This is a genomic window from Pseudomonas sp. FW305-25, from assembly GCF_017351415.1.
Taxonomy (GTDB): domain Bacteria; phylum Pseudomonadota; class Gammaproteobacteria; order Pseudomonadales; family Pseudomonadaceae; genus Aquipseudomonas; species Aquipseudomonas chlororaphis.
The window spans coordinates 1-57451 of the sequence record NZ_JACNDE010000005.1 but is presented as its reverse complement, the minus strand read 5'-3'; the positions used below and the strand labels follow the sequence as shown (position 1 = coordinate 57451).

Here is a 57451-nt window from a genome sequence, read left to right as displayed (position 1 = left end):
CGGTTGCAACCGACCGTGCCGTAATAGTTGAAACCGTAGGCCTGCTGGGCATAGCCGCCGATCATGTGGGTCGGCTTGAGCACCACCCGGGTGACCGAGTTGTGGTGGCCGCCACGGGTCTTGGTGGTCTCGGAGCCGGGCACGTTCACGATCCGTTCCTGGGCGTGGTACATCATCACCATGCCCTCCTTGACCCGCTGGCTGACCACCGCCCGGGCGGTCGCCGCGCCGTTGGCGTTGAAGCATTCGATCCAGTCGTTGTCCTCAATGCCGGCGCGTTTCGCGTCGATTTCCGAGAGCCAGACAATCGGCCCGCCACGGCTCAGGGTGAGCATCAGCAGGTTGTCGCTGTAGGTGCTGTGGATGCCCCATTTCTGGTGCGGGGTGATCCAGTTGAGGACGATTTCCGGGTGGCCGTTGGTGCGCTTGCCCTTCACCGCCTCGATGGTCCGGGTGTTGACCGGCGGCCGGTAGCTCATCAGTTGTTCGCCGAACGCCTGCATCCACGGGTGGTCCTGGTAGAACTGCTGGCGACCGGTGATGGTGCGCCACGGGATGTTCTCGTGGACGTTGGTGTAGCCGGCGTTGTAGCTGACGTGATCGTCCTCCAGGCCCGACCAGGTGGGGCTGGAAATGATCTTGCGCGGCTGCGCCTGGATATCGCGGAAGCGGATCGCCTCGTGGGCCTTGGACAGCGCCAGGTGGCTGTGGTCGATGCCGGTGAACTCGGACAGCGCGGCCCAGGCCTTGACCGCCACATGGCCGTTGGTTTCCGGGGCCAGGGACAGGATCACCTCGGCGGCGTCGATCGCCGTGTCGATCTTCGGCCGGCCCTGGCTGATGCCCGCCGCGCCCTCGCGGTAATTCAGCTCGCCGAGGAATTTCACCTCCTCCTCGGTGTTCCAGTTGATGCCCTTGCCGCCGTTGCCGAGTTTTTCCAGCAGCGGCCCGAGGGAGGTGAACTGCTTGTAGATGTTCGGGTAGTCGCGCTCCACCACTTGCAGGTTCGGCGCGTTCTTGCCCGGCTGCGGGGCCACGCCCGCGGTTTTCCAGTCGGTGCCGCCGAACGGCTGGGCCAGCTCGCCAACGCTGTCATGCATCAGCGGCACGGTGACCAGGTCCTGCTCCACGCCCAGGTACCCCACCGCCATGCTGGAGAACGCCTTGGCGATGCCCTTGTAGATCTCCCAGTCGGAACGCGATTCCCAGGCCGGGTCGATGGCCGCCGACAGCGGGTGGATGAAGGGGTGCATGTCCGAGGTGTTCATGTCGTCCTTCTCGTACCAGGTGGCGGTCGGCAGCACGATGTCGGAATACACGCAGGTCGAGGACATGCGGAAGTCCAGGGTGGTGACCAGGTCGAGCTTGCCGATGGCGCCCTGGTCCACCCATTCGGCTTCCTGCGGCTTGCAGTCGCCGACCTGGCCGATGTCCTCGTTCATCACCCCGTTACGGGTGCCGAGCAGGTACTTGAGCATGTACTCGTGGCCCTTGCCCGAGGAGCCCAGCAGGTTGGAACGCCAGATGAACATGTTGCGCGGGAAGTTCTGCGGGCTGTCCGGCTGTTCGCAGGCGAAACGCAGCGAACCCTCATGCAACGACTTGACCACATAGTCCTTGGGCGTCATGCCGAGTGCTGCGGCGTCCCGGCAGATGTGCAGCGGGTTACTGTTGAGCTGCGGCGCGCTGGGCAGCCAGCCGGCGCGTTCGGCGCGGATGTTGTAGTCCAGGGCGTGCTCGGGGAACTGGCTCTTGTCGGCCAACGGCGAGAGCACGTCGTGCATGCTCATCTTCTCGTGGCGCCATTGCGAGCTGTGGGCGTAGAAGAAGCTGGTGCCGTTCATCTGCCGTGGCGGCCGGCTCCAGTCCAGGCCAAACGCCAGGGGCAGCCAGCCGCATTGCGGGCGGAGTTTTTCCTGGCCGACATAGTGGGCCCAGCCGCCACCGGTCTGGCCGACGCAACCGCAGAGCATGAGCATGTTGATCAGCCCGCGGTAGTTCATGTCCATGTGGTACCAGTGGTTCATCGCCGCGCCGACAATGATCATCGAGCGGCCACGGGTCTTGTCGGCGTTGTCGGCGAACTCGCGGGCGATCTGGATCGCCTTCTCGCGGCTGACGCCAGTGATCTGCTCCTGCCAGGCCGGAGTGCCGGGCACGCTGGCGTCGTCGTAGTCCTTGGCCACATTGGCGCCGCCCAGGCCACGGTCGATGGCCAGGTTGGCCGCCGACAGGTCGAACACCGTGGCCACCTTGACCTGGCTGCCGTCGGCCAAGGTCAGGCTGCGCACCGGCACGCGGCGGTATTGCACGGCGTCGCCGGCCACATGCTGGAAGTGCTCCTGGATTTCCCCGGCGAAATACGGGAAGGCCACTTCGGCGACATCGCCGCCGATCAGGCTCAGGTTCAGGTCGATCTCGCGTCCCGCGCCGCCTTCCCGGGCGAGGATGTTCCACTTGCCCTGCTCGCCCCAGCGGTAGCCGATGGAGCCCTGGGGCGACACCAGCTCGCCGCTGGCGTCGATGGCGATGGTCTTCCATTGCGGGTTGTTGTCCTGGCCGAGGTTGCCGGCCAGGTCCGAGGCGCGCAGGAAGCGGTCCGGCTGGTAGCCGGCCCCCGGCGCGGTGCCGAGCATCGGCTTGAGCAGCACCAGCACCGGCAGGTCGGTGTAGCGCTTGGCGTAGTCGGTGAAATAGGCGCTCGGGCGGTCGAGGTGGAACTCCTTGAAGATCACATGGTTGAAGGCCTGGGCCAGCGCCGCGTCGGTGCCCTGCTTGGGGTTGAGCCAAAGGTCGGTGAGCTTGGCCACTTCCGAATAGTCCGGGGTGATGGCCACGGTCTTGGTGCCCTTGTAGCGCACCTCGGTGAAGAAGTGCGCGTCCGGGGTACGGGTCTGCGGGACGTTGGAACCCCAGGCGATGATGTAGTTGGAGTTGTACCAGTCGGCCGATTCCGGCACGTCGGTCTGCTCGCCCCAAACCATCGGCGAGGCCGGTGGCAGGTCGCAGTACCAGTCGTAGAAGCTCAGGCAGGCGCCGCCGATCAGCGACAGGTAACGGGCGCCGGCGGCGTAGCTGACCATCGACATCGCCGGGATCGGCGAGAAACCGACGACCCGGTCGGGGCCGTACTGCTTGATGGTGTAGACGTTGGCCGCGGCGATGATCTCGTTGACCTCATCCCAGCTGGAACGGATGAAGCCGCCCATGCCGCGCTTGCTCTTGTAGGACTCGGCCTTGGCCGGGTCCTCGACGATGCTCGCCCAGGCCTCCACCGGCGCCATAGTCTGCCGCGCCTGGCGCCACAGCTTGAGCAGCGGCTTGCGGATCTTCGGGTACTTCAGGCGGTTGGCGCTGTAGATGTACCAGCTGTAGCTGGCGCCCCGCGGACAGCCGCGCGGCTCGTGGTTGGGCAGGTCGTTGCGGGTGCGCGGGTAGTCGGTCTGCTGGGTTTCCCAGGTGATCAGGCCGTTCTTCACGTAGATCTTCCACGAGCAGGAACCGGTGCAGTTGACCCCGTGGGTGGAGCGCACGATCTTGTCGTACTGCCAGCGCGAGCGGTAGACGTTTTCCCAGTCGCGGGACTCCTTGCGGGTTTCCCCGTGGCCCTCGGCGAACTCGCTTTGCTTGCGGTTGAAAAACCGCAGTTGATCCAACAAATGACTCATGGTGCTTTCCTCTCAGGCTTGCCGCGGGGTTCTATGCCCCGACCGGGCAAGGTTTGGATTCAGGTCGTGTCAGCAGGGAGTCGCCGCGCCTTTGCGCGCGTACCACCACCAGGTCACCACGATGCAGCTCAGGTAAAAGCCGACGAACATGTAGAAGGCCATCTCCGGGCCGCCGGTCTGGGCCATGGAAGTGCCGAAGGATTTGGGGATGAAGAACGCGCCGAAGGCGCCCATGGCCGAGCTGAAACCGAGCACCGCGGCCGACTCCTTGCCGGCGTTCTTCAACGCTTGCTCGCGCACCGCAGCGCTTTGCCCGGCGGCAGCTTTTTCATGCAGGGTGCGGAAGATCACCGGGATCATGCGGAAGGTGGAGCCGTTGCCAATGCCGGTGGTGATGAACAGCAGCATGAACAGGCCGAGGAAGCCGTAGAAGTTGCCGCCGGCGCCGTTATGCGGAAGAAAGTGCAAGACCCCGAAGACCATCACGATCATCGCCACGAAGTTCCACAAGGTCACCCGGGCACCGCCGAGCTTGTCCGCCAGCCAGCCGCCCAGCGGCCGCACCAGGGCACCCACCAGCGGGCCGAGGAAGGCGAACTTCAGCGCCACCACGTCCGGGAACGCGGTCTTGATCAGCATTGGAAAAGCCGCCGAGAAACCGATGAACGAGCCGAAGGTCGCCAGGTACAGCCAGCACATCAGCCAGTTGTGCTTGCGCTTGAAGATCACCGCCTGCTCGCTGAACGAAGCCTTGGCGCTGGACAGGTCATTCATCCCGAACCAGGCCAGCAGCGTCACCGCGATAATGAACGGCACCCAGACAAACCCGGCGTTCTGCAGCCACAGCTGGCTGCCGTCGGCCAGCACCTGGGGTTGCCCGCCAAGCCAGCCGAACAGGCCGAAGGTGATCACCAGCGGCACGCAGAACTGCATCACCGACACCCCGAGGTTGCCCAGCCCGGCATTCAGGCCCAGGGCCGTGCCCTGCTGCGACTTGGGGTAGAAGAAGCTGATGTTGGACATGCTCGAGGCAAAGTTGCCGCCACCGAAACCGCAAAGCAGCGCGATCAGCACGAACACGCTGTAGGGGGTGTTCGGGTCCTGTACGGCAAAGCCCATCCACAGCGACGGCAGCAACAGCGACGCGGTGCTCAGGGCGGTCCAGCGGCGGCCGCCGAAGATCGGCACCATGAACGAATAGAACACCCGCAAGGTGGCGCCGGACAGCCCCGGCAGCGCCGCCAGCCAGAACAGCTGGTCGGTGCTGAAGCTGAAGCCGATGGCGTTCAGGCGCACGATCACCGTGCTCCAGACCATCCACACGGCAAAGGCCAAGAGCAGCGCGGGAATCGAGATCCACAGGTTGCGGGTCGCCGTCTGCTTGCCGCTGCGCCCCCAGAAAGCGGGGTCTTCCGGGCGCCAGTCATGAATCAACGGGCCTGAATCGGGCTTATCAAGAACCGACATGTTCTTCTCCTTGGGCAATGCTGGAAAACGGGGACGAGGTGGCCGGCGGCTGTTTGCCCAGCAGCGGGCGCTTGCGGATTTCGCTGAAGTACATCCAGGTGAGCGACACCCAGACTACGCCGTACATCAACATGAAGCAGGAAGAGCGCACGCCGGTGAGGTCCACCAGGGCGCCGAACAGGATCGGCAGGACGAAGCCGCCCAGGCCGCCGGCCAAGCCGACGATGCCGGACACCGCGCCCATGTTCTGCGGGTAGTCGTTGGCGATGTACTTGAACACCGAGGCCTTGCCGAAGGCGAAGGCGATGCCCATGACGAACAGCAGCACGGTGAACAGCGCAGGATTCAGGCCGAGGTGGAAATCCAGGGCGCCGTCGACGGTGCGCACTTGCAGCTGGGTCTGCGGGTAGGACAGCAGGAACAGGCAGATCCAGCTGACCCAGAGCACCCACCAGGTCACGCTCTGGGCGCCCCAGCGGTCCGACATCCAGCCGCCGACGGCGCGCAGCACCCCACCCGGCAGCGAGAAACAGGCGGCCAGCAGCGCCGCGCTCTGCAGGCTGAAACCGTATTCCTGCACGTAGTACTGGGTCATCCACAGCGCCAGGGCCACGTAGCCGCCGAAGACGATCGAGTAGTACTGGCAGTAGCGCCACACCGCCGGGTCCTTCAACGCGCCCAACTGCTCGCGCAGGGTGGCACCAGAGGCGCTGCGATGGGCCTTGTTGTCGGCGCTGAGAAACCAGAACAGCAGCGCGGTGATAAACAGGATGGCGCTGAAGGTTTTCGGCACCAGTTGCCAGCTGCCGGCGGCGATCAGCGCCGGGGCGAGAAACTTGGTCAGCGCGGCACCGGCGTTACCCGCGCCGAAGATGCCCATGGCGAAGCCCTGGTTGTCCTGGTCGAACCACTTGGCGACGTAGGCGATGCCCACCGAAAACGAACCGCCGGCCAGGCCGACGAACAGGCCCAGGACCAGGAACTGCCAGTAGGCCGTGGCGTGGCTGATCAGGTACAGCGGCAACACGCAGCACAGCATCAGCAGGAAGAACACGCTGCGCCCGCCGAAGCGGTCGGTCAGCAGGCCCAGCGGCAAGCGTGCCAGCGAACCGGTGAGCACCGGGGTGGCGGCCAGCAGGCCGAACTGGGTTTCGTTGAGCGCAAGCAGCGCCTTGATCGGCACCCCGAGCACCGCGAACATCATCCAGACCATGAAGCACACGGTGAAGGCCAGCGTACTCATGCCCAGCACCAGGCCTTGTCGTACACGCGGTTGGGTCATCTCGCTCTCCAGTCAGTCATTCATGGCCGCAGACTAGAGAGGCGAACCCGGTAAAAACTTGACCCGGGTCAAGGAAGCCCGGGGCCTGCTGGGCCTATGCTTGCGCCGCCTACCTCCAACGAGGTAGTGCCGAAAAACCTCTGAACCCTTTGTTTATCAGGCTCTTGCCTTGGCTCCACGAGGCGGTTGCACGGATCCGATGAACAACAACTCTTTAGAGGTAGAGCGCCAGGGACCGGCTGCAAAACCATCGCCAGTCGTCCCTGGAGCCTGCTATGCCCGCCCTTCCCCCATTCACATCCGGCCCGCGCCCTTGATCCGCTGGCTGCGCAGTTCCCTGCCCGCCCGCGCCGGCCTGGCGGTGATCCTGATCGCCGTGCTGGCGCTGGCCAGTTCCCTGAGCGCCGGGCTGATCGCCTGGTTCAGCCAGGGCGACGCGGCGGCCATCAATACCGCGGGCTCGGTGCGCATGGAGACCTACCACCTGAGCTGGAAGCTGGCCGCGGGCGCCAGCGCCGAAGAGATCGGGCAGATCCGCCAGAGCCTGCAACAGCGCCTCGACAGCCAGTCGCTCAGGGCGGTGCTGGAAGACGGCGCCGACCCCGAGCTGGTGGACAGCTACCGGCAGATCCAGCAACGCTGGAACGCTGAGTTGCAGCCGGCCCTGGAACAACGCGATGCCGCCGCGTTCCAGGCCCTGGCCCTGCCCTTCGTCGAGCAGCTGAACCAGTTCGTCAGCCTGCTGCAACGCCAGAGCGAACATAAGCAGACCTGGCAACAGTTGATCCAGGGCGCGGCGCTGTTCACCACCCTGTTCGTCCTGCTGCTGGGCCTGTACGAACTGCAATACGGCGTGGTCACGCCCTTGCAGGAACTGGTGGAAGCCACCCAGCGCTTTCGCCGTGGCGATTTCCAGGTGCGGGTCAACCACCAGTCCCGGGACGAGCTGGGCCAGTTGGCCACCAGCTTCAACGCCATGGCCGAGACCATCGAGCAGTCCCACCGCACCCTGGAAACCCTGGTGTGGCAAAAGACCCACAACCTGCAACAGGCCAACGCCGCCCTCGAGCTGCTGTACCAGAGCAGCCGCAGCCTGGCCACACGGCTGGCCAACGCCGAAGGCCTGGACGAACTGATCCGGCGCTTCCAGCAGCGCCTGCCGGGGTTGCGCCTGTCGCTGTGCCTGCAAGGCCAGTTGCAGGCCCCGGCGCAGCAGTTGATCGCCCTGCATGGCGCCGACAGCCGGGAGGTCTGCGCGGTCAGCGATTGCGCCAGCTGCCAGCGGCACCAGCCGATCGCCCGGCAGCGTTTCAGCATCAGCAACCAGGGCAGCGAACTGGGCGAGCTCAAGGCGCACTTCGTCGACGGCCATGCCCCGCAAGCCTGGGAAACCGAACTGATCCAGGCCCTGGCCAACCTGATCGGCACCTCGCTGTCGCTCAAGCGCCAGCGCGAACAGGACCATCGCCTGCTGCTGTTCGAAGAGCGCGCGATCATCGCCCGCGAGCTGCACGACTCCCTGGCCCAGGCCCTGTCCTACATGAAGCTGCAGGTCAGCCGCATGCAGACCCTGATGCGCCGTGGCGAACCGCTGAGCACTCTGGAGAACGTCACCGCCGAACTGCGCGAGGGGGTGAACAATGCCTACCGCCAGCTGCGCGAACTGTTGACCACCTTTCGTTTGCAGATCCACGACGCCGGGCTGGTGCGCGAGCTTGAGGCGACCACCGAGGAGTTCTCGCGCCGCGGCGATTTCCAGGTGCATGTGCAACTCGACAGTCTGGCTTTCGAGCTGTCGGCCAGCGAGCAGATCCACCTGCTGCAGATCACCCGCGAGGCGCTCTCCAACTGCCTGCGCCACGCCCACGCGGAGAATGTCTGGCTGCAGCTGCGCCAGCATGGCGAAACCCTGCGCCTGTCGATCGAGGACGATGGCCGCGGCTTCAGCGGCGACCACGACAACAGTGGCAACCAGCGCGAACACCACGGCCTGAACATCATGGATGAGCGGGCCCGCAGCCTGCATGGCCAGTTGCAGATTTCTTCCAGGACGCCCCAGGGCACCCTGGTGCAGATGGAATTCCGTCCGGAGTTCCTCGCCGTCCCCACACAAGGTAGCGCCGCATGAACCCATCCCCCTCCTACCGGATCCTGCTGGTCGACGACCATCCGATGATGCGTCGCGGCATCCGCCAGATGCTCGAACTGGAAGACGACCTGCAGATCGTCGGCGAAGCCAGCCACGGCGAAGAAGCCCTGGGCCTGATCGAACCCTTGCAGCCCGACCTGGTGCTGCTCGACAACAACATGCCGCAACTCAACGGCATCGAGACCCTGCGCCGCCTGCGGGCCATGGACTACCGCGGCAAGGTGCTGCTGTTCACCGTGTCCGACGCCGAGGACGACATTCGCGACGCCCTGCGCCTGGACGCCGACGGCTACCTGCTCAAGGACATGGAGCCCGAGTTGCTGATCCAGTACCTGCGCGATGCCCTGAGCGGCGCCCTGGTGATCAGCCCGGGGCTGACCCGGGTCATGGCCCAGGCCCTGCGTTCGCCGCCGCGCCAGCCGGAGGTCGAGCTGACCGAGCGCGAGCGCCAGGTGCTGCGCACCATCGCCAGCGGCTACAGCAACAAGGTCATCGGCCACAAGCTGGGCATCACCGAAGGCACGGTCAAGGTCCATGTGAAGAACCTGCTGCACAAGCTCGGCCTGCGCTCGCGGGTCGAGGCCGCCGTGTGGGCCATGGAACACCTGCGCAACGCCGGCTGAGCCGCGTTCAGCCCCTCCTGCCCATTTACCCCCTGCCCCTTTGGAGGTACGCCGGCGGAGGCATAGGCCCTGGCAGCCGCGCGCTCTACCATGGCCGGCAGCGGAGGTACCCATGCTGACCCACCCTTCCATCGTGCTGTTGTTGCGTCGCCATCATCTGTTCAGCCAGTTGCCGGACAAGGTCTTCGAGGAGGTCTGTGCCCGGGCCATGCTCAGGCGCCTGCCCAGCCACAACACCCTGATGCACCAGGGCGATCCGGCCAAGCGCTTTTTCCTGCTGATCAGCGGCCAGGTCAAGCTGTACCGCATCAGCGGCGAAGGCCAGGAGAACCTGGTGGAAATCATCCAGCCCGGGCAAACCTTCGCCGAGGCCCTGCTGTTCAGCCAGGCGCGCTTCTACCCGGTCAACGCCACTGCGCTGAAAGACAGCGTGCTGGTCAGCATCGATGGCAACCATTACCGCCACGCCCTGGAGGACCAGCCGCAGGTGTGCCTGGCGATCCTGGCGAGCATGAGCGGCACCTGCACCAGCGCCTCAAGGACATCGACACCCTGACCCTGGGCAGCGCCAGCCGGCGGGTGGTGAATTTCCTGTTGCAGGAGCGCGACCCGCACAGCGGCGAGGTGGTGCTGCAAGTGTCCAAGCGCCTGGTGGCCTCCAAGCTGGGGATCCAGCCGGAGACCTTCTCGCGCATCCTCCATCGGCTGGTAGAAAGCGGCCTGATCGCCATGGAGCGGCGCACTATCCAGATCCCCGGCGCCGAGGAACTGGCCGCCTACCAGGGCTGAGCGGCAGCAGGCCCGCCCCTATTCCCTGTAGGAGCGAGCTTGCTCGCGATGGCGGCGTCCCAGGCATACTGCGGCGCCAGAATCGCCAGCAAGCTGGCTCCTACAGAAGCTGACCTGCCGGCGGTGCATCCTGGCACTGACAAGCCGACGCCTTCAGCCTGCGGCCAGCCCCTTGCCCGCCCGTTCCAGATTGCGCCACAGCCAGACCGGCAATACGTCCGGGTCGAGGCTGTCGATCAGGTTTTTCAAGGTCAGGCCCAGCTCGGTATCGCCCTCGATCACCAGGCGCCGGCGGAAGAACAAGGTGTCCGGGTCTTCCTGACGGCTGGCCAGCAGCAGGAACTCGCGCCAGTTGCCGCTGATGGTCACGTCGGCCCGGGCGCGTTCGGCAATGCGCAGGCCGTCGCGGTCGCGGGTCAGGTACCAGGCCAGGCCCAGGTCGGGAATCCGCAGGCACAGCCATCGCCGGCGCAGCAGGTCGAATTCGCCGGCGCGCAGCGGCTCGGCCAAACAGCGGTTGAGCCCCTGCTGCAAGGCCAGGCGCTGCACGCCGAACGGCACCCGCCGCAGCAGCGGCAGCAGCCGGTCGGCGCTGCGCAGCAGCCAGTCCTTGCGTTTGGATTTGCCACTCAGCACAGGCCCACCTCCTCGACGCGCAACATCCCGGCCTGGCCATGCCAATAACCGTTGCAGCCCTCGACGAACAGCGGTGGCGTCGCACCCTGGCGCACCCGCTGATAGGCCTCGATCACCTCGCCCATGCCCTGGGCCCGCGGGCTCAGGCGCAGCAGGTCGGCGCCGCAGGCCACCAGCCCGGCATAGTCCGCCAGCAGATTGGTGACCTCGGCGGACAGGGTCTGGATGCCATTGAGGGTGAACAGCGCCTGGCCTTCCTGGCTGCTCAGCGCCAGGCCGTCGGGGTACTGGATGCAGCAGAACTGGCAGTCGTCCTTGGGCCGGTCCTGGGCCCGGGCGGTGAAGCAGCGCGCGGAATAGGCCAACGGCAGATGCCCATAGGCGAAGACTTCGACCTCGGGCAGCGCCTGGCCCAGCTCGCGCACCTGCTCCAGCACCGCGCGGATCAGCGCCGCCGAACACTCCACCGGCGGCACCCAGCGGATCATCCCGCACCCCTGCAACTGGGCCAGGGCGTGGCCGTTGTACAGGTTCAGCGCCGGGCCACCGACGAAGGGCAATTTGCGCTCGGCGAGGAACTGCACCGCGCCCATGTCGTTGGCCTCCACCAGCAGCTCGCCGTTGTCGCACAGGCGCCGCAGGCTCGACAACTCCGAGGCGGCTTCGATCAGGGTCAGGCTGGAGAGCACGATCTGCGCCGACGTGCAGCCCTGCAATTCGCGCCCCAGGCCCAGCCACTGGTCCAGGGACAGCGCCCGGCGTTTCGAACACACGGTTTCCCCCAGGTAAATCACATCCAGGGGCAAGGCCGACATCTCGGCATAAAAACGCCCCAATTGCTCCTTGTCCCAGTAGAACAGGACGGGGCCCAGGCTGAGCTTCATCGCGAATTCCTCATTGCCATGATCGATGGTAGGCACCCAGGGTGGTCTGGCTGCCCTCGGACAGGCCGGCCAGTACCTGGCGCCACTGGTCCTTGACCGTGAAACTGGCGGGCGCGGCGCGATGGGCATCCAGCGCCGCGCGCCAGACCCGGGTGACCTGCTCGACATAGGCCGGGCTGCGCTGGCGGCCTTCGATCTTCACCGCCTCGACGCCGATCGCCGCCAGCTCCGGCAGCAGGTCCAGGGTGTCGAGGCTGGTGGGTTCCTCCAGGGCATGGAAGCGTTTGCCTTCGACCAGGAAGCGCCCCTTGCACAGGGTCGGGTAGCCGGCTGGCTCGTCGGCTTGATAGCGGTCGATCAGCACTTCGCTGAGGCGCGCGCTCAAGCCCTCGGCGTCCTCGCTCCAGCGCACCGCCTTGGCCGGCGAGCAGACGCCGCACAGGTTCGGCGACTCGCCGGTGATGTAGGAAGACAGGTGGCAACGCCCTTCGGCCATGATGCACAGGCTGCCAAAGGCGAATACTTCGATCGGCACCGTGCTGCTGGCCGCCACCTGGCGCACCTGGGCCAGGGACAGCACCCGCGGCAGGACGGCGCGGCGGATGTTGTAGTGCTGGGCGTAGAACGCCAGGGCGCTGGCATTGGTCGCCGAGCCCTGTACCGAGAGGTGCAGGTTCAATTGCGGATGGCGCTGGCTGGCATAGGCCAGGACGCCCGGATCGGCGGCGATCAGCGCGTCGACCCCATGCTCGGCGGCGCGGTCCACCGCCCGTTGCCAGCGCGCCCAGCCCTGGGGCTGGGGGTAGGTGTTGACCGCCACATAGAGTTTGCGTTGGTGCTGGCGAATGTGCGCGACCGCCGCGTCGAACTGCTTGTCGTCCATGTTCAGGCCGGCGAAATGCCGGGCGTTGGTGTCGTCGCGAAAGCCGACGTAGACGGCATCGGCGCCTTGGCGCACCGCCGCTTTGAGCGCAGGCAGGTTGCCTGCGGGGCAAACCAGTTGCATGGGGGGTTCCTCATCAAAGAACGCGCCGGAGCGACGCGTGCGCAGCGATCGGAAATGCGCTGCCAGTCTAGCCAGACCGACAGCCACGGCCTTGACCGCAATCAATTGCCGTCACTGCATCAGTTCGGCGAACGACAGGAACGGCACCGGGTCGCCCGGACGTACCAAGCGCTCGCCTTCCACCAGCGCCAGGCCCTCGGCCCAGCAGGCGGCGGCGAGCATCGCCGAGCTTTGCTGCGGGTGCGGTTGCACACGAACCTGGGCATCGTCACCGGGCACCAGGCGGGCCCGCAGGTACTGGCGCCGGCGGTTGCGCTGCAACCACTCGAAGCCCGCCGGCAACGCCATGGGCCGCAGCAGCACATCCGTCACGCCCTGGGCCCGCAGCAGGAATGGGCGCACCACCACCAGCGCGGTCACCAGCGCCGCCGAGGGGTTGCCCGGCAGGCCGAGCCACGGCTTGCCGGCCACTGCGCCAAAGGCCAGGGGCTTGCCCGGCTGGATCGCCAGACGCCAGAAATCCACATGGCCCAGCTCCTCGATCGCCTGCTTGAGGTGGTCTTCCTCGCCGACCGACACCCCGCCCGAGGTCAGCAGCAGGTCGCACTCCGACGAGGCCAGGCTCAAGGCGTGGCGGCTGGCCGCCAGTTCGTCGGCCATCACCCCGTAGTCGTGCACCTCCACGCCCCAGCCGCGCAGCAACGCCGACAGGCAATAGCGATTGCTGTTGTAGATCTGCCCCGGCGCCAGGGGCTGGCCGGGTTCGCGCAGCTCGTCGCCACTGCTCAGCAGGCACACGCGCAACGGCCGATAGACCTCGACCCGGGCGATCCCGGCCGCCGCCAGCAGGCCCAGCTCCTGGGCGCGCAGGCGTTTGCCGGCCTTGAGCAACAGATCGCCGCGCCGCACCTCCTCGCCCTGCTGGCGCACGTGAGCGCCGGCAGTCGCCGGCGGCAACCAGACTTGCCCGTCCTCGACCTGGCAGTTCTCCTGGGGCACCACCGTATCGGCCCCCGGCGGCAAGGGCGCACCGGTGAAGATGCGCACCGCCTGCCCCGCCGCCAAGGGAGTCTCACCCGCTTGCCCAGCAGCAATCCGTCCCCCCAGGGTCAGGCGGCCACCGGCGGGCGGCAGGTCGGCGGCGCGCAAGGCGTAGCCGTCCATGGCGCTGTTGTCCCAGCCGGGCAGGTCCAGCGGTGCATGTATGTCGGCCGCCAGCACCCGGCCCAGGGCCTGCTCCAGGGCAATGCTTTGCACCGTAGGCGGTGGCGGCGCCTGGTCCAGCAGATGGGCGATGGCCTGGTCCACCGGGATCAGTTGACCGCTGTCGCAGCCACAGCCGGTCACGACCGCGCCCCACAGGCCTCGATGTTCTGTGGCGGCCCCTTATGGGTCTGCGGCTTGAGATGGGGGGCGAAATTGCACGGGCCGGTGCGGCTGTCCAGCTGTGGGCGCAGGATCATGTTCCAGGCGGTGCGGCAAGCCCCCGGCGAGCCCGGCACGCACACCACCAGCACGCCGTTGCTGACGCCGGCCAGGGCCCGCGACTGCAGGCTGGACATGCCGATTTCTTCCACCGACACCTGGCGGAACAGCTCGCCGAAACCTTCCACATGCTTGTCCAGCAGCGGCAGCACCGCCTGGGGCGTGTTGTCCCGCGCGGTGAAGCCGGTGCCGCCGGTCATCAGCACCACCTGCACCAGGGGGTCGGCGATCCAGCACGAGACGCTGGCGCGGATCTGGTAGATGTCGTCCGGCACCAGGCCACGATCGACCAGCACATGGCCGGCGCTCTGCAACAGGTCGCAGAGGGTCTGGCCCGAGGTGTCGGTTTCCAGGGTGCGCGTATCGCTGATGGTCAGCACGGCGATGTTCAGGGGTTGAAACGTGCGTTGCGCCAGATGGGCCATATCCAAGCCTTCCCGTGAATTGAGATTGGCCCCAGCCTGAACCGAATCCGCCGACGAACCTATTCCTCCAAGGAGGTACCTCGACGGGACGACGACCCTCAGGGCGCCAGCCGGCCGTGGCGCCACACGCCCTGGTGCAGGCGGTAGTCGAGGCGGTCATGCAGACGGTCGCTGCGCCCTTGCCAGAACTCCATGCGCTGCGGGCGCAGGCAGTAGCCGCCCCAGTGTTCCGGGCGCGGCAGCGGCTGGCCGTCGAAACGGCTGGTGGTGCTGGCCAGCAGGGATTCCAGTTGCAGCCGGTTGGCCAAGGGCTGGCTTTGCGGCGAGGCCCAGGCACCGAGGCGACTGGCCAGGGAGCGCGAATCGAAATACACATCCGACAGCCGCGGCGCTAACCGCGATACCCATCCTTCGATGCGCACCTGGCGCTCCAGAGCCGGCCAGAAGAAGGTCATGGCGGCCCGGGGATTGGCCGCCAGCTCCAGGCCCTTGGCGCTCTGGTAGTGGCCGAAGAAGGTGAAACCCTCATCGCTCAGGCCCTTGAGCAACAGCACCCGACAATGGGGCTGGCCCTGTTCGTCGACCGTGGCCAGGCACATGCTGTTGGCCTCCACCGGCGCCTGCTCGGTGTCGCGGGCCTGTTGCAGCCACTGGCGGAACAGCGGCAGCGGATCGTCCGGCGCGGCCTCGTCGGCCAGGCCATCGCGGCAATAGTTACGGCGCATCTGGGCCAGGGAAAGCGGCATGAGGGTGATCTCCGTTGGGGTTTGCCGCAGTCTGCGAGGAGCCGCCCCGCATGACCTTGATCGCCATCAACGTCAGTTGCCGATCCCTATCTTCTGTAGCAACTGCGCCGCCCCCTCCAAGACACCCATGTTCCGTAGCCGCTGCCGAGGCTGCGAGGCTGCGATCGAGGTGGGCGCGCCAGCAGTTGCTTCTGTAGGAGCAGCCGTTCATGACCAGCCGTCGAGCGTCGGCCTGCTATTTGAGCCGCAGGCGCCGGGCCAGTTTGTGCAGGTTGCTCGGGTCGACCTCCAGCAGCCGGGCGGCGCGGGCCCAGTTGTTGCGGCAGCGGCTCAGGGCCTGGTGGATCTTCTGCCGCTGGTACTCGTCGACGGCTTCGCTCAGGGGCTGGAAGGGCCCGTCGTCGGCCGCCGGCGGCGACTGTTCGAGCGGCTCCGCGCCCTTCAGCGTGCTGTCGAGATCGAGGACTTCCGGCTCCAGGGTCAAAATCAGGTTGCGACTGCCGCCACGGCTGAGCTGTTTGAGCGCGGCGCGGCTGATCACGTGTTCCAGCTCGCGCACATTGCCCGGCCAGGGGTACGCCAGCAGCGCCCGTTCGGCCGCCGGCGACAGGCGCAGGCCGCGCAGGCCGAGACGGCTGCGGTTCAACTCGAGGAAATGCCCGGCCAGCAGCAACACGTCGGAGCCGCGTTCGCGCAGCGGCGGGATCGGCACCGGGTACACCGAAAGCCGGTGGTACAGGTCGGCGCGAAACAGCCCGTCGCGAATGCTGTCCGGCAGGTGGCGGTTGGTCGCGGCGATGATGCGCACATCCACATGCAGCGGCTTGTCCGCCCCCAGGCGCTGGATCTCGCCATTCTGCAGGGTGCGCAGCAATTTGGCCTGCACGCTCAGCGGCAGCTCGCCGACCTCGTCGAGAAACAGCGTGCCGCCGTTGGCCGCGTCGAAGCGCCCGGCGCGGTCGCTGGTGGCGCCGGAGAAAGCGCCCTTGACGTGACCGAACAGCTCGCTCTCGGCCAGGGATTCCGGCAGCGCCGCGCAGTTGACCTGCACCAGCGGCTTGTGGGCGCGCCGGGACAGGCGATGCAGGCGCCGGGCGAACAGCTCCTTGCCGACCCCGGTCTCGCCCAGCAGCAACACCGGCAGCTCGGAATCGGCGAGCACGTCCAGCTCGTTGAGCAACTGGTGCAGGACTTCGCTCTGGCCGAGGATCTCGCCCTCCTCCACTGGCCCGCGGGCATCCTGCGGCTCGCTGCGCGACAGGCGCAGGCTGCGGTTTTCCTGTTCCAGGCGGGTGACCCGCAGCGCCGCCTCGATCTGCAGGCTGCAGCGCTTGAGCTCATCCCGCGCCCGGCGGTCGAAGGTCCCGGGCCGCAGCGCGTCGAGGGTGATGGCGCCCCAGACCCGCCCTTCCACATACAGGCTCACGCCCATGCAGTCGTGCACCGCCAGCGGCCCGCTGTCCGGGTGGTCGAGCAGCCCGTCATAAGGGTCCGGCAGGCGGCTGTCGGGCTCGAACCAGGTGGGCTCGCGGGACGCCATGATCGCCGCCAGGCGCGGGTGCTGGGCGATCACGAAGCGCCGCCCGAGGGCTTCATGCACCAGGCCGACGGTGGCCAGCGGCCGCAGGCTGTCGTCGTCCAGGCGCAGCAGGCCCACGGCCCCGGCCTTGAAGTACTCACGCAGGGTCTGCACCAGACGCTGCAACCGCACGGCATTGGGCAACTCGACAATCAGGTCGGCCGCCAGACTTTCACGCAACATGGTAGTCATCACCCTTTCTGGTGGTTCCGACCCCGAGATTTCAGGGTCATCCGCACCACGACAAAAAATCAGTCCATTACTTTCAATAAGTTACAGCTGGCATGGCGGATGCAACGGCCCAGGGGAACCGTTGCCACAACAAGGAAAACCTGATGAACCCGACACTGCTGGAACGACCCGGTCTTGCCCGACAAGACGCTTCGCAGCCCAACCTCCTGGAACAAAGCCTCGGCCAACTGGCCTGCGACATCCCCGGCGCCAGCCGGGTGTTTCATGAGTTCAACCTGGACTTCTGCTGCGGCGGGCAGAAAACCCTGCGCGACGCCGCCCTCGGCAAAGGCCTCGACCCCGTGCAGATCGCCGAGGCCCTGCACCTGCTGCAAGACAGCGACGCCCGGCGGCACGACTGGCGCGATGAACCGAGCGAGGCGCTGATCGCCCATATCCTCACCCGCTACCACGCCCGCCACCGCGAACAGCTGCCGGAACTGATCCGCCTGGCCTGTCGCGTGGAGCAAGTGCATGGCGCCCGCGACACCTGCCCCAACGGCCTGGCCGATCACCTGCGGGACATGCAGCAGGAACTCGAAGGCCACATGCTCAAGGAAGAACAGGTGCTGTTCCCGATGCTGCAACAGGGCCTGGGCCGCCGGGCGGCGCCGCCGATCCATGTGCTGCGCCTGGAGCACGAGCAACATGGCGAGGCCCTGGAAAAACTGCTGGTGCTGACCGACCACATCACCCCGCCCGCCGACGCCTGCAACACCTGGCGCGCGCTGTACCGCGGGTTGAGCGAATTTCGCGACGACCTGATGCAGCACATCCATCTGGAAAACAACGTGCTGTTCGCCAACGCCCTGAACGCTTGATCCCCGCCCCTGCGTGCCAGCCCGGTGGCTGGCACGTTCATTCAGCCATGCCAATAGAACATCGCCTTGGCCAGGACCACGATCAGCAGCATGTGCCCCAGCACGCTGCGGCGGATCCAGCAGGCGCGGCCGGCGCTCAGCCGCGACCTTTTCAACCAGTACGCCAGCAGCAGGTAATGGCCGATGATGCTCAGGGCCAGGACGATCTTCAGGCTCAACAGGCTGGCGAAACTGCTGCTCAAGGGCTGGCTCAAGGCCCCGCGATGCTGCCAGGCCAGGCCGATACCGGCGCCGTACAACAGCAGCACCACGCCATGCAGGACCTTGCGCGAACGCACCGCGATGGCCTGGTCCGCCGCCACCTGGGCGTCCGTCGCCAGTTGCCGGCGCGCCGTGTGCCAGATGCACACCTCGAAGAACAGCGTGCCGATAAAACCGATGGCCGCCAGCAGGTGGATAACCACTAACCAGGGATAAATCATTGCCCTTCTCCTTGCTCCGCATTCAGGGCTCAGCCCGGGTGCCCGTCGACCCGCGCCCGCAGCAGCATCGGCCCGTAGCGCCAGACGTACAGGGCAAAGGCCAGGGCCCAGCACAGGCCCGCCAGCCACAACGCCGCCACCGGCAGCCAGAGCACCAGCAGCACCCGACTGAGGCAGGCCAGGTTGAGCAGGATGAACGCCAGGGTCATGCCCGCTGGCGGCTCCAGCGGCCGCCCGGTATGGCCCAGGCTGACCCGGGCGATCATCGCCAGGATCAACCCGGCCATGGCGCCGATGGTCAGGCCGTGCACGGCCAGGCTGGGGTTCAGCGGCGCGCCGAAATGCCACAGCGCCATGCCCAGGCACGCCAGCGCCAGCCAGCCGTAGGCCAGGTGCAGCGACCACAGCAGCGGCACGCGCCACAGCCCGCGGTCCTGCCAGCGCCACAACCGCAGCAGATGCGCGGTCGCCAGCAGCAGGAACAGCGCGCCAACCCAGGTATTGGCGATGAGCGCCGGCCCGGCGGCATACAGCAGCGCCACCAGGGCCGAACCCGCCAGCAGCAGATAATCGAGCCATGGCCAGGGCGCCACGGCCGCGACCCGACCCAGGCCGCGCTGGGTGAAAAACGGAATCACCCGCCCGCCGATCAGGCTCATCATCGCCGCCACCAGCCACAGGCCGCTCAACACGCCCTGGCGCTGCCAGCCTTCATGGCCTTGCAGCAGGCCGGCCACCGACAGGCCGTCCGCCGCGGCGAGCAACAGCAGCACCAGGACAATCGGGTAGTTGCGCTGCTGGCGCACCTTCCACAACATGCGGCCCATCAACCCGGCCAGCGCCAGGGGAAACCCCAGCTCCAGCACCGCCAGCAGCAGCCAGGGCGCGCTGCCCAGCCAGGCCAGGCGCGCGGCCAGCCAGAGCAAGGCCAGGGCCGCCAGCGGCTTGCCGCAGAGGCCCGGCTGGCCGGTCCAGGTCTGCGCCGCGGTCAGCAGGAAGCCGGCGATGATCGCCAGGCCGAAACCGAACAGCAGTTCGTGGCGGTGCCAGCCCAGCCAGCCTCCCGCCGGTTGCCAGTCGCCCAGGGAGCCCTGCAGCGCCGCCAGCCACAGCGGCACCACCAGCAGCGCCAGGACACAACCGGCGAGGAAAAACGGCCGGAAGGCCAGGCGTAACAGCGGCACGATTGCCATCGCCGCACGACGCTCAAGTACTTGCATCAAGCCCACTCCTTTACCCAGCGTGCCGACCCGGCGACGGTCGACACGCGGCGAATGAAATCCCCGGCCATCATCGGCCATTGGCGCGCCCTTGCCGTTGTCGCAAATCAAGCTTGCCCGGGATGCGGCGGGCTGTTGTGCCCACCGTCCTGTCTGGCAGTGCAAGGGCCGTGCCCCGAGGCCCGATCACCACCAGGAACGGCCATAAGCCGGCGGGCCGGGGTTGCGGCCGGCGCGGTGCCGGGGTTCGCCTTCCAGCGCGAGGGTCAAAATGACCATTCGCTAGTCATTTACACCCGAAATCGCCAGGTCTTTTTGACCACTCCGCTGGAAATCTCCCCCAATACAGGAGGCCTGGCGCCTGGCCCGGCTCTTGCTGAACGCAGGGCACCCCCATCCCTGCCGAATGACCGGAGCCACCATGAATACCGCCGCAGCCACCCTGAAAAAGACCCTCCAGCCACTGACGTGGTTTGTCGTCCTGGGCGCGATCCTGGCCCTCGCCAGCCGCGTCGCCCTGGGCCTCGTCTGAACCACGGCAGCACCTTTCCCCCAGCCATAAGGATGAATATTCATGGTGCTTCATCGCGTGCATCACCAGATCCTGCGCAGCCATCACCTGTTCGAGCCCTTGAACGAGGAACAGCTGGACGAGCTGATGGCGGCCAGCCAGTTGCTCAGCCTCGACAAGGGCGACCCGCTGTTCCGCCAGGGCGAGCCGGCCGAAGCTTTCTATTTCGTGATCGCCGGCGCGGTGAAGGTCTACCGCCTGACGCCGGATGGGCAGGAAAAAGTGTTCGAGGTCATCGGCCCGCGCCAGACCTTCGCCGAGGCGATGATGCTGATGGACACGCCGGACTATGTGGCCTGCGCCGAAGCCATCGGCCCGACCCAGCTCTATCGCCTGTCCAACGACACCTACCTGCGCCTGCTGCAAAGCAACAGCCGCCTGACCTTCGCCTTGCTCGGCAAGCTCTGCGTGCGCCTGCACCAGCGGGTCAACGAGATCGAAACCCTGTCGCTGAAGAACGCCACCCACAGGGTGGTGCGTTATCTGCTGACGCAACTGATGCAGCTGCAACCGGTGGAGCGCCGGTTCGAGCTGCCGATGGCCAAGCAGCTGATCGCCGGCCACCTGGCGATCCAGCCGGAGACCTTCTCGCGGATCATCCGGCGCCTGATCGATGAAAAGATCATCAGCCAGGATGGCCGCCAGATCGTCATTCTCGACCGTCCGCGGCTGGAGCAATTCGAATGAGCGCCGGGCCGGTCTGCCTGTACTGCCAAGGCTCCAACCCGCCTCGGCAAGCCTCCTGCCGCCATTGCGGCATGCCCCTTCCCGCTACTGCGGCGCACGCCGAACAACGGCGGTTGCGGCGCTTTACCGGGTTCTGCATCGGCCTGACGATCTTTTGCGTGGCAATGTTCTTCTGGTTGCCGCGCTCCTAGCGGACGCTTTTGCCTGGAACACCGCGTTGCCCGTTTTGCGGCCGCTACGTCGGAATGCCGCCCATACCGATCGCAGCCTCGCAGGCTCGGCTGCGGCTACAAGACCGCGCATGGCTCTGGTCTCTACGTGTAGCCGCTGTCGAGCCTGCGAGGCTGCGATCGAGGACGCAGTCCTCGCAAGGCCTGCACACCAGGTTTGCCTGGAACCCTGAACCCTTCCCCCCTCGCCTGCCCTGGCCGGCGAAGGTGTCCCAGGCGGCGGGCGCCTCAGGGCTGGGTCAGCTGCCGATACAACTGCGGCAGACGCAGGGGCAGCTGCTCGGGCTGGCGGATCAGGGTGTAGCCATTGGCGCCGAACAGGTACGGCAGGTAAGCCGCGGCCTCGCGGTCGATGGTGATGCAGAACGGCGTCAGCCCCTGGCGTCGCGCTTCCAGTACCGCCTCGCGGGTGTCCTCGACGCCATAACGGCCTTCGTAGAGGTCCAGGTCGTTGGGCTTGCCGTCGGTCAATAACAGCAACAGCTTGCGCTGGCGCTTGCAGCTGCCGAGCAGGCGCGTGGCCTGGCGAATCGCCGCGCCCATGCGCGTGTAGAAACCCGGCTTGAGCCCCAGGATGCGCCCGCGGGTGTGGTCGTCGTAACGCTGGTCGAAGGCCTTGAGTTCCTGCATGCGCACCTGCTGGCGGCGCAGCGAGGAAAACCCGTACAGGGCAAAGTCGTCACCGAGGCCGGCCAGGGTTTCGCCGAACAGCAGCAGGCTGTCGCGGATCACCTCGATCACCCGGTGCTCGTCGTTGAGGTGGGCGTCGGTGGACATCGAGACATCGGCCAGCAACAGGCACGCCAGGTCGCGCCGGGTCTGGCGCTGTTCCATGAACAGGCCGCGCTCGGCACAGGCGCCATGGGCGCGCTCGACGTGAAAATCCAGCCAGGCCTGCAGGTCCAGTTCCGAGCCCTGGGGCTGCTGGCGCAACCATTGGCGCTCGTTGCGCAACTGCTGGAACTGCCGCCGCAACAACTGCGCCGACGGTTTCAGGCGTGACGGCAGCGGCTGCGCCTGGCAATCGCGCGGCACCAGCATCTGCAGGTTGACGAAGTGCTCTTGCAGGCGGCCCTTGCGGTAGTCCCATTCCGGCAGGTGGATGCCCTCGCCCAGGGGAATGTCGTCGACGTCGGCCGGCGGCAGGTCGAGGTGCAACTTGAGACCGCCGCCCTTGCGCAGGCGGGTGCGCGACAGGGTCAATTCGTCCAGGTCGGCGGCGACCCGGGCGGCGTCCGGGTCTTGGCTGTCGTCGGCCCAGCGGTCGAGGTCCACATGCTCGGTCCAGCTGAACAGGTTCTCCAGGCGCACGATCAGCAGGCCGCCGTCGCGGCTGTGGTCCTCGACCCGGCTGGCGCGCTTGCGCCCGCCCGCCTGCTCGCCGGCAGCGGTGGCCAGGTCCTCCGCCGAGTCCTCCAGATCGGCGGCCAGCGGGCTGGCCAGGTGCAGCGGCGGGTACAGCCACAGCGGCACGGGCCAGGCCGCGCGCTCACTGCGGGGAAACTCGGCGACACTGCCGGGCTCGCGCAGGGCCTGGCACAGGGCGCGTTCCAGCGCGGCCTCGGGGCGGCTCAGCGAGGTTGGATCGGGGCGCAGTTGCAGGTACGCCTCCACCAGCCGCCGGTAGCGCTCACGCAACGCCGGGTAGCGTTGCAACAGGCGCCGGGTCCAGCGCTGATTGTCCCGACCCCAGTGGCGCATTGGCCCGGACTGCGCCGCCAGCAGGGCCAGCCAGCGGTACAGTTCCTCGTTCAACGCCGCCTCGGGGAACACCGCGAGGCTGGCCGGCAGGCGCAGGTTGTCGGCGTCGCACCAGGCCAGGGGCGTTTGCCGGCAGGTGCCCGCGATCTGCTGCAACAGGCTGCGGCGCAACAGCAGGTCGCGCTCGCTGGCCGCCTCGACGCCGCGACCGGCGCCGCCCATGGCCCGCAACAGCAGGGCCAGGGCACGTTGGCGCGGCGCCAGCTCGATTCGCGCCTCGGGAAAATCCACGCTGGCGCGCCGGGTGATGAAACGATGCCAGACACTGCCAACCCACTCTTCCAGTTCCAGGGTAAAGGCCATGGAGCCTCCTTTTTCGAATGCAGGAAAACGGTGCGCTGTAGCCGCTGCCGTGCCTGCGAGGCTGCGTTCGAGGACGTAGTCCTCGCAAAACCTGCGCACGCGGTTTGCCGGAAAGACCGCATGGCCCGGCTTGCGGCCGCTGCGTCGGAATGCCGCCCAAACCGATCGCAGCCTCGCTGCGCTCGACAGCGGCTACATAGACCGTCGTCGTACGTTGTCCTGTAGCCGCTGCCGAGCCTGCGAGGCTGCGTTCGAGGACGTAGTCCTCGCAAAACCTGCGCGCGCGGTTTGCCTGAAAGACCGCATGGCCCGGCTTGCGGCCGCTGCGTCGGAATGCCGCCCAGACCGATCGCAGCCTCGCTGCGCTCGGCAGCGGCTACAGGCTAGTGGTCGTTCATGAAGACACCACCGGGGCCGGTGCGCGCAAGGCGGCGCGGCCGCGCTGGCGGAAGCTCAGCAGGTAGCACAGCAGCCCGGCGAAGAACCCCAGCCCGCTGATCAGGCGTGCCCAGAACAGCCCATTGAGATGCTCCACCGTGGCCATGAACGGCATCGCCGTGCCGTCCTCGGCCCAGCGTTGCAGCAGCACCTGGACCACGCCGGCGGCGGTGAGCAACAGGGTGATCATCACCATCGACAGGGTCATCAGCCAGAAGCCCCAGACTTCCAGGGTCTGCGAGCGCTCGTCCGCCGCTTCGCCGAGCCCGCGCAGGCGCGGCATGGCGTAGCTGATCAGGGTCATGACAATCATCGCGTAGGCGCCGTAGAACGCCAGGTGGCCGTGGGCCGCGGTCAGTTGCGTGCCGTGGGTGTAGTAGTTGACCGGCGCCAGGGTATGCAAGAAACCCCAGACCCCGGCACCGAAGAACGCGGTCACCGTGGTGCCCTTGGCCCACAGCGTGGCGGCGCGGTTGGGGTGCTGGCGGCGGCGGTTCTTCACCAGGCTGAAGGCGAAGATCACCATGGCCAGGAACGGCAGCGGCTCCAGGGCCGAGAAGATCGAGCCGACCCACAGCCAGACCTCGGGCGCGCCGATCCAGAAGAAGTGGTGGCCGGTGCCGATGATCCCGCTGATCAGCGCCATGGCGATGATCACGTAGAGCCATTTCTCCACCACTTCGCGGTCCACGCCGGTGACCTTGATCAGCACGAAGGCCAGCATCGCGCCCATGATCAGCTCCCACACGCCCTCCACCCACAGGTGCACCACCCACCACCAGTAGAACTTGTCGCGGGCCAGGTTGGCCGGGTTGTAGAAGGAGAACAGGAAGAACACCGCAAGGCCGATCAGCCCGGTCATCATCACCATGCTGACCGTGGTCTTGCGGCCCTTGAGCAGGGTCATGCCGATGTTGTAGAGAAAGCCCAGGCACACCAGCACTATGCCCATCTTGGTGATGGTCGGCTGCTCGAGGAACTCGCGGCCCATGGTCGGCAGCAGCTCGTTGTGGGTCAGCCGGGCCAGGCCCGCGTAGGGCACCAGCAGGTAGCCGAGGATGGTCAGCACGCCGGCGGCGGCGAACACCCAGAACAGCAGCAGCGCCAGTTTCGGGCTGTGCAGTTCGCGGTCGGCCTCTTCCGGGATCAGGTAGTAGGCCGCGCCCATGAAGCCGAACAGCAGCCAGACGATCAGCAGGTTAGTGTGGACCATGCGCGCCACGTTGAAGGGAATGATCGGGAACAGGAAATCGCCGATCACGTATTGCAGGCCCATGATCAAACCGAACAGCACCTGGCCGAGGAACAGCATCAGGGCAAACACGAAGTAGGGTTTGGCCACGGCCTGCGAGGCGAATTTCAGGTGTGGATTGGCAAGACGCATCGTTCAGCCCTCCTTGTTTGGCGGCCAGCCATTGGTATTGATCTTCGAACTCCACTTGAGGAATTCGGCGATGTCGTCGACCTCCTGCGGGCTCAGGTTGAATTGCGGCATGGCCCGGCGTCCGGGTACGCCCAGGGGTTGCATCTTCATCCAGGCTTGCAGGAAGGGCTTGAAGCCCTCCTCGCCGCCGCGACGCTGGAACACGTTGCCCAGCTCCGGCGCGAAGTAGGCGCCCTCGCCCAGCAGCGTGTGGCAGCCGATGCAGTTGTTCTGTTCCCAGACCGTCTTGCCGCGCACCACCGCCGCGCTCAACAGCGCGTCGTTGCTGCGTACGGGAAAGGTCTGCTCCGTGTGATAGGTCAAGGCCAGGAAGATCAGGAAGAAGAACACGCTTCCCCCGAAATAGATGTTCCTGGCCATGCCTTTGGTGAAGTTCTGCGACATGCTCGCTTCCTCTTGGCTTGGCCCGGCCATGATAGGAAGCGCGGGGCGTAAACCTGCTTGATGGCAATCAAGAAACGCCGATGGTTTTACTCGGGTATTGCCTTTACAGACTGAGGATCAACCCCAGCAGCAAGGCCAGCGCCAGCGGCCAGCCGAGCAGCAGCCAGCGCCACAGGCGCGGCCCGTGGCGCAGCTCCATGAAGCCGTCGACGATCAGCCAGGCCTTGGCCACCGCCAGCAGCAGGATCAGCAGCGCCAACCCGCGCGGCGCGCCCGGCCCCAGCCAACTGCCCAGCCACACCGTGCCGACGCTGAGGCCGGCCAGTGCGACCCAACAGCTCAACAGGAACCTGCCAGCGGACATGCGCACCTCGTCAATCCAGAACGTAGACCAGCGGAAACAGCAGCACCCAGACCAGATCGACCATGTGCCAGTAGAGCACCCCGGATTCGAAACCCGAGCAGTTGTCGGCGCCATACCGACCACGCAGGCAGCGCTGCGCCAGCCAGGCGAAAATCAGCATGCCCGGCAGCACATGGAGGAAATGAAAACCGCTGAGGATCCAGTACAGGGTAAAGAAGGTGTTGTGCTCCAGCCCCAAGCCCAGGCCCAGCAGGTGCCGGAACTCGCCGAGCTTGAGCAGCAGGTAGACCGTGGCCACCAGCAAGGCCGCCAGCAGCAGCGCCGCGCCCTGGCGTGGCCGCGCCCGACGCACCCGTTCCTGGGCCAGCGCCGCCAGCAGCCCGGCGCTGAGCAGGCTCAGGGTCATGGCCAGGCCGCTGGAGCTGTCGAGCAGTTGGCGGCTTTCGGCGAACAGCTGCGGCTTGAGCCGCTGGGTCACCGCGAACGCGAGGATCAGGATGGCAAACACCGACAGCTCGGCGAGGATGAACAACCACATCGCCAGGTCCCCCAGCAGGTGGCGCCGCGAGGTCTCGGTGGCTGCCGCGGCGGAGTCAGCCGAAGTGCACATCGACCACGTCCATCAGCGCCGCCACCGTCACCGGGTCGTCGCTCAAGGGTTCGGCCAGGCACGCCAGGCAGGCTTCGCGCGGCGGCATGCCGGCGCCGATCATGCGCGCGGTGAAGACCAGCAGCCGGGTGGATGCCACCTCCTCCAGATCATGCTGCTCCAGGCGACGCAGGGCCTGCCCCAGCCCGACGATCTGCCGCGTCAGCGCAGCATCCACTTGCGCCTCGCGCTGGACGATGCGCTCCTCCTCGGCCGGCGGCGGATAGTCGAAGCGCATCGCCACGAAGCGCTGGCGGGTGCTGGGTTTCATGCCCTTGAGCAGGTTCTGGTAACCGGGGTTGTAGGACACCACCAGCATGAAGGACGGCGGCGCCCGCAGCACTTCGCCGGTGCGTTCCAGGAACAGCTCGCGGCGGTCGTCGGCCAGGGGGTGCAGGACCACCACCGTGTCCTGGCGCGCCTCGACCACTTCGTCGAGGTAACAGATGCCGCCTTCGCGCACCGCCCGGGTCAGCGGCCCGTCCTGCCACCAGGTGCCCTGGGCGCCGATCAGATGGCGGCCGATCAGGTCGGCGGCGCTGAGGTCGTCGTGGCAGGCCACGGTGTGCAGCGGCAGGTTCAGGCGGTGTGCCATGTGCTGGACAAAGCGGGTCTTGCCGCAGCCCGTGGGGCCTTTGATCAGCACCGGCATGCCGTGCCGCCAGGCCTGTTCGAACAGCGCCTGTTCATTGTTCAAGGGTTGATAGAAGGGTTCGCAAGCCGTTCCGAGATCCATGGGCTACCTGATTCACAGCGGGGTTCGGGGACCACGCTAAGGCGCCACGCAAGGGAGCGGCAAGCGAACCGGCGGGCAAACTTGATCGCCGTCAAGCGTGCCGCGCCGGGCTGCGCTCAGGCCTCGAAATCACTGCCTGCAATCAACGCTCGCAATCGGGCTCGACGCACTCGCAACCAGAGGCTTGCCCCGGGCTGTCCAGGTCCTCCTGGAACAGCTGGCAGATGCTGTCCACCTCCAGCCGGCCGGCGGGCAGGATGCTGATAAAGCGCTCCGAAAGCTCCACCAGGCCGTTCCAGCTCAGCTGTTGCAGGCGCAGCCAGGCGGACGCGAAATACTGGCGGAAGATCAGCCCGTAGCGGCTTTCGATGGCCAGGATGTCCAGCTCCAGGTCGCACGCCAGGCGCTCCATGACCAGCTGCCGGACCTGGTCGCCGGCCTCGCAGCGCCAGCCGCGACGGGTCGCCAGCTGGCCCAGGTCCAGCTGTTGCAGATAGTCGTCGAGCCGCTCGCTGTTCTGCGTATACAGCTCGTCGAACTGGCTGATGGCGCCCAGGCCGAAGCCCACATGGTCGCAATAGCCGTGGCAAGTAAACCCCTGGCAGTTGCGGCGCAGCCGGCCGCGTTCCTGGGCCATCATCAGGTCGTCGTCGGGGCGCACGAACTGGCCCAGGCCGATGTACTGGTAACCCGCCGCCAGCAGGCGCTCGAAGCAGATGCGCCGCATCGTCTCCTTGGCCTCCTGGCTGCAGGCCGCCGCGGGGCGCTCCTGGCTCTGGCGCCGGTAGCGCAACGGTGGCTGGGCATAGTCGAACACCTGCAGGCGATCGGGCTCCAGCTCGATCAGGGTGCCCAGCTTCGAGGCGAAGCTCGAAGGGGTCTGCCAGGCATGGCCATACCCCAGGTCGACATTCACCGAGCGATAGCCAAAGGTCCGCGCCGCATCGATCAGCGAATGGATGGGCGCCGGGTTCTGGTAGCAGGCCACCGACAATTGACTGTCGCTGCCGATATCCGGCACCCCGATATTGACCTGATTGAACCCCTGGTCGCGCAGCAGGCCCATGGTCGCCCAGTCGGTGTGGTGCAGGTCGACGTCGATGCTGTAGTCGCCGCAATCGTGTTCGAGGAAGTGAAAGCGCTGGCGCAGGTGCTGCATCAAGCGTTGCAGCTGCGCCGCCTCCGGGGTGCCGCCGCCCAGGTGGAATTGCTCGATGCGCTGCTCCGGCACCAGGTGGCAGCCCACCAGGTCGATCTCGCGCTCCAGCCGTCGCAGGTAGCTTGCGCCAGCGTCCACCGGCGTGCCCGCCAGGCGCGGCGGGAACTGCACGTTCAAGGACAGCGGCCGGCGCTTCTGCCGGCTGTTGCGCAATGCCCGCAGCAGGTCCAGGGAGCCGATGCCGCCGTGAAAGCGGCGGGTGTCGACATGGCAGTTGGGGTCGAGCACGCCTTGATCGCGTCGAACGACCGGCTCGCTGCGGTGCGGGAGTAGATCGGGCATGACTGGGCTCCATGGCTGGCGGTGGAGGGCCAGTGTCCGGCGTTAACGCCCGGGGCTCCTTGACTTGCATCAAGCGTGGGGTCGGCGCCGACCTACCAGTTCAGGTAGAACATGCCCTTGGCCAGCAGCACGATCAGCAGCATATGGCCGAACAGGCTGTGATGGATAAAGCGCGAATAGCGGGCATTCATGCGCCCGCTCCGGAACAGCAGCATGGCCACCAGGAAATGCCCGAGCACGCTGGCGGCCAGCACAATCTTGAGCAGCAGCAAGGTGCCGAACGACGACGCCAAGGGCGCTGCCAGCACCGGCAGGTAACGCGCCCAGACCATGCCCAGCCCGGCACCGAACAGCACCAGCAGCACCCAGGGCATCAGCTGGCGGGCACGGCCGGCGATACCCTGTTCGAGCAGCACCATGAGCTTGGCGGGCAGTTGCTGGCGGATGTGTTCCAGGAACAGCACTTCGAAAAACACCGTGCCGATGAAGACCAGCGCGGCGAACAGGTGCAAGGTGAGCAGCAGCGGATAGATCATCGCTTCAGCCTCCGGTCACCGTCGGGAAAAACGCCACCTCGTCGCCGTCGTCCAGCGCCTCGTCGAGCCCGCACAGGTCCTGGTTGCGGGCACACATCAGGCTCGGTTCGTCCAGCACCCGCCAGATGCCGCAGCGGCTCGCCAGGTGCCGGCGCAACTGCTCGAGGCAGGCAAAATCGCCTTCGACCACCTCGCTCGCGCAGCCCAGGGTTTCCCGGTAGCGAGAGAAATACTGCACCTGCAGCCTCATGCCGACGGCGCCTGGTAATCGCCGCTCTTGCCCCCGGACTTGCGCAGCAGCCGGATCGATTCGATATGCATGCCGCGGTCCACCGCCTTGCACATGTCGTACAGCGTCAGGGCGGCGACGCTGGCGGCGGTCAGCGCCTCCATCTCGACCCCGGTCTGCCCGGCCAGCTTGCAGCGCGAAACGATGCGCACGCGATGCTCATCCTCGAGGCTCAACTCGACCACCACGCTGCTCAGCAGCAACGGATGACAGAGCGGGATCAGCTCGCTGGTGCGCTTGGCCGCCTGGATGCCGGCGATGCGCGCCACCGCGAACACATCGCCCTTGGGATGCCCGCCGCCGACGATCAACCGCGCGGTCTCGGCGCGCATATGCACCCAGGCCTCGGCCACCGCCTCGCGAAAGCTCACAGGTTTATCGGTGACATCGACCATGCGCGCACGGCCGAGGGAATCGAGGTGGGTCAGTACCGCGTCGTTCATGAACAAGAAGCCTTGTGGTTTCGACTAAGGATGCGATGGGCTCGGACCAGGCGAAATCGCCCCGGCCTCGCACGTTGCCGCGAGACTACCGCCCCGCCCCGCTGGCGCGGTTGACGTCAATCAAGAAAGCCACAAGTCCCCGAGGGGGTCGTCATCACCCCATTCACTGTGTAAGGCCTAAAGAGCGACCGCACCCATGATCCGCCGCTTCAATCGCGATAACCCGCAAGCCGCAGGTAGCGTTCTCCTTCCGATTGCAGCTGCGCATCGCTCGCCGCCAACTGGGCCTGAGCTTCGGCCAGGTTTTTCCGGCAGCCATTCCAGCGGCAATCCGGCAGCTGTTTACTCAGTGAATTGGACGACACATTCGCGGCGCTCGCCTCCAATCGCTCGCCATTGCTCCAATCCATCCGCCACTCGGTGTCGGGCAAGTGCTCGGCACCGTTGCCGTAATGCAATTGCCCGCGGTAGCGCATCAGCTTGCCTGCGAAGAACAGCCAGGTTTCGCGCTTGACCGCTACGTGCCCCTCGATCGTCCGCTCGGCGCCCGCTTCGGCCAGCAGCTCCACCTGCGCGAGGGGACCGCTTTGGGTCAGATGCAACCACACGCCCTTGGGCGCGTTGTAGTGCTTCAAGCCGTACCAGCGCGGTGTGCTATCCGGCATCACGACGGTGCTGATGCGTTCCTTGGCACTATACGAATAGAGTCGCCTGGGAAACTGATTGAGCTTGACGGCAGCCGGCACGCGGCCGGTCCTGGCCCAGTCCGGCGATGCCTCAAGCCGCTCCTGCAGGTCCAGGCTCAAGTGCCCCGGCCATGCCAGCTGTCGCACGCTGCCGTCCGGCGCCTTCAGGTTGGCACGCAGGGTCGTCACCGCCATAGGATCGCCAGGGTGGCTATCTCCCCCTGGCGTTCTGACGGCGAGATCCACCATCTGATAACCGGGTACATCCTGCTTCGGGAAGACCAGCGCAATGCTCAGGGGTTGCTTGCGTCGCTTGGAGAACCCCCGCCGTGCCTCCCACGACAAATCGCGGGCCCAGCTTGTAAACAAGGGCTCGCGCCACAGCGCCTCCGCCGGTGCGCGCAATTGGGCATGGCTGAAGCTGTAATGCTCGGCAGGTGTTTCGGGCAACTCGAAGCGCAGCTTCAGCGGCTGCCCCGCACTGCCCTGCAACACCTGTGCGCGAACCGTCACTTGGCGCCGCACCGGCAAGCTTTCCATCTCGAAACGAGGCGCCGGGACACAGACGGTACCGACCATGCAGGTGAACAGCTGCAAGCTGGGCCGCGTCTTCTGCGTCTTGCCCTTGCTACCGATAGAGGGGAAGTAATAGGCAACGAGCTCGGCCCCCGTCCATACTTGCGGCCACAATCGCGCCTGGGTCGACTCATCGAGGTAGGCAATGGAGCTGTCGGCCAGTTCGACCTCCAATGACAGCGACGCCGCCTGCAGGGGCACAACAGATGAGGCCACCAGCAATGCAGCGGTCGCGATGGCGCGCCGCAGGGTCGTTCTGCTAGCCGGATTGGCGAAAAACAGGATTGTTTGAATGAGCATTCTCCCTCCATGGAAATGAAACGACACATCGATACAGCACCACTCAGGAAGCAGCAATGACCAGCATCATGGACCCCACCTTGCGCGGAACCGGCAGGATCAGCGGCGCGTTCTTCAACCCGGCGGGGGATATCGCCGCCGTGGTCTCGGAGTTTGCGTTGCTGGTCAATCCGCCCGCGCGCGCGGCCTATGGCGGCACTGGCTTGCGTTATCGGCTCGGCCTGTACCGACGTGGCGAGCCGGTGCCGTTCGCCATCTTCGACGAACTGTGCCTGCCGATCAACGATGTGGGTTTCCACCCCACCCTGCCCCGTATCGTGATCGGCGCCGGCCGCTATGACGGCGGCTACCTGTTCGAAGGCGAGCTGGCGGTGTGGAACTGGCAGACCGGCCAGAGCCGGCGCCCTTTTGCCGATATTCCCGAAGTGGTGCGCTGCCGCTACGACGCCAGCGGCGAGCGGATCGAAGCCTGGGTGCGGCCATGGAACGAAGAATGGGACGGGCTGGACGACAGCGACTGGTCGGTGATCCTCGACACCCTGTTCCTGGTGCAGGCCGATGACAGCGAGGCAGCCTGGGCTGGGCAAGCGCCCGCGGTGCTGGAACTGGACCCGGCCGCGACCGTCGAGGCCTCGGGCCTTGCCGCAGATGACCAGCGCCCACCAGCCATGCGCCTGGCCCACTGGCTGGGTCTGCCCGAGCTGGAATGCCGGGGCGCGATCCGCGATATCGCCTGGCTCGGCCCGGACCGCCTGGGCGTCACCCACGACGGCTGCCTGCTGGATATCTACGACACGGACGGCAGCCGACTCGCTCACTATGGCGGTTCGGGCTACGGCGCCGAGATCCTGCGCGGGGCCGGCGTGCATGTGCACGGGGTGCTGGTGCAGGACGGGCCCGAGGCCTATCGCCGCGATTCCCGCTTGTATGCCCTGACAGACAACGGCCTGGTCCTGGTGCAGGAATACGACGATGAATACACCTTTTCGGCCGCCAGCGACGGCCGCCTGCTGGGGCGGCGCAACCGCCTGAGAGGGCACGGCTCGAAGGCCGTCGACGTCCTGCTCGACCCGACTCGCGACAGTGCCCAGCCCGTCGATGTCGGCCACTACGACTGCTTCAACCATTACATCGGCATCAGCGGTGCGCCCCATCTGTTCGCACTGCAGGGCACGCCGGCCAGTTCACACGAACACAAGTACCTGTGCATCGTCCAGCCCGACGGCACGCTGCAAAGGCTCTGGCCGCTGCTCAGGCAGGACGGCACCCGGGCCAGCCACGCCATGGAATGCCGCGGCGCTTATGTGGCGGATACCCTGGGCGCGGGCGTGGTCATCGCCGGCCAGCACTACAACCCTTCGGTCGGCGATGCGTACCAGGGCTTCATCTACCGCCGGCACCTGGAGCGCGGCCAGGAACTGTGGCGGCATTCCACCCCGGCCTCGCCCAGCGCGATCGTCCACCTGCCCGAAGCCGGCCTGGTGGCGGCGGCTTTCCTGGACGGAACGCTTATGCTGATCGACGCCCGAAACGGGCAGCTACGGCTGAACGCCAAAGCGCGGATCGACGGCTTGCCGACCCTCATCCACGCCATGGACGCCCACGCCGGGCAACTGGCGCTGGGCACCGTGGATGGCCGGATTACGGTGCAGCCGGTCGCTGATCTGCTAGGCGCCAATGACATCCGGGGATGGGTGGAAATCGGCTGAGTCACACCTCTCTCCAGGCCTGCACGCCCAGGTAAAAACCGATTCTCTGGGCGCGGCAGGCCGAGGTTCCCAGATCAGGACAGTGCTTCTTCGCAGTACCGAAAGAGCTCTCCCAAGGTGAATTGCGGCCACTGCGTAATCCAGAAATCATTTATTCGCATGCGCTTACTTTTGTGAAAACCACACTTTGACTTTTCGTTTAACCGGGAGCGCAAACAGATGAATAAATATGCAAGAAAAAGCAATCCACCCAATAAATGGATGTTCTGAAATTATCTCGGGCCGATGCCCCAAGAACAGAAAGTCATCATTCTGAAGAATGTCCATGTAAGGCACGACAAAAAGACCATTGAGCACCAAACAGAAATAAAACCTGGCGTAATTCAAATCGCTGCTAGAGAGGCGCACCTTCAGAAAGTAGGCAACACTAATGCCGCAAGCGGCCAAAACAGGGAAAACCCACAGAATCATTTCCCGGACTCTCGGTACACCTGCTTTCCTGTCTGGAAGTCGGTATATATTTCAAAACCCATCGCGCCCGCCCCCATGTTTTTATAGGATCGTACATAGTCTGCTCTGACGTATCGAAACAAGCGCCAGGCATGTAACCGTGATTAGCCATACGTGACCCTCCTTTTAGTCAGCTGGCCATCCTATTGAAAGAAGTTACAGGCGTGTTGTAGGGAATTTCCGAAATTTGTGCAGTCCTCAAGTCGCCCATCGGCAATGTGCTGCTGGATGCTCTGTGAAGCCTGGCGATACCCAGGGATGGGTGGAAATCGGCTGAGTCAGCCGCAGACAAAAACGCCACTCCCGGGAGTGGCGTTTTTTTTATTGGCTGAGCAACTTAGAACTGCGCCTTGAGGGTCATGGTGAAGTTGCGCGGATCGCCGTAGTAGTTGCCGAAGCTTTCGATGCCGATGGTGGAGTAGTAGCGCTTGTCGAACAGGTTGTTGCCGTTGAGCGCCAGCGACCAGGTGTCGTCGATGCGGTAGCCGATACGGCCGTTCCACACCGCGTAGCCGGCCTGGGTGATTTTTTCGTTGGTGGCCGGCGAGACCCGGAAATTGTCGCTTTGCGCGTTGACCCCGGCGCCGATGCTGAAGCGCTCGAACGCGCCATCGAGGGCATAGTCGCCCCACAGGCGCAGCATATGGCGCGGCACATAGCTGTTGAACGCGGCGCCATTGAGCCCGCTGTCGATGTCGTCCAGGGTCTTGGTCTGGGTATAGGTGTAGCCGGCCAGCAGTTGCAGGCGCTCGATGACCTCGCCGCTGATTTCGGCTTCGAAGCCCTGGGCGCGGACCTTGCCGGAGTTCAGGTAGCAGTAGCCGTCCGATGACGCGCAGCTGGAGTTGTAGTCGGTCTGCGCCTGGTCCTTCTGCACGGTCTGGAACAGGTTGAAGGCGCTGTTCAGGCGCCCGTCGAACCATTCGCCCTTGATCCCCAGCTCGTAACTTTCCCCCACCAGCGGCTTGAGCGCCGAGCCGCTTTCCGAGCGGTAGTTGCCCTGGGGCGTGAAGATCTCCGCGTAGCTGGCATAGGCGGTCAGGTTGTCGTTGAGGTCCAGCAACAGGCCGGCAAAGGGCGTGACCTGGCCGGTCTCGGTGCTTCTGGCGTGCTCCGAAGTGCCCGAGTTGAGGAACACCGAATCGCTTTTCGAGCGGTACCAGCTCACCCGGCCGCCGACGACGAAGGTCAGGGGCTCCGCCAGCTTGAGCCGCAGGGTCGAGTACAGGCCACGCTGTTCGGTGACGGTCTTCACCGGGCCACCGCGGGTCGAGTTCTCGATGAAGTAACTGTCGTCCGGTTTCGGGATATTCCGGTCCGGGTTGAACACGTTCTGCTGCTGCGGCAGGAAGGCCACCGAGAAGAAATCGTCCTTGTCCGCGCGACTGCCGTTGACCCCCACCACCAGCTCATGCTGCAGGCCGAACGCGGTGAACTTGCCATCCAGGTAGGCATCGAGGCCGTAATCGACCTGGTCGTAGTTGTACAGGCTGCCGAGCATGCCGGTGGTGTCGACGCCGGGGGTCACCGCGCCGGAAGCGAAGGCGTATTTGATGTCCTGGGTGTTCTTGGTGTAGACGCCGGCGACCTTCAGCGCCCAGTCGTCGTTGAGCTGGTGCTTGAGGTCGCCGAACACCGTGGTGCGCTTGCTGCGCCAGGTGTTCCAGGACGGGTCGAGGCAGGTCGAGCGACTGAGTTTCAGGTCGCTGCCGTCCTTGTAGCGCGGCAGGCCGCCCCAGCACGGGTTGGCGTCGACATCTTCATAGGCGATGCCCAGGCCGAGGGTGGTGTCGGGGCTCAGGTCGAAGTCGAGCGCGCCGTAATACACCTGGTCCTTGCGACTGGCGTCGTCGATGAAGTAACGCCGGCTCTGCTCGGTCACCACCGCGCGGCCACGCAGGGTACCGGACTCGTTGAGCGGGCCGCCGGTGTCGACCTGGCCGCGGTAGTTGTCCCAACTGCCGCCGGACAAGGTGACTTCGGTCTGCGGCGTGCTCTGGCCGCGCTTGCGCACGAAGTTCACCCCGCCGGCGGTGCCGCCCGCGCCTTTCATCATCCCGGCGGCGCCACGGAGGATTTCCACCCGGTCGTAATAGGCCATGTCGCCGCTGAAGCTGTCGGCCTGGACATACTGGTTGCCCATGTCCAGCGGCACGCCGTCGTACTGATACTGGCCCGACATGCGAAAGCCGCGGGAGTAGAAATACTTGCCGCCCATGGTCGAGTCGTAGACGGTGATGCCCGGGGTCTTTTCCATGACCTGGTCGATGCTGTGCAGGTTCTGGTCGTCGAGCATCTTGCGGGTCATCACCGTCACCGATTGCGGGGTCTCGCGCAGCGAGTGCTGGCCCTTGCCGATGGTCACCGCCCCGGTGGTGTAGGAGCCGCTGCCCTCGGTGGTTGCCCCCAGCAGCTGGCCGTCGATGTTGGTGGCGCCCAGTTCCAGCGCCGAGCCGAGCACCGGCACCGCGCGCAGCACATAGCTGCCGTTGGCCTGGGGCTCGGCGCGCAGACCGCTGCCGCGCAGAATCCGCGCGAAACCTTCGTCGACCCCGAACTGGCCCTTGAACCCGGGCGATTGCCGGCCCTGGGTTTGCTGCGCATCAAAGGAAATCGCCGCCCCGGCGGCGCTGGAAAAACGGGTCAGCACATCCACCAGGCTGCCGGCGCCGATGTCGTAGGCGCGGACCTGGCTCTGCTGCGTCGCGGCCCCTGTGGCCGGGTCGGCATTCGCCGAACAGGCGCTGGCCATGGTGGTTGCCAGCAAAGCGACTTTCACTGCGTTCGCCAGACGACCTGGCGCGTTCACCCGAGACATGCTCCCTCCCCCAAAACGGTCAATAACAACTCACTGAGGGATGAGCCGAACGGTGCGCTCGAAAAGTGCAGGCGCCGCAGAATTTTTTATCCAAGGCGCCTATTCAGCGCGAATCGGCCCGGGCGACCTGGACCCAGAAACGGCTGTAGCGGGTCACGCGCAAGGCAAACCCACTCTCCAACGCCGCCAGGGCGAGGTCGGTATCGTCGATGGGAAAGACCCCGGAGACTTTCAGGTCGCCGATGGCCGGGGCCCAACGCAGCACTCCGGGGCGATAGCGCGACAGGTCGTTGAGCAGCGCCGCCAACGGCCGGTCGATGGCGATGATGCTGCCCTGCTGCCAGGCGCCCACCGAAACGTCGTTGCCCCGTGGCGTGCCCAGGCTGCGCTCGTCGAACGCCAGCCGCTTGCCGGCCTCGACCCGCATCGCCGGACCGCCGCCCGGCACACTGACCTCCACCGCCTTTTCCAGCACCGCCACCTCGCCGCCCCCGGGCTGGCTGCGCACGATAAAACGCGTGCCCAGCGCCAGCACCTCGGCGTGGCGGGTGACCACCTTGAAGGGCCGCTGCAATGGATCAGGCGCGGTGCTCACCAGGATCTCGCCCCACAGCAGCTCCAGCACCCGCTGGCGCCCATCGAAACGCAGGTTGACCGAGGTGTCGGTGTTGAGCAGCAGGCTGCTGCCGTCCGCCAGGCGCAATTCGCGGCGCTCGCCCACCCGAGTGCGGTAGTCGCACATGAGGTTCTGCGCGGCCTGGCTGCGCCAGCCCAGCCAGCCCAGGGAACCGGCGCAGGTCAGCAGCAAAGCGCTGCGCAGCACCTGGCGGCGGGAACTATTGCCGGCCTGGCTCAAGGTCGGCGCCGCCAGGGCGCCCGGCACGCTGGCCATCTGCTCGGCCACGGCGGCCATTCTCTGCCAGGCCTGGCGATTCAGCGGATCGGCCGCCAGCCAGCTGTCCCAGGCGGCCCGGTCGGCGTCGGTCGCGGTGCCGGAATGCAGGCGGGCATACCAGCGCGCCGCGACGCCGATGGCTTTCATTTCTTCGGCGGGCAGGCTCATGGGAGTTGCAACTGGATCTGCATCAGGCAGCAATGCTCCATGGCCTTGGCCATGTGGTTGTTCACCGTGCGCACGCTGACGCCCAACTGCTCGGCGATTTGCGGGTAGGTCAGGCCACTGAACTGCGACAGGATAAAGGTCTGCTTGACCCGCGGCCCCAACCCTTGCAGCAGGCGGTCGATCTCCATCAGCGCCTGGAACAGGATCGCCTGTTCCTCCGGCGACGGCTGCAGGGCTTCGGGCATGGCGGCCAGCACATCGAGGTAGGCCTGCTCCAGCGAACGCCGGCGAAACAGGTCGATCAGCAGGCCCTTGGCAATCATCGACAGGTACGAGCGCGGCTCGCGGATGTCCAGCGCGGAGCGGGCCTTGATCACCCGGACGAAGGTGTCCTGGGCCAGGTCCGCGGCATCGAAGGCGTTGCCCAGGCGCTTGCGCAGCCAGCCCTGGAGCCAACCGTGATGGTCACAATACAGATCGTTGACAGCACTGCGTAAGGACAAGTCGTTGGCGGGCATGACGATGGAATAATTCGCGACTGATAATGACTCGCATTGTCATGTACGCCATCGCGGCTTGCAACAAATACCTGTGGCCGCGGCTCCAGGCGCGTTGGAGCGACACCCCTCCCCTTCGACCTTGGGGCTGGCTGTCCTTGATCGCGCCGCGGAACCGCCCTGACGGTTAACCCGTGCAATCGCTCGCCTAGGCAAAAAACCGGTTCGCCGGACGTGGCAGCCCGAGGTTTTCGCGCAAGGTGACGCCCTCGTATTCGCGGCGGAAAATTCCTCGCCCCTGCAATTCGGGAACGACCTTGGCGACGAAGTCGTCGAGGCCGCCCGGCAGCCAGGAAAACATGATGTTGAAACCGTCGCTGCCGCGCGTCTCCAGCCATTGCTGCATGTCGTCGGCGATGCTCCGGGCGGTGCCGACAAACGACAGGCCGGCGTATCCACCGAGGCGCTGGGCCAGTTGGCGGACCGTCAGCTGTTCGCGATCGGCCAGGGCCAATACGCGCTCGCGGGCGCTCTGGCTGGCATTGGTCTCGGGAATCGGCGGCAGGAAAGCGTCCGGATCGAATTTCGTTGCGTCCGTGCCCAGGGCGATGGACAGCGAGGCAATCGCGCTCTCGTAGTGCACCAGGCTGTCGAGGTGCGCGCGGATCCGCCGCGCCTCCTCGAGGGTGTCGCCGACCACCACAAAGGCCCCGGGCAGGATCTTCAGGTGTTCGGGGTCGCGGCCGACGGCGAGCATGCGCCGCTTGATATCGGCATAGAACGCCCGGCCCTCCTCCAGCGTGCCGGGAGCAACAAAAATCACCTCCGCCGTTTCCGCGGCCAGCTGGCGCCCGGGCTCCGACGCGCCTGCCTGCACGATCACCGGCCAGCCCTGCACCGGGCGCGCGATGTGCAGCGGCCCGCGCACGTTCAGGTGGCGGCCGGCATGGTCGAGGCGGTGCAGCTTGTCCGGGTCGAAATACACCCCGCTGTCGGCATCGCGCACGAAGGCATCGTCCGCCCAGCTGTCCCAGAGCCCGGTGACCACCTCATAGAACTCCCGCGCCCGGGCATAACGCTGGTCGTGGGCAAAGGCCTGCTCCAGGCCGAAGTTCAGCGCGGCGTCGGGGTTGGCGGTGGTGACGATGTTCCAGCCGGCGCGACCGTTGCTCAAATGATCGAGGGAGGCGAAGCGCCGGGCGATATGAAACGGCTCGTCGTAGGTAGTCGAGGCCGTCGCCACCAGGCCGATGCGTTCGGTCGCCTGGCTAAGGGCGGACAACAGGGTGAAGGGTTCGAACGAGGTGGCGGTATGGCTGCGCTTCAAGGCGTCGATGGGCATGTTGAGCAAGGCCAGGTGATCGGCCATGAAAAACGCATCGAAACGCGCCCGCTCCAGGGTCTGGGCGAAACGCTTGAGGTGGGCGAAGTTGAAGTTGGCATCGCGATAGGCGCCCGGGTAGCGCCAGGCGCCGGTGTGGATGCTGACCGGACGCATGAAGGCGCCCAGCTTGAGTTGGCGTTGCGCAGGCATGGCAAGCTCCTTGTGACGGCTCCTGGGTCAAGCGGCCCCGCAGCATCGACCGGGCGAACTTGGCCTGTCCAATAATCAAAGGTGCTGGCTTATGCCGTTATGGCGCAGCGCGCTGTCCGGCCCTGGACAGCCCCGCCGCTGCGGACGCCCGGAGGGCGGCAAGCATTCGCGGCGGGTTGAGGATGGCTCGGCACGCAGGAACCGCAATCGGCAGCCCAGCCTTCAAAGGTAGCTGAGGACGAAGGTCAGCGTGCCGTCGGCCTTGCCACTGGAAACCTGATTGGCAACCTGGATGTACCGGGCCGCCAGCTTCAACGAATTGATCCCGCCGCTGGCCAGCCCCATCATCTGCGGCTGCCCCAGGAGCATTGGCGTGTGGTTTGCCGTGGAAGCATTGAGCACCTGGATGCCGACCCCTGTCGCCGACTGCGCCGAAGAGGCCAACCTGATGGTCCCCGGGTAGCCACCGACCTGATAGGTATTATCCAGGGTCAGGTTGACCCTGGCTCCCGCATCGCAGCGCAGGTCGATGGAGAAGTTCTTTTCCTGCGTCATGCTGCCCGGGCCGCGAAAGCTGTTCGCATCCACCCTGCCCATCTTCACCAGGATGCTGTTCTCCATCACGAAGCAGGACGACACCGCCACATTGACCAGGGGAAAAGTGAAGGTGTTGAGCTTCTTTTCATACAGACCACCCAGGACAGACTCAGGGCTGCTCATCACCGAGAAGTCCGGAAATCGAAAACTCCCCCCCGCCACATCCCCCAGCTTGATCAACTCGAAGGTGTGTTGGAGCGCGTAATATTTGTCCCCTCCCAGATAGGGAAAGGAGACGCCAGTCATGGGACTGGTGCTGTTGAGATCGGTACTGCTGAACGCATAGTTTCCCATGGGCGCCGACAGGCTCCACCTCAATCCGATCCCACTGTTGCTCGTCCTGAATGCCCCACGACTGACCCCAACCGCCGCATTGGAAGACGACTTGAAGTATTGGGCATAGCTCCCGGTTGGAAAGAAGCGGTTATTACATCGAATAGGGGTCTTGACCTCCACGGATGCCAGTACGCCGCCAACCGGGACGTCCCGTTGCACAACCAGCGAGCTGGAAAAAGGAACACTGATAACAGCGGGACCTAAAGGAAGGCAGACATCGGAAAGGGCGGCGACCGAGTACGGGGAGAACACACTGCCGGCCGCCGTAAGCCCTACAGTCCAGGCACTGAGCCCACGAATGCGGAACAAGAAATACTCCTCAGGAATTGGATGACTTGTGCGGCAACGCTACATAGAAGCCTCGACAGTCGATATAAGATATTTCCTAAAAATCAGCTTCACTCCCCATGATCAATTGGTGAATCTTGCACATGGAAATAATGAAGTCTCCGCGCGACCGCCGGGGTCAGCAATCTGCCCGGAACTGCTGAGGCTATCGCCGAAGACTATAAAGCTGGAACAGGGAGAGGAAATTGCGATCGCTTGAGCGCGGACCCAGGACCAAGACTGCTGGCAAACGATAGGAACAACGCCCTTTTGATCATGAGCAAGTTCATTTCTTTGTTGTTTTAGAGAACGAAACGACAGCACCGAGACTTTTGCGTTTCTAACTATGGTTATGAGCCACATCGCCTGAAGGGGGCAGTCCCTCGATGCGGCGGATCTTGTCAGTGCCCATTACTGGGCCCTTTGCATCTCATTTTTCTTTTTCGGCTGGATGACCATGTCGGTCCGAGGGTGCGGCTCGGTGATCTTGCTACCGGTGGCGCGACCAACACTGGCAATCTGCTTGACGGTGTCGTAGACAATTTTCTCACCCAAGGTGGTATTGCCTGCGCTGATTACTTTGGCTCTGTCGATCAGAATGATGCGGTTCTGCTGGGTCAGATATTGAATGGTCACGGCATATGCCTGGACCGGTTCAGGGTCTGTAGCTTTTTGCAATTGTTCGAAATAGGCCAGGTTGCCCACGGAGGTGACGACATCGACCTCGTTGTGGCTGCCCTTTTTCATGGTGACAGTCACAGTGTCGCCGGTGATCTTCATCGAACCCTGGGTAATGATGACGTTGCCGGTATAAGTAGCAAAACCTTGCCTGTTATCAATTTGACTGCGGTCGGCCTGAACTCGAATGAGTTGCTCACTGTCGTTCGGCAGCCCCCAGGCGTTCATGCTTCCCAGTGCCATGCCCAAGCCAAGTAAAACAGGAAAATATTTAACGAACTTCATGCCATCCACTCAATCACCCCTTGAGAGCGCAACTGATTCGAGCTGCCACAATGCACGATCTTGGTCTTGCAAAAAACGTGGGAATGGAGATTCAGATTGTTCTGAAGAACGCTGGACAGCAACAGCTAGCAACCGACGCCTGCTTCTATACCGAATGGGCCGAAAGCGACTTGAACAAGGCGGCTGGCGCTCACTGAGGCAAAGGCCCACCGAGCTGGGCCCGATTTTCCCCTGCCCCCCTCCGGTCACCACAACGTCGGGCTGGAGTGACCTTTTTTGCTGACCGAATGAACCTCGCGGCAGAACCTTCAGCGACACTTCGTAAATAACGAACCATGGGTGAGGAATAATCGATTTTTCTTCACGGCGATCTCCCCACTAGCATGAACCGTTGGCTCCAGCACACGCCCAGACCGGGAGAACGGCATGCAGTCCCTGCACATCGGCGAACCCTGGATGTGGTTCGCCTTCATCATCTTCGTTCTGGCCATGCTGGCCCTGGACCTGTTTGTCCTCGGCGGACGCAAGGCCCATCGTGTATCGGTACGCGAAGCGTCGTGCTGGGTGATTGCCTGGTCCACGCTGGCGCTGGCCTTCGCGGGATTGCTCTGGTGGTATCTGCAAGGCGAGTTCGGGCCTGAGATCGCCCAACGCAAGACCCTGGAATTCCTTACCGGCTATCTGATCGAGCAGTCGCTGTCGATCGACAACATGTTCATCTTCGTGATGATTTTCAGCTACTTTGCCGTGCCCCCGGAGTTGCAGCGCCGGGTGTTGCTGTACGGTGTGCTCGGGGCGATCGTGATGCGCGGGGCGATGATTTTCGCCGGCGTGTGGCTGGTGTCGCAGTTCGCGTGGCTGCTGTATGCGTTCGGCGTGTTCCTGATCATCTCCGGGATCAAGATGCTGCTGTTCGCCCATCGGCAGCCCGACCTCGCCAGGAACCCCCTGTTGCGCTGGATACAGGACCATCTGCGGATCACCAGCGGCTTTCATGACGAGCGTTTTTTCGTCAAGCAGGACGGTCGGCGCTGGGCCACGCCGATGTTCCTGGTGCTGGTGCTGATCGAGGCCAGCGACCTGATGTTCGCGGTCGACAGCATCCCGGCGATCTTCGCCATCACCACCGACCCGTTCATTGTGTTCACCTCGAACATCTTCGCGATCATGGGCCTGCGTGCCCTGTACTTCCTGCTGGCCGACATGGCCGAGCGCTTCCACCTGCTCAAGTACGGCCTGGCGATCGTGCTGGTGTTCATCGGCAGCAAGATGACGCTGATGCCCTGGCTGCACATGCCGGTGGAATGGTCGCTGGCCACTGTCGGCGGAATCATTCTGGCTTCGGTGCTGCTGAGCCTGATCACCAGTCGCAACAAATCGCCCGACGAGGACCGGATGCGAACTCCGTAGGAGCGCCCGCACGACGCCCCCCTGATCAGGCCAACAGGCGCGCCTTGAAGCCCTCCACCCACTCGCGGACCATGGCCGAGTACGGCGCTTGCGGGCTGGCCAGCGCCTTTATCTGCCCCAGGATCTGCTCCTGAAGAAAGCGCAAGCGCCCGGCGATACGCCTGTCGCGTAACCTGCTGTCCCGATCAGGCCCGTCGACAATCGGGATCTCCGGGTCAAGGTCCAGCTCCTGGGCCATCAGCCCCATTTCCACCGTCAACATTTCCAGGAACTCCAACTGGCGCAGCACGCGTGTGCGCTCCTGCACTAGCCCGAGCCGGTTCAAGCCATAGACATGGATCGATACCGCGCCCCTGAGACTCAGCCCATCGGCCAGGGCCTGTTCGATGACCGATTGCAGTTCCGGCCTGATCCCCGCCACACCGCCAGCCAAGGCCAGGCCACCGCTGTCATGGGCACTGGGTAGCACCAGGCCGATCAGATTGCCGCTATCGACATGAAACCGCAGGTGCTCCTGTGGCTGATCCCGAGACGGATCCAGCAGCAACGCCTGTTCAGCGCTAAAGTCCCGGGCCCCCACCGCTGCTCGCTGGCCGAGGATCGGAAAGCTGTCCTGCTTGCCAGTCTGCATCACACTGGAACGACTGAACGCCTTTCCTTCATTGACCAGGCTGACCAGGCTGGCGGAAAGCCTGGGCGTCACCTGCCCGCTGCGTCGGTTGCAATGGATACAGCTAGGCAACAGGTTTTCCCAGTCCATGGCGATCCACCAGTAGCCGGGATGGTCCGGCTCCTCGTATACGCGCCCCTTGGGTCGGTAGTGTTCGATGTCCACCGGCGCACTGCCATAGTAGAAGCTCTCGCAGTAGGCACATTTGCCATGGAACAACTCATGCAATTGCTTCTTGACGCTGTCTGACCTGTAGACGGCAAAGGCTGGCAATGCCCCCGCTGGCGCATTGAAGTAATCCTGGAGTTTCTGCAGTTCCTTGTTCGCCGGCGATTCGTCTCCCGACATAGCATCGGGAACGGCCACGCTCTCACGACTGACGGCGCGCATGATTCAGAGCCCCTCCAGAATGCCGAGGATGCGCTGCTTGGCCTCGACCCGCAGCTGCCCGAGCTTGTGCGTCGATACCCGCCGCCGATTATCCAGGTACTCGACAACAGCCTCCTGTACCAGCCGTTGGACCTCGGTGGAACCGACCGGCAAGGCAGCGCTGATATTGCGCTCAAGGCTACGCAGCCTTTCCTGCTGTGGCGGCGCCAGCAATTCCCCTCTTCCCCGGGCACCCAGCAGATCCGCCAGGTGAGCCAATTCACGCTCGGTATCTGGCTGGTCAGTAGAGGTCAGGCTGAAAAAGTCCGAGGTGAGCAACTGCTCGACAGTCAGTTGGCTGACCTCCGGCAAGCGGACCAGCTGCTCGACCATCACCGGCCACTGGATATCGGAGCGTTTTTCGCTGGGTACCCGCTGCATGACGATCACCTCACCGTCCTGCATGCCGCGCAGGCACAGCGGATCATGAGTGGTGGCAATAAAGGTGACCTGGGGCAGCGCCTGGCGCAGCGCCCGCATGATCTGGATTTTCCAGCGCGGGTGCAGATGCGCTTCCACTTCGTCGATCAGCACTACCGCCTGGGCCGTTTCCAAGCTTTCGAAATACGGGTTGATACGCCGATTCATCAAGCCCTGGATGATGTCGCAGGCCATCGCCAGTACCGAACGATAACCGGATGAAGCCAGGCTCAGCGGGGTCCGGCACAACAGCTGGTCATCCCCTGCTGCAGTAACGATCAGGCATCGCTGGTTCTGCTCGTCGCGCTCCATGACATCGAACGCACCTTCGATGGACAGGATGCCCCGCAGGGCTTGCACCACAGTGTTGAACTCGTCCGGCTTGAGGCCCAGCAGCCACTTTTCCGGGTTGGACAGCAAGGCTGTCGAGTCGAAAAGGTTGATGATCGATTTGCTCGGGCTGTAGCGCCGCACCTGCTTCTGATATTGCCGGAATGCGCCGTAAGCGAAGACCGGAGGCACAACGTGTGTGCCGTCGTGCCAGAACATCCCCTCCTCAATGGTCAGATCGCGCTTACTACCATCCTGAAACATCGCGACCACGGACGCTGAGCGGCATCGCGGCGCGCGCTCTACCCCCAGCAGTTCCGGGTCCAGGGGCAACGAGGAAATGTCGATCGGCAATTTGCTACAGGCCTTGTCGCCGCTGAGCACCAGGGCCGTGGCTTCCAGGATGGAGCTTTTACCGGCGGCATTTTCGCCAAGTATCAGCAGGGCCGGTTGAGGTGGCTTCGTACCTGAAATCCGCGTCGACTGTACAGCGGGCATCTGCAGTTCGAGCTGCTCGATGCCCTTGAAATTGTTGAAGCGAATCGATGCCAGTGGCGGGTATTCACGTGGCAAGGGTTTCACCCGTTGCGAAGCCGGGACGAATCGCTGTACCACAGACTCTGCCAACTGGGACTCAAGGTCTCCAAACCAGTCGAAGACATCAGCACTATTGGAGAGTGCTCGCAATGTCTCCTCGATACGCTCAGGAGCCAGTACTGCCGGCGAGACCCTGGACTTTGCAAGCGCCAGGACGATACGCCGGCACAGCAGGTACCAGCAGCCGCCAAAGTCCAGCGCGGCGAAATCGAAGAGCATGAACGGCGGGCTTTCGTCCCCCGACCGGAAGAACCAGCTGTCGATCAGTTCGTCAAAATAGCGCTTCAGCTTGATCTTGCGCTGCTTGAGTACCTGCAGACGATTGAGCTTGAAATGCTCGATCGTTACAGCCGCACGCTCGCTCAGCGCATAAAGTTGGCCCGATAGATCGACCGACAGATGGCGGGCCAGGCCGACTTGTTCGCAGGGATCGAGCAGGAGTGGCTGCTCCTTGAGCGGGTAGTCGCGCCATAGCCCCATGTTCTCCTGGGCATAGGCCTCGATCTGCCGCGCCGAAGGCAAAGGCGAGCGGCTGCCCCGAACAGGAAAGTAGTCCGCTCGCTCGGGCTCGCAGCCCTTGCAGATGGCGTAGAGGTTTTCCCAGGCGCTGCTCAGCCAGACGTAATACAGGTGGGCATCCGGCGTTAGCTTCAATGGGCTGGCCTGCGACCTCGGACGAAATCGATAGATGGCCGTGGGGACCTCCGCCCGCTCGCAGAACGCACATTTGCCGTGAAACAGCCGGCTCAGACCAAGACGGACGGAGTCTTCATTCAGATCGACAAGCGATTCCGGGACCCGACTCTGTGCCCTCTTGGTCTTGTCAGCCAGGAAATAATCGACCAGTACCTGCCTGTCGGCGTTGGCCTCCCGGCTCTGCAACAGGCTTGGCGGTGGTACGGAACTACGATCGAAGTACTGCATGACTCTCCTCCTTGAGAGACGGGCGGATGCTGTCGCGCCGTCTTGCGAAAGTCGGCAACTCTAATCGGCGTGAGCCAAAAAGTAGAGGCGTTTTTCATCTCCAGCGCCCTCCGCCTCAGAACGCTATATCCATTAAAAAAGGCGCTGGGATTTTCACTCCAGGCGCCTTGCTTCCCGCAACTGAGCTATCCGCCGACAAGCCCCACCAGCCAGGACAGGTCCGCGGCTTCAATCAGCTTGGCATAGGGCCCGACATGGAACGATGTATTGGCGAACGATGTATTGGACCCGGGCGCCCCGCCTGCTAACGTCAGCGCTAGCGACCCCGTAGCCCCCACCACTGACGCTGGACACCGACATGCCGACTCCCGAATCCACCCTGCTGCACAGCTGGCACCACAATGCCCAGGCCTGGATCGACGCCATTCGCGGCGGCGCCATTCAAAGCCGCGTCGAGGTCACCGACCAGGCGATCCTGCTGGCGGTGCTGGGCCGCCAGCCCGAGCGCGTGCTCGACCTGGGGTGCGGCGAAGGCTGGCTGTTGCGCGCCCTGGCGCAACGGGGCATCGAGGCGGTCGGGGTGGATGGCGATGCGGCCCTGGTGGAGGCGGCGCGGGCGGCGGGCTCGGCAACGGTGCATGTGGCCAGCTATGCAGCGCTGGCGGAAGCGCAAGTAGACATCGGCCGCGACTACGAGCTGATCTGCGCCAACTTCGCCCTGCTGCACCAGGACATCATCCCGCTGCTGGCCGCCATGCACGCCCTGCTCGCCCCGGGCGGCGCGCTGGCGATCCAGACCCTGCATCCGTGGAGCGCCGCGGCCGGCGACTACCAGGATGGCTGGCGCGAAGAGACCTTCGCCGGCTTCAAGGGTCAGTGGCAACCCATGCCCTGGTACTTCCGCACCCTGTCCAGCTGGCTCAACGCCCTGGACATGGCCGGCTTCCAGCTCGCCAGCCTGCAGGAACCGCAGCACCCGCAAAGCCCGGTGCCGCAGTCGTTGCTGTTGGTGGCCGAGCGGCGCGGGTAAGCGCTATCCGGCTGACTGACGCGACGTAGCGGTTACAGGCCAGCAGTCAGAGTCGCGAGTGCGGTAAAGGGCCACAGCCCTTATCTAGATCGGGAGAACGAACCGGCGCTCGGCTCCCGCCTTGCCGTCTTCTGCGGGCTGCTCCGGCAAGAACCCGCAGCGTTCCACGACCTTGGTCGAGCCGAGATTTTCCTTGTAGACATAAGCCACCAGCTGCGTCAGTTGCCAGCGCGTCCGCGCTTGCTCGATCAGTTGCCGCAGCGCCTGTGTCGCAAGCCCCTGGCCGCAGGCGCTTTGGGCAATCCGATAGCCGACTTCGGCGGAGCGCTGCGCGGTATCGATGTTTTTCAGGTTGGCGCGACCGATGATGTTTCCGCTGCAATCCTCGATCACCAAGGGATACCAGGTGCCGGCCGCGAAAGCGGCCAGGTAGCCCTCGATATGCTCGGCGACGCCCTGCAACGAATAAAAGGCCGGGGCGCGCGCCTCGATATGGGATTCGAACCACTCACGGTTCCGGGTTTCGAACGCCAGCAGCGCTTGCGTATCGGTACGGCTTAGCTCGCGCATTTTGAATGGCGGCATACACACCTCTGCTTTTTTCATGGGTAACTGCAAGGACTTGCCCACCTGTTGGCCGTTCCTGCAGGAACTTCAGGGTACGGGCCAGGTCGATAGCAGCCCCTTCATCGGTCATGACGGGACAGTGAACAAACCCCCGGCCGAGCAGCGCTGAAGGCCTGTTTTACGCCAGTGCCGTCGATGATCAACCGAGTCTGCCCCCTGATGCCAACCAAGAGTTTTCTGCCGGGTCTGATCCTGGCGCTCTGCGCAGCCGCGTCGCATTGTTCGGTTGCGGCCGAGCGCAAAGCCTCTCAGCAAAGTAACAACGCTTCAACAACCCTGATTGAATCCGCCTCGCAGCAGTATGCAGATGGCCAGTTGGACCGGGCCGCCGCCACGCTGGAGCGTGCATTGCATATCCAGCCGAACAATCCCGCGACGCTGCATTACCTCGGCGTGTTGCGTCTCCAGCAGGGGCAGTATCAGCAGGCTGAAGCGCTGGCGACGCGCTCCAATATGCGGGTTGGTCGCAACCTCGCGTTACGCAATCGCAACCTCCAATTGATCCAGGCGGCGCAGAAGGCCCTGGCGTCGAATAACCCACCCAACGCCGACGAGCGTCTGGTTGCCGTACGGGAGGGCCTGGAAGAAGAGGTTAAAAGGCGCCGTGCAGCAGAAACTGTCGCGGCTGAGCAGCCCACTCCGGACACTGAGCGCCGCACTGAGAGCTTCACCCGCGAAGCGGCGCAGAGCGCAGCAGACTGGCCGACGGATGGCAGGCCAAGCCCCGAAGGGCAACTGCGAATGACGTCCGCCGAGCCAGCCCCCAGGTACGAGGAGATTGAGATTCCCCGTGGCCATCGGCCGCCTCCGGGTAAATGTCGAATCTGGTTTCCCGATCGCCCGCCGGGGCATCAGCCCAAACCCGGCAAATGCAAGAAGCTGCGCGATCGGGTTCCGTCCGGAGCCTACCTGGTGCAGGGTTGAGTTTCCGAGTGCCTGCTTCTGACCGCGCTCTGCCGATCATGCATAACACACAGGAAAACCGGGGGTCGCTTCACCCCTCAGCCCTCGCCCCCAAGGCGTCACTTTCAACCGTTTCCAGGGCAAGGGCGTCGAGCAGCACCTGCTGCAGAATGGCAAAGAAACAGCTGATATGAGCCTGCTTCAATGCCTGTGGCCGGGTCACCAGGTAGACCTCCATATCAGGAAGCTGGAGCTGCGGGAACAAGCCGACCAGGTCCTGCGCCAGAACACGCGGCAGTACCGCCACCCCCAGGCCACGCCTCACCGCGTCCAGCTGCAGGGCGAACGAGTTCACGCTGATCTGCGCGCGCTCCAGGCCGGCGGCCTTGGCCGCGCGCACTTGCGGCAACATGTCCAGCGGCGGCAGCAGGCCGATATTGACGGCCGTGGCCGGCGTCACATGTGGAAACCGCCGCAGATAATCCGCAGCGGCGAAGACCCCGTAGGCGAGCCGGCCCATGGGTCGATAAATCAATGACGGCTCGCCCAGGTGCGCGGTGCGCACCGCAATATCGGCCACGCCGCGCACGATCTTGTGAAAGTCGGCGGCTACCAGCAATTCCACCGTGCAACGCGGGTGAAGCGCGGTGAAGCGACTCGCAGCCTCCAGCACGCACGACGCAAAGCCCTCCCCCGCACTGACCAGGACACTGCCCGACAGCTCGCTGTCCAGCGCGGACAGGCCGGTTACGGTTTGCCGCCTCAAGCCCGCTTCCGCCGCCTGGGCGACCTCCACCAGGGACTGGCCCCGCGAGGTCAACCGGCATCCTTCGACACCACGCTCGACGAGCGGCTCGCCCAGCGCCTCCTCAAGCTGGGTCAACCGACGGGACACGGTAGACGCCGCGATCCCCAGCAACTGGCCCGCTTGCAGAAAGCTGCCACGCCGCGAGACGGCCAACAACAGGCGAAGATCGTCCCAATTCGCTTCCGACACCATGTTTCATCTGCTCCCTGATTTGCATATATGCAAAGCCATTATGCAGGAGTCGCTGTTTTTCGAGAGGGGGCTCGACGGTATATCTACAGGCCCTGGAAACGACTGGAATGGACTGTATGCCGATTGGCCCCAACGACTATGCGCAACACGCCGCCAATGCCTTCAACCGCCGCGATGTGGAGGCGCTGCTGGCGCTGGTGAGCGAAGACTTCACCTACCTCGATGGCATGGGGATACAAGTGGGCCGCGAGGCCATGCGCCAACGAGAAACCGCGTTGTTCGAAGCCTTCCCCGATGCCCACGTGATCTTCAACCCGTTCGCCGTCGGGGCCGATCGTCTGGCGCTGACGGCCATGCTGAGCGGCACCTTTGCAGCGCCCCTGGTGCTGCCGGACCGAGTGCTTGCGCCCCATGGACGCTTTATTGCCGTGCACTACGCCGCACACTTCACCTTCAAGGACGGGTTGGCCATCCATCAAGAGGTGTTCTTCGACAGCGCGGTGTTGATGCCGTCAGCCGAACCGAGTGAGGGTTGAGCCATGCGTCGTGCATTCGTGACCGGCGCCACCGGTCTGCTGGGCAACAACCTGGTGCGTGAATTGCTCGCGCGTGGCTGCGCGGTCAAGGCCCTGGTGCGCTCGAGGGCCAAGGGTGAACAGCAGTTCAAGAACCTGTCGGGCGTGGAACTGGTCGTTGGCGACATGGGCGATGTCGAGGCCTTCGCCGCGGCCCTGCGAGGCTGCGATACGGTGTTTCACACCGCGGCGTTCTTTCGCGACAACTACAAGGGCGGCAGCCACTGGCAGGAACTGGAAAAGATCAATGTCATCGGCACCCGGGAACTGCTCGACCAGGCCTACCGCGCCGGTATCCGCCGGTTCATCCATACGTCCTCGATTGCCGTGCTCGACGGTGCGCCTGGCAGCTCCATCGATGAGAGCTGCCTGCGCGCCGACGCCAACGCGGATGGCTACTACCGCAGCAAGATCCTCGCCGACCGTGCCGTCCTGGCGTTCCTCGAGGCCCATCCCGAGATGCAGGCCTGCATGGTCCTGCCGGGCTGGATGTGGGGCCCTGGCGACCTGGGCCCGACCTCCTCGGGGCAGTTGGTCAACGATGTCCTGCACGGCAAGTTGCCCGGGCTGATCCCCGGCAGCTTTTCCGTCGTCGATGCCCGCGATGTGGCCTTGGCGCAGATTGCCGCGGCCAGGCACGGGCGGCGAGGCGAACGTTATCTGGCCGCAGGCCGGCACATGACCATGGCCGAGCTGATGCCTGTACTCGGGCGTATCGCCGGGGTCAAGACCCCTGCTCGCTACGTGCCGCTGCCCCTTCTCTACACCCTGGCGGCGGTGCAGGAGGTCTACGCGCGCCTGACCGGCAGGCCCATCCTGCTGAGCCTGGCCACCTTGCGCCTGTTGGTCCGGGAGAAGGATCGCAGCCGTTTCAACCACCGCAAGAGCGAACAAGAACTGGGCCTGAACTTTCGAGCGCTGGAGCTGACGATTAGCGACACCGTGGCGTGGTACCGCGACCGCGACTGGTTTGAAACCCTGGGTGCAAGACACGCCCGCGCCATGGCCGAAGACTGACTTGTTGCCGATGGCGTGACCGTCGAGCCTCAAAGCCGCTGGTCTCGCCTCGCATGTCTACAGTTTCGTACTGGCACCAGAACGATGCCTCGAACGCTCGGCCATGGCTTCATGAATCGACTGATCGCCAGGCAACTGGAGGCACAAGGATGGGTTCGCCAGACACCTAATGGCGGCAGCCGCTATTGGAGCGCGACGGTGTATCGGTATGGCGGTGATTAAGCGGTGGCCGGCGGAGCATTCCGGGCGTTCAATCCATGGCTATTTTTTCCCGCAGGTTTCCACATCGTCCTGAAGGGTCAAGGCAGTGTCGATGCCCAGCCGGTAGCGGCAGTAGTCGATGATCCAGCGTCGCTCCTGCTCGGTGAGGCGCTCGACTCTCCTGATCTCGCCATCGTTGGCGTGCAGGTTGTAGAACTTCATTTGAAGCGTCGGATGCTGCTTTATAAACACGATCGTCTCTATATCGCCATCCTCGAGCGCCTGGTAGTAGCCGACATAGAACACCGCCAGCAGCGTCAGGGCGGTTGCGATCAACAGTGTTTTCATGAGCGCGGCATCGCTGGCAGCCGTTGGGTCTTCATCCTGATGTTCCTGGCCTTTTTCGAGACGGGCGATATAAGCACAAGAGTGCGTGGTCAGGTACATCTCCTCTTGGACGATTCGCGACATCCTCGACAGCGGCCAGGAGCGCCCGGTCCAGCATCCCAACAGCGGCTGCGCCAATGGCTAATGGAAAACGGCTACCGCATCCTGGACGAGGAAGTGGCGCGGGAAAACCGCTTCAATTACGAAATCAACGTCGCCGATGCGCCGGGTCGATGATCTACAGCGCCAAGGAGCTGTACAGCATGGTTGATGGAGTGGCTGGCGGATGCGAGACGGGATGGGGGCGTTTGCTGAGCGTCGCGATAGGCTGGAATCGGCCAAAAGCAGACGTTAGCGAACGCACAGTATCGCCCCAAACGGGTCGATCGCGGCGTCTATGAATACCGAGGTTATTCATTGTGCCTTGATCGGTAGATCTAATAACTCGTCCTCTGGATTCCCTGTGAGCCGCTTTCCTGCTTGCATATGTGCGATGAAACAGTTCTTCGGAAAGGACGGCGCATTGGTGTTTGAGATCCGTTTGCATGACTCTTCAGTGGACAAAGTACGTTAGTGACATAATGTGGGCCTGAGCGCCTGTGCCCGTCCCCTCAAGAGTTGCTTTAAAGCACTACGACCTCTTCGGCTGTCAACCAGCCAGCGTCAATGACTCTCTCCCTCGCAACCTCCGGCTGAGCGCTGTAGACCACGATGGCCAAGCTCTCCTCTGCGCGACTGCAGGTGACGTACAGAAGCCTTCGTGTGCGTGAAAGCGACGTGTCTTTACCCTCGCTCTCATTCTTCATATCTGTGGCGGAGGCAGGTGTAACACCTAGCAATTTCTCATAACTGAACAGAAAACCACCGGCTTCTTCGTCGTTCAGGATGACCATCACCCGGGGAAACTCCAGGCCTTTGACGCCCTGGTGGGTACCGTACGGCGAGAGGCCATTTGCGTATCCTGCGAAGGCTGCCATCTCTGAGTAACGACGCCCCAGGACAACCCGATAAGCATGGATTTCAAGCGCCTCACGATCGGACGTTTCTGGTGCTGGGTCTGCAGTGGCACCTTGATCCATTGCAGCAACGAGTCGATCAGGCAGCGCAAGCAAACCCGAACTCTGGAGGAGTTGAGCAACCTCTTCAATCAAGGGATTGTTATCTCTGAGCATCTCGCAGAGTGCATGGGTCGCCACTCCAACAGACTCCAGCAGCTCGAATTGATTGTTGCCAGCAGCCTCCAGGTACTTAGGATCAAGCAAAGGAGAGCGCAGCCGCACCGCCTCCATGAGCGTGAAATCATCCGAACTGGCTGCGGCGACGATTGGAGCGACCCCATCGAAGAAAACCTTGAGGATGGGTAGCGTACCGTCCATCAGCGCGGTATTCAGATGTGCAACGGCATAGAGCGGAGCGAACACGCCCTCAAACCCCATCCGACGGGCAGCCATCTTGTGCTCTAGGATCAGCGTCTTGCGGCCATCTTTGCCGGTGGACCACTGAGCATCACCTGTGATCTCTTCCATTTGCTCAGCGATCTGGTCTTCCAAGCTGAAATCCTGCCCGGGCGCTTGCCGGGTGCAGAACATACGCACGGCACCTTGGGCAGCGTCCTGCTTTGGTATCTGCAGATGATCATCGGCACCAGCGCGGATATCATTGATCAATTTGACAACTCTAATCGGGCAACGGCGATTGATACGTTTTTCAGGCTTGGCCCAATCTGATGGTATCGCCTCATCAAGCCCTAGCTTCCCGTCGTTATAGATACGCTGCATCGTATCGCCGAGCAGTCCTAGGCAAAATCTCCCAGGAATCGCTGCCTGAGCTTTCAGAAATGCATCCATGAGAGCGCCATTCGTATCTTGGCTTTCATCGATGAGCAGCACCGGATGCCGATCCGCCATAACATCGAGTAAAGGCGGCTGGGGTAAAAACGCTGCAGCCATCTGGATGACTTCACTGTGGTTCAGCGATTGCCTACTTACGTTGTCTCCTGTCGGACTGTAGGTAAATTCAGGAATTTCATCCAGGACCGCCAAACGACGAGCTTTGCTATCCCGGCTCGACTGGTTAGCCTGGGACGTCTTGTTCACTGATCTCGCCCGACCGAGCCTGTCGTCCAATTCAGCAATGTCGCTCGCAAGCTTGATACGTAACCATTCACGAATATCGTCGTTGAAGCCCTTGATCATCTTCCAAGAGAAAGCATGAATGGTTGAAACCTCTACCAACGGATCGTGCTCAAGGCGACGTGCGATTTCCTCACAGGCTGCGTTGGTGTACGTGATGATCGCTATTTGCCGCCCCTCAAACGTGAGGCGCTGACGCTCACGTTCCTTGAGTGATTTCACCGCTACGACGAGTGAGTGGGTCTTACCTGAGCCGGCACCGGCGTATAGGAAGAAACTGCGTGGCGTCTCCAGATTCAGGCATTCCTGGATAACGTCATCCGCAGTCAACGTTACTTCATCGGCGACATCCTTTATGGCACTCATTCAGGAGTCACCTCAACACTGGCCGTCGGGATAATCAAGAGCTCCTTGCTCTTCTTCTGCAGCTTTTCCTCTAACCAGACGAGCCCTTCCCGGATGTACTCTGGAACAGCGACCTTGGCGAAGTCGGGATCTCCAAGCACCTGTAGCGCGAACTCCGCCTTGTCACCCGACCTGAGCGCATCGAACAAAGCCTTACCTAGGTCGTCTACAGTTGCAGAATCACGCAGCGCTTTGGCGAAGGCCTTGGTCAGACCCCGCCCCTGCTTCGTTGCAAAGTGCTGCACATTGCTCAGCACCAGACTGTCCTCAAACGTGTTGGGTATCGCCTGGGCTTCACCTTCAGTCTTAGGCAGAACGATGTGGATGGGTGTCTGATACGCAATGCGGATCGCAAACAAGTGATCTATCTGCTGCGATTTTTGCTTCTCATCCAGATCCAGCAGGGTGTCGACATCGTGCCCTATTCCAAGGGCGCTCACCCAACTACGCAAGGTGGGGTTGTTGGTTTCTTGTTTGGCCTTGCGTTTGACGGGTACCGCTGTTTTCTTCAGTCCGGCGTCCAAATCCGTGATAACCAGGGTCACAATTCCCAGCGCATCGACTAATGGCCTCAGGCGATGTGCGTGACTGCCTCCAATATCCAGGATGGTAATGTAGCAACGATCAAGGAACGGAAATTGACTGCGTAAAAAATGCGGCAACATCATTCTCTCCGCAGCGCCTTCAACCAAGATCACCGCGTCAGCGAAGAACAGATCGGCATGCTGCGCCCGCAAGTAACGAGTCACGAACTCCTTGGTTTGCCTGTGACGGTTTTTGTCGCCGAACACTGCGCTCAAGTTAGAAACGGTGGACACCGGGATGGGTACACCGGCCATTCCTGCGGGTAGCCTTCGGAAATACCGAAGGTTTGCATAATCCGTCTCGTGAGCGACATGGCTGGAGTGAGAGCTGACCACCAGCTGTGTTTTGAGCCTCGGGTATTTCTTGAGAAGCGGCTCATTACATAGGACGTGATAGGCGTGTTTGATGAATGCCTGCTGCACTTGGACATGAAGATGAGCCTCAGGCTCCTCAACCAGCACGAGGTGGATCGGCTCGATGCCGGCGTCGGACTGCTCCTCGGTATTTTTGTACTTCCTCAGCCACTCATCCCGAAATGCCATCAACTGGAAAATCATCGAGATCAGGTTCTGATAACCGAGGCCGTTGGATGTTTCGGGGAGGCGCATGGGAGGAGCGCCGGGTGCGCCTGCGACTGAATCCAACTCGAACAGCACCGCAGCTTCATGGTTCATGCCGTCCGTAGGAGAAAGCCGGGTTTCTACCCTGATTGCCGGGTCAGTAGTGTTCGGATAGCCCAGACCTGCCACCTCTATAAGGGCCGGAGCGAAACTGGAGGTTAGTCGGGAGTCGAATGCCGACTGTGCAGCTTGAATGGCTGTAAGCGCCTCCAAGTCCGAAATATCCGGGCTGTCACCAGGATCGAGATGCCGACTGTAGTAAGCACGCAACTGCTCAGTCAGTTTTTTCCCTGAACCACCTCGCCCCTCAGTGATGGACTCCTCGGCGCTATCACCGAAGCCGCGCTGCGCATTGATCTCGTGCACGCGTATGAGATCGGTCAGCGGATTACTCTCCAGCGGAAGTGCATTCGCAGACAGTGCTTGCAGGCTTGCGTGACGAGTCTTGGGATCCGGTTCGCAGAGCTGCGCCGGGTCGAGACGATACCAGCGTATGGTAAACATCGCCCCCAAGCGCCGGTTAAGGTAGTCATGCAGGCTTTGCGGCCAAAGTGACAGCGTGGGCGGGGTTTTTCCTTCCTCGGTCTTGCTCAAGATCTCCTGCAACAGCGTTTTGACCCGATTACGCTCTTTCCGGTAATCGGTGAAGAGTTTGGCCATGTCCTTGGGCTCAAGTCGAAAACGCATCCCGACGCAGCCACCTTTCCAGGCAAAATTGGGAATCAGATCCTTGATGTAGTGCAGCTCCCCTTTCGAGGCTTCCACCCATAGATCGAGAGTGGGTAACCAATGCGTCCACTGGTTTGCCGCTGGTATCTCGAAGGTTTCGTCAGCCTCTTCCCACTCGGCACCAATGTCATTAATGGTCGTGAGGTGGGCAAGCGTTAAATCCTGGAGGCGAAAAGCAGTCGCTTTCGAGAGCAGGAATTTACGCAACGCCAACATTGCGGAGGACTTACCACTGTTGTTGGCCCCGACCAACAGGGTAGTGGTGCTCGCCAGGTCGATTCGAACGGACAGGAGCTTGCGGAAATTCGCGATCTCCAAATACTGGATCTGCATAGCCTCTTCCTTGTAACGGCTGAAGGTAATTCGCCGGGCTGATGATTTCTGAGACTCTAGCCCAGCACCTGCCGCGCTCCAATAGACGTAGTGAATTTCTGCCACTGCGTTGTGGTAAGAGGACGGCAGTGATCACGAGCCAATTTCGATCAGCGCGCACATGCACGGATGACGCACCTTGGCCCGCCGTACACTGATGTCAGACGCGCTTTGCCTGGGTCTCTACTACCCCTCCGGCAGTAACTCAAGCATAGCTATAAATGAGTTATCGCTCAGTCCATCGGCTCCTTTTGGCCGACAGCGGTAGCATGCCAATGTCCGCTTTTGGCCGATTACTACCTTTCGCGAATGACCGCTTTTGGGGTGTTCGCGGTATCTTATT

General features: G+C 64.0%; 47 protein-coding genes and 3 pseudogenes (1 of these 50 cut by a window edge). 14 read left to right on the top strand and 36 right to left on the bottom strand.

Annotated features, from left to right (window positions below; genetic code table 11):
- The 3 genes from J4E58_RS06895 to J4E58_RS06885 form a co-directional block, all read right to left on the bottom strand.
- On the bottom strand, positions 1 to 3668 hold the 5' portion of the coding sequence (locus tag J4E58_RS06895; protein ID WP_087092103.1) for a nitrate reductase subunit alpha. 100 nt of this gene lie to the left of the window's left edge; the window shows 3668 of its 3768 coding nt (coding positions 1-3668); its start codon is at positions 3666 to 3668; the stop codon falls past the left edge of the window.
- A gap of 69 nt (positions 3669 to 3737) precedes the next feature.
- The gene (locus J4E58_RS06890; protein ID WP_087092104.1) at positions 3738 to 5135 is read right to left on the bottom strand and encodes a NarK family nitrate/nitrite MFS transporter; all 1398 of its coding nucleotides are present in this window, start codon (positions 5133 to 5135) and stop codon (positions 3738 to 3740) included.
- Positions 5122 to 6417 (bottom strand): nitrate/nitrite transporter, encoded by a 1296-nt coding sequence (locus tag J4E58_RS06885; protein ID WP_087092105.1) that lies wholly within the window; start codon positions 6415 to 6417, stop codon positions 5122 to 5124. The genes J4E58_RS06890 and J4E58_RS06885 overlap by 14 nt, the downstream gene beginning before the upstream one ends.
- A 313-nt stretch (positions 6418 to 6730) precedes the next feature.
- Here J4E58_RS06885 and J4E58_RS06880 point away from each other — a divergent pair, with 313 nt between their 5' ends.
- The 3 genes and pseudogenes from J4E58_RS06880 (at position 6731) to J4E58_RS06870 (ending at position 9978) form a co-directional block, all read left to right on the top strand.
- On the top strand, positions 6731 to 8545 hold the full coding sequence (locus tag J4E58_RS06880; protein WP_087092106.1) for a HAMP domain-containing protein: 1815 nt from the start codon (positions 6731 to 6733) through the stop codon (positions 8543 to 8545).
- The gene (narL, locus tag J4E58_RS06875) at positions 8542 to 9189 is read left to right on the top strand and encodes a two-component system response regulator NarL (protein WP_087092107.1); all 648 of its coding nucleotides are present in this window, start codon (positions 8542 to 8544) and stop codon (positions 9187 to 9189) included. Before J4E58_RS06880 ends, narL begins: the two co-directional genes overlap by 4 nt.
- 112 nt (positions 9190 to 9301) lie before the next feature.
- A pseudogene (locus tag J4E58_RS06870) lies at positions 9302 to 9978 on the top strand (Crp/Fnr family transcriptional regulator).
- A 153-nt stretch (positions 9979 to 10131) separates the two neighbouring features.
- Here the strand turns inward: J4E58_RS06870 and J4E58_RS06865 are convergent.
- The 7 genes from J4E58_RS06865 to norR all read right to left on the bottom strand — a co-directional run bounded on the left by J4E58_RS06865 (position 10132) and on the right by norR (position 16922).
- Entirely contained in the window at positions 10132 to 10614 is a 483-nt protein-coding gene (locus J4E58_RS06865) for an SCP2 domain-containing protein (RefSeq protein WP_087092108.1), read from the bottom strand.
- On the bottom strand, positions 10608 to 11498 hold the full coding sequence (locus J4E58_RS06860; RefSeq protein WP_053261555.1) for a U32 family peptidase: 891 nt from the start codon (positions 11496 to 11498) through the stop codon (positions 10608 to 10610). Before J4E58_RS06860 ends, J4E58_RS06865 begins: the two co-directional genes overlap by 7 nt.
- Positions 11499 to 11508: 10 nt before the next feature.
- The gene (locus J4E58_RS06855) at positions 11509 to 12504 is read right to left on the bottom strand and encodes a peptidase U32 family protein (RefSeq protein WP_053261556.1); all 996 of its coding nucleotides are present in this window, start codon (positions 12502 to 12504) and stop codon (positions 11509 to 11511) included.
- A gap of 111 nt (positions 12505 to 12615) precedes the next feature.
- Positions 12616 to 13851: a gephyrin-like molybdotransferase Glp gene (glp, locus tag J4E58_RS06850; protein WP_087092109.1), complete on the bottom strand. Its 1236-nt coding sequence runs from the start codon at positions 13849 to 13851 to the stop codon at positions 12616 to 12618.
- A complete protein-coding gene (moaB, locus tag J4E58_RS06845; RefSeq protein WP_087092110.1) occupies positions 13848 to 14414 on the bottom strand; it encodes a molybdenum cofactor biosynthesis protein B in 567 nt (188 codons plus the stop codon). The genes glp and moaB overlap by 4 nt, the downstream gene beginning before the upstream one ends.
- 98 nt (positions 14415 to 14512) lie before the next feature.
- Positions 14513 to 15160 (bottom strand): pyridoxamine 5'-phosphate oxidase, encoded by a 648-nt coding sequence (gene pdxH / locus J4E58_RS06840; protein WP_007927482.1) that lies wholly within the window; start codon positions 15158 to 15160, stop codon positions 14513 to 14515.
- Between the two features lie 235 nt (positions 15161 to 15395).
- Positions 15396 to 16922: a nitric oxide reductase transcriptional regulator NorR gene (norR, locus tag J4E58_RS06835; RefSeq protein WP_053261607.1), complete on the bottom strand. Its 1527-nt coding sequence runs from the start codon at positions 16920 to 16922 to the stop codon at positions 15396 to 15398.
- Positions 16923 to 17074: 152 nt separating this feature from the next.
- Here norR and ytfE point away from each other — a divergent pair, with 152 nt between their 5' ends.
- The gene (gene ytfE / locus J4E58_RS06830) at positions 17075 to 17791 is read left to right on the top strand and encodes an iron-sulfur cluster repair protein YtfE (protein ID WP_087092111.1); all 717 of its coding nucleotides are present in this window, start codon (positions 17075 to 17077) and stop codon (positions 17789 to 17791) included.
- A 41-nt stretch (positions 17792 to 17832) separates the two neighbouring features.
- Here the strand turns inward: ytfE and J4E58_RS06825 are convergent, their stop codons facing one another.
- On the bottom strand, positions 17833 to 18273 hold the full coding sequence (locus J4E58_RS06825; protein WP_087092112.1) for a hypothetical protein: 441 nt from the start codon (positions 18271 to 18273) through the stop codon (positions 17833 to 17835).
- 29 nt (positions 18274 to 18302) lie between these two features.
- On the bottom strand, positions 18303 to 19493 hold the full coding sequence (locus J4E58_RS06820; RefSeq protein WP_087092113.1) for an NnrS family protein: 1191 nt from the start codon (positions 19491 to 19493) through the stop codon (positions 18303 to 18305).
- Between the two features lie 574 nt (positions 19494 to 20067).
- Here J4E58_RS06820 and J4E58_RS06815 point away from each other — a divergent pair.
- Both J4E58_RS06815 and J4E58_RS31915 read left to right on the top strand, forming a co-directional pair.
- Positions 20068 to 20751 (top strand): Crp/Fnr family transcriptional regulator, encoded by a 684-nt coding sequence (locus tag J4E58_RS06815; protein ID WP_087092114.1) that lies wholly within the window; start codon positions 20068 to 20070, stop codon positions 20749 to 20751.
- Complete coding sequence (locus J4E58_RS31915) at positions 20748 to 20942, top strand: hypothetical protein (RefSeq protein ID WP_009049465.1); 195 nt, start codon at positions 20748 to 20750, stop codon at positions 20940 to 20942. Before J4E58_RS06815 ends, J4E58_RS31915 begins: the two co-directional genes overlap by 4 nt.
- Before the next feature lie 267 nt (positions 20943 to 21209).
- Here the strand turns inward: J4E58_RS31915 and J4E58_RS06810 are convergent, their stop codons facing one another.
- The 11 genes from J4E58_RS06810 to J4E58_RS06760 all read right to left on the bottom strand — a co-directional run bounded on the left by J4E58_RS06810 (position 21210) and on the right by J4E58_RS06760 (position 31391).
- Positions 21210 to 23045, bottom strand: a complete 1836-nt coding sequence (locus J4E58_RS06810; protein ID WP_087092115.1) for a nitric oxide reductase activation protein NorD — start codon at positions 23043 to 23045, stop codon at positions 21210 to 21212.
- A gap of 394 nt (positions 23046 to 23439) precedes the next feature.
- Positions 23440 to 24867 carry a cbb3-type cytochrome c oxidase subunit I gene (locus J4E58_RS06805; protein WP_087092116.1) on the bottom strand — a complete coding sequence of 476 codons (1428 nt, stop codon included), beginning with the start codon at positions 24865 to 24867 and terminating at the stop codon, positions 23440 to 23442.
- A gap of 3 nt (positions 24868 to 24870) precedes the next feature.
- The gene (locus tag J4E58_RS06800) at positions 24871 to 25311 is read right to left on the bottom strand and encodes a cytochrome c (protein WP_007929128.1); all 441 of its coding nucleotides are present in this window, start codon (positions 25309 to 25311) and stop codon (positions 24871 to 24873) included.
- A gap of 103 nt (positions 25312 to 25414) precedes the next feature.
- A complete protein-coding gene (locus J4E58_RS06795) occupies positions 25415 to 25675 on the bottom strand; it encodes a cytochrome C oxidase subunit IV family protein (RefSeq protein WP_087092117.1) in 261 nt (86 codons plus the stop codon).
- A 10-nt stretch (positions 25676 to 25685) separates the two neighbouring features.
- Positions 25686 to 26285, bottom strand: coding sequence for a cytochrome c oxidase subunit 3 (locus J4E58_RS06790; protein ID WP_087092118.1), 600 nt, complete (start codon positions 26283 to 26285; stop codon positions 25686 to 25688).
- Positions 26269 to 27060, bottom strand: a complete 792-nt coding sequence (locus J4E58_RS06785) for a CbbQ/NirQ/NorQ/GpvN family protein (RefSeq protein WP_087092119.1) — start codon at positions 27058 to 27060, stop codon at positions 26269 to 26271. Before J4E58_RS06785 ends, J4E58_RS06790 begins: the two co-directional genes overlap by 17 nt.
- Before the next feature lie 142 nt (positions 27061 to 27202).
- The gene (locus tag J4E58_RS06780; RefSeq protein WP_087092120.1) at positions 27203 to 28561 is read right to left on the bottom strand and encodes a hypothetical protein; all 1359 of its coding nucleotides are present in this window, start codon (positions 28559 to 28561) and stop codon (positions 27203 to 27205) included.
- A 92-nt stretch (positions 28562 to 28653) separates the two neighbouring features.
- Complete coding sequence (locus tag J4E58_RS06775; RefSeq protein ID WP_087092121.1) at positions 28654 to 29097, bottom strand: CopD family copper resistance protein; 444 nt, start codon at positions 29095 to 29097, stop codon at positions 28654 to 28656.
- Positions 29098 to 29101: 4 nt separating this feature from the next.
- Positions 29102 to 29347: a MoaD/ThiS family protein gene (locus J4E58_RS06770; protein WP_087092122.1), complete on the bottom strand. Its 246-nt coding sequence runs from the start codon at positions 29345 to 29347 to the stop codon at positions 29102 to 29104.
- Positions 29344 to 29829: a cyclic pyranopterin monophosphate synthase MoaC gene (gene moaC, locus J4E58_RS06765; RefSeq protein WP_007929119.1), complete on the bottom strand. Its 486-nt coding sequence runs from the start codon at positions 29827 to 29829 to the stop codon at positions 29344 to 29346. The genes J4E58_RS06770 and moaC overlap by 4 nt, the downstream gene beginning before the upstream one ends.
- Positions 29830 to 30038: 209 nt before the next feature.
- Positions 30039 to 31391 carry a hypothetical protein gene (locus J4E58_RS06760; protein WP_087092123.1) on the bottom strand — a complete coding sequence of 451 codons (1353 nt, stop codon included), beginning with the start codon at positions 31389 to 31391 and terminating at the stop codon, positions 30039 to 30041.
- A gap of 56 nt (positions 31392 to 31447) precedes the next feature.
- Here J4E58_RS06760 and J4E58_RS06755 point away from each other — a divergent pair, with 56 nt between their 5' ends.
- Complete coding sequence (locus J4E58_RS06755) at positions 31448 to 33100, top strand: hypothetical protein (protein WP_087092124.1); 1653 nt, start codon at positions 31448 to 31450, stop codon at positions 33098 to 33100.
- A gap of 847 nt (positions 33101 to 33947) precedes the next feature.
- Here J4E58_RS06755 and J4E58_RS06750 read toward each other — a convergent pair.
- The 6 genes from J4E58_RS06750 to lptA form a co-directional block, all read right to left on the bottom strand.
- Positions 33948 to 36428, bottom strand: coding sequence for a TonB-dependent siderophore receptor (locus J4E58_RS06750; protein ID WP_087092126.1), 2481 nt, complete (start codon positions 36426 to 36428; stop codon positions 33948 to 33950).
- A 103-nt stretch (positions 36429 to 36531) separates the two neighbouring features.
- Entirely contained in the window at positions 36532 to 37491 is a 960-nt protein-coding gene (locus tag J4E58_RS06745; protein ID WP_087092127.1) for a FecR domain-containing protein, read from the bottom strand.
- Entirely contained in the window at positions 37488 to 38009 is a 522-nt protein-coding gene (locus tag J4E58_RS06740) for a sigma-70 family RNA polymerase sigma factor (RefSeq protein ID WP_007923435.1), read from the bottom strand. The genes J4E58_RS06745 and J4E58_RS06740 overlap by 4 nt, the downstream gene beginning before the upstream one ends.
- Before the next feature lie 187 nt (positions 38010 to 38196).
- Complete coding sequence (locus J4E58_RS06735) at positions 38197 to 39522, bottom strand: LLM class flavin-dependent oxidoreductase (RefSeq protein ID WP_087092128.1); 1326 nt, start codon at positions 39520 to 39522, stop codon at positions 38197 to 38199.
- A 222-nt stretch (positions 39523 to 39744) separates the two neighbouring features.
- Positions 39745 to 40764 carry a fimbrial protein gene (locus tag J4E58_RS06730; RefSeq protein ID WP_087092129.1) on the bottom strand — a complete coding sequence of 340 codons (1020 nt, stop codon included), beginning with the start codon at positions 40762 to 40764 and terminating at the stop codon, positions 39745 to 39747.
- A 429-nt stretch (positions 40765 to 41193) separates the two neighbouring features.
- Entirely contained in the window at positions 41194 to 41745 is a 552-nt protein-coding gene (lptA, locus tag J4E58_RS06725) for a lipopolysaccharide transport periplasmic protein LptA (RefSeq protein WP_087092130.1), read from the bottom strand.
- A 426-nt stretch (positions 41746 to 42171) separates the two neighbouring features.
- On the opposite strand from lptA, the gene J4E58_RS06720 reads away from it, so the two are divergent.
- Entirely contained in the window at positions 42172 to 43155 is a 984-nt protein-coding gene (locus J4E58_RS06720; RefSeq protein WP_087092131.1) for a TerC family protein, read from the top strand.
- A 25-nt stretch (positions 43156 to 43180) separates the two neighbouring features.
- Here the strand turns inward: J4E58_RS06720 and J4E58_RS06715 are convergent, their stop codons facing one another.
- Positions 43181 to 44215, bottom strand: coding sequence for an endonuclease (locus J4E58_RS06715; RefSeq protein WP_087092132.1), 1035 nt, complete (start codon positions 44213 to 44215; stop codon positions 43181 to 43183).
- Positions 44216 to 44218: 3 nt separating this feature from the next.
- Entirely contained in the window at positions 44219 to 46525 is a 2307-nt protein-coding gene (locus tag J4E58_RS31910) for an AAA family ATPase (RefSeq protein WP_256583224.1), read from the bottom strand.
- Positions 46526 to 46883: 358 nt separating this feature from the next.
- On the opposite strand from J4E58_RS31910, the gene J4E58_RS06705 reads away from it, so the two are divergent.
- Positions 46884 to 47555, top strand: a complete 672-nt coding sequence (locus J4E58_RS06705) for a bifunctional 2-polyprenyl-6-hydroxyphenol methylase/3-demethylubiquinol 3-O-methyltransferase UbiG (RefSeq protein ID WP_087092133.1) — start codon at positions 46884 to 46886, stop codon at positions 47553 to 47555.
- Between the two features lie 84 nt (positions 47556 to 47639).
- Here the strand turns inward: J4E58_RS06705 and J4E58_RS06700 are convergent, their stop codons facing one another.
- Entirely contained in the window at positions 47640 to 48140 is a 501-nt protein-coding gene (locus J4E58_RS06700) for a GNAT family N-acetyltransferase (RefSeq protein WP_087092134.1), read from the bottom strand.
- Positions 48141 to 48341: 201 nt separating this feature from the next.
- Between J4E58_RS06700 and J4E58_RS06695 the strand changes: the two genes are divergently transcribed.
- Positions 48342 to 49106, top strand: coding sequence for a lipopolysaccharide assembly protein LapB (locus tag J4E58_RS06695; protein WP_087092275.1), 765 nt, complete (start codon positions 48342 to 48344; stop codon positions 49104 to 49106).
- Between the two features lie 70 nt (positions 49107 to 49176).
- Here the strand turns inward: J4E58_RS06695 and J4E58_RS06690 are convergent, their stop codons facing one another.
- A complete protein-coding gene (locus J4E58_RS06690; RefSeq protein WP_087092135.1) occupies positions 49177 to 50085 on the bottom strand; it encodes a LysR family transcriptional regulator in 909 nt (302 codons plus the stop codon).
- Between the two features lie 116 nt (positions 50086 to 50201).
- On the opposite strand from J4E58_RS06690, the gene J4E58_RS06685 reads away from it, so the two are divergent.
- The 3 genes and pseudogenes from J4E58_RS06685 to J4E58_RS31905 all read left to right on the top strand — a co-directional run.
- Positions 50202 to 50621, top strand: coding sequence for an ester cyclase (locus tag J4E58_RS06685; protein ID WP_087092136.1), 420 nt, complete (start codon positions 50202 to 50204; stop codon positions 50619 to 50621).
- 3 nt (positions 50622 to 50624) lie between these two features.
- Positions 50625 to 51677: an SDR family oxidoreductase gene (locus J4E58_RS06680; RefSeq protein ID WP_087092137.1), complete on the top strand. Its 1053-nt coding sequence runs from the start codon at positions 50625 to 50627 to the stop codon at positions 51675 to 51677.
- A 96-nt stretch (positions 51678 to 51773) separates the two neighbouring features.
- Positions 51774 to 51899: pseudogene (locus J4E58_RS31905) on the top strand (histidine phosphatase family protein); the annotation flags it as partial.
- 39 nt (positions 51900 to 51938) lie between these two features.
- Here the strand turns inward: J4E58_RS31905 and J4E58_RS06675 are convergent.
- A complete protein-coding gene (locus J4E58_RS06675) occupies positions 51939 to 52226 on the bottom strand; it encodes a hypothetical protein (RefSeq protein ID WP_087092138.1) in 288 nt (95 codons plus the stop codon).
- 109 nt (positions 52227 to 52335) lie between these two features.
- Between J4E58_RS06675 and J4E58_RS31900 the strand changes: the two are divergent.
- Positions 52336 to 52525: pseudogene (locus J4E58_RS31900) on the top strand (tRNA (adenine-N(1))-methyltransferase); the annotation flags it as partial.
- A 363-nt stretch (positions 52526 to 52888) separates the two neighbouring features.
- Here the strand turns inward: J4E58_RS31900 and J4E58_RS06665 are convergent.
- Together J4E58_RS06665 and J4E58_RS06660 are read right to left on the bottom strand one after the other, a co-directional pair.
- A complete protein-coding gene (locus J4E58_RS06665; RefSeq protein WP_087092139.1) occupies positions 52889 to 54763 on the bottom strand; it encodes a UvrD-helicase domain-containing protein in 1875 nt (624 codons plus the stop codon).
- Positions 54760 to 57069, bottom strand: a complete 2310-nt coding sequence (locus J4E58_RS06660; protein WP_087092140.1) for an AAA family ATPase — start codon at positions 57067 to 57069, stop codon at positions 54760 to 54762. The genes J4E58_RS06665 and J4E58_RS06660 overlap by 4 nt, the downstream gene beginning before the upstream one ends.
- Positions 57070 to 57451 lie beyond the last annotated feature (382 nt).

Coding starts and splice junctions, on each gene's coding strand:
- J4E58_RS06890 (WP_087092104.1), bottom strand. CDS start 5,135: ATGTCGGTTCTTGATAAGCCCGATTCAGGCCCGTTGATTCATGACTGG.
- J4E58_RS06885 (WP_087092105.1), bottom strand. CDS start 6,417: ATGACCCAACCGCGTGTACGACAAGGCCTGGTGCTGGGCATGAGTACG.
- narL (WP_087092107.1), top strand. CDS start 8,542: ATGAACCCATCCCCCTCCTACCGGATCCTGCTGGTCGACGACCATCCG.
- J4E58_RS06860 (WP_053261555.1), bottom strand. CDS start 11,498: ATGAAGCTCAGCCTGGGCCCCGTCCTGTTCTACTGGGACAAGGAGCAA.
- J4E58_RS06855 (WP_053261556.1), bottom strand. CDS start 12,504: ATGCAACTGGTTTGCCCCGCAGGCAACCTGCCTGCGCTCAAAGCGGCG.
- moaB (WP_087092110.1), bottom strand. CDS start 14,414: ATGGCCCATCTGGCGCAACGCACGTTTCAACCCCTGAACATCGCCGTG.
- pdxH (WP_007927482.1), bottom strand. CDS start 15,160: ATGCCGCTTTCCCTGGCCCAGATGCGCCGTAACTATTGCCGCGATGGC.
- norR (WP_053261607.1), bottom strand. CDS start 16,922: ATGTTGCGTGAAAGTCTGGCGGCCGACCTGATTGTCGAGTTGCCCAAT.
- ytfE (WP_087092111.1), top strand. CDS start 17,075: ATGAACCCGACACTGCTGGAACGACCCGGTCTTGCCCGACAAGACGCT.
- J4E58_RS06825 (WP_087092112.1), bottom strand. CDS start 18,273: ATGATTTATCCCTGGTTAGTGGTTATCCACCTGCTGGCGGCCATCGGT.
- J4E58_RS06820 (WP_087092113.1), bottom strand. CDS start 19,493: ATGCAAGTACTTGAGCGTCGTGCGGCGATGGCAATCGTGCCGCTGTTA.
- J4E58_RS06815 (WP_087092114.1), top strand. CDS start 20,068: ATGGTGCTTCATCGCGTGCATCACCAGATCCTGCGCAGCCATCACCTG.
- J4E58_RS31915 (WP_009049465.1), top strand. CDS start 20,748: ATGAGCGCCGGGCCGGTCTGCCTGTACTGCCAAGGCTCCAACCCGCCT.
- J4E58_RS06810 (WP_087092115.1), bottom strand. CDS start 23,045: ATGGCCTTTACCCTGGAACTGGAAGAGTGGGTTGGCAGTGTCTGGCAT.
- J4E58_RS06805 (WP_087092116.1), bottom strand. CDS start 24,867: ATGCGTCTTGCCAATCCACACCTGAAATTCGCCTCGCAGGCCGTGGCC.
- J4E58_RS06800 (WP_007929128.1), bottom strand. CDS start 25,311: ATGTCGCAGAACTTCACCAAAGGCATGGCCAGGAACATCTATTTCGGG.
- J4E58_RS06795 (WP_087092117.1), bottom strand. CDS start 25,675: ATGTCCGCTGGCAGGTTCCTGTTGAGCTGTTGGGTCGCACTGGCCGGC.
- J4E58_RS06790 (WP_087092118.1), bottom strand. CDS start 26,285: ATGTGCACTTCGGCTGACTCCGCCGCGGCAGCCACCGAGACCTCGCGG.
- J4E58_RS06785 (WP_087092119.1), bottom strand. CDS start 27,060: ATGGATCTCGGAACGGCTTGCGAACCCTTCTATCAACCCTTGAACAAT.
- J4E58_RS06780 (WP_087092120.1), bottom strand. CDS start 28,561: ATGCCCGATCTACTCCCGCACCGCAGCGAGCCGGTCGTTCGACGCGAT.
- J4E58_RS06775 (WP_087092121.1), bottom strand. CDS start 29,097: ATGATCTATCCGCTGCTGCTCACCTTGCACCTGTTCGCCGCGCTGGTC.
- J4E58_RS06770 (WP_087092122.1), bottom strand. CDS start 29,347: ATGAGGCTGCAGGTGCAGTATTTCTCTCGCTACCGGGAAACCCTGGGC.
- moaC (WP_007929119.1), bottom strand. CDS start 29,829: ATGAACGACGCGGTACTGACCCACCTCGATTCCCTCGGCCGTGCGCGC.
- J4E58_RS06760 (WP_087092123.1), bottom strand. CDS start 31,391: ATGCTCATTCAAACAATCCTGTTTTTCGCCAATCCGGCTAGCAGAACG.
- J4E58_RS06755 (WP_087092124.1), top strand. CDS start 31,448: ATGACCAGCATCATGGACCCCACCTTGCGCGGAACCGGCAGGATCAGC.
- J4E58_RS06750 (WP_087092126.1), bottom strand. CDS start 36,428: ATGTCTCGGGTGAACGCGCCAGGTCGTCTGGCGAACGCAGTGAAAGTC.
- J4E58_RS06745 (WP_087092127.1), bottom strand. CDS start 37,491: ATGAGCCTGCCCGCCGAAGAAATGAAAGCCATCGGCGTCGCGGCGCGC.
- J4E58_RS06740 (WP_007923435.1), bottom strand. CDS start 38,009: ATGCCCGCCAACGACTTGTCCTTACGCAGTGCTGTCAACGATCTGTAT.
- J4E58_RS06735 (WP_087092128.1), bottom strand. CDS start 39,522: ATGCCTGCGCAACGCCAACTCAAGCTGGGCGCCTTCATGCGTCCGGTC.
- lptA (WP_087092130.1), bottom strand. CDS start 41,745: ATGAAGTTCGTTAAATATTTTCCTGTTTTACTTGGCTTGGGCATGGCA.
- J4E58_RS06720 (WP_087092131.1), top strand. CDS start 42,172: ATGCAGTCCCTGCACATCGGCGAACCCTGGATGTGGTTCGCCTTCATC.
- J4E58_RS06715 (WP_087092132.1), bottom strand. CDS start 44,215: ATGCGCGCCGTCAGTCGTGAGAGCGTGGCCGTTCCCGATGCTATGTCG.
- J4E58_RS31910 (WP_256583224.1), bottom strand. CDS start 46,525: ATGCAGTACTTCGATCGTAGTTCCGTACCACCGCCAAGCCTGTTGCAG.
- J4E58_RS06705 (WP_087092133.1), top strand. CDS start 46,884: ATGCCGACTCCCGAATCCACCCTGCTGCACAGCTGGCACCACAATGCC.
- J4E58_RS06700 (WP_087092134.1), bottom strand. CDS start 48,140: ATGCCGCCATTCAAAATGCGCGAGCTAAGCCGTACCGATACGCAAGCG.
- J4E58_RS06695 (WP_087092275.1), top strand. CDS start 48,342: ATGCCAACCAAGAGTTTTCTGCCGGGTCTGATCCTGGCGCTCTGCGCA.
- J4E58_RS06690 (WP_087092135.1), bottom strand. CDS start 50,085: ATGGTGTCGGAAGCGAATTGGGACGATCTTCGCCTGTTGTTGGCCGTC.
- J4E58_RS06685 (WP_087092136.1), top strand. CDS start 50,202: ATGCCGATTGGCCCCAACGACTATGCGCAACACGCCGCCAATGCCTTC.
- J4E58_RS06680 (WP_087092137.1), top strand. CDS start 50,625: ATGCGTCGTGCATTCGTGACCGGCGCCACCGGTCTGCTGGGCAACAAC.
- J4E58_RS06675 (WP_087092138.1), bottom strand. CDS start 52,226: ATGAAAACACTGTTGATCGCAACCGCCCTGACGCTGCTGGCGGTGTTC.
- J4E58_RS06665 (WP_087092139.1), bottom strand. CDS start 54,763: ATGAGTGCCATAAAGGATGTCGCCGATGAAGTAACGTTGACTGCGGAT.
- J4E58_RS06660 (WP_087092140.1), bottom strand. CDS start 57,069: ATGCAGATCCAGTATTTGGAGATCGCGAATTTCCGCAAGCTCCTGTCC.